Origin of the sequence: Blautia sp. aa_0143 (assembly GCF_004167315.1) — a bacterium.
Lineage (GTDB): Bacteria > Bacillota > Clostridia > Lachnospirales > Lachnospiraceae > Blautia_A > Blautia_A fusiformis.
Genome location: NZ_RCXU01000010.1, coordinates 1 through 57,671 on the forward strand (window position 1 = coordinate 1; position 57,671 = coordinate 57,671).

A 57,671-nucleotide genomic window follows, 5' to 3' on the forward strand; every position below is an offset into this window, starting at 1 on the left:
GCAGCATACTCTGTGAGCAGCTCCTTCAGCCGGACGTCCACACCATTAATTAATACTTTTCGTCTATACTTTGGACACCATACTACATGGTATTTACAGGAATAGACGACATTGTTGTTTGATTTATATGTTGTGTTCATATTTGTATTATACTATAGTTTATTAGTTGATACAATTACTATTTTGTCCATCTTCAATTACTTGCATAAATTCGATGGACGCGTCTTATATCCCCATAGCTGAAGCAAAGGGTTTTACGACGCATTGGATAATATAATTTTCACACCATAAAAATTCCCCTGAACGCGGATAATTTTCCGTATCCAGGGGATTCTTCTTTCTTCTCTATAATTGCCAGCTCATTACCATCATATTGGTCCGGATTTTCCCGAAAGCTACTCTGTTCAAAGTACTTTTCGTCCGTTTACAGTCAGCTTGAAGGTTGTTCCCAAAATTTCTGCTGATTTTCTGCAGAACATCATCCGATCAAGAAAAATCTCAAAATAGTCATACATGGAACAGATATTTTCATCGATCTGAAGGTTCAGTGCGATCACAGATTTTTCTTCATCAATCTTAAGCTTCGAATCTGTCACAGCATAATTCACACGATCGTGAATATCAAACGCAGATCTTTCCTTCTGGCGTACACGGCTTCTTCTGACATCAGTTTTGTCCGCAATGATAAGTGCTGCTGATATAACATCTTCCGGGCTTCCTGTTGATTCATCGTGATTTCCGATTGCAGCTATGACAGTTACTCTGTCCTCAAGAGACATGTTGGTATCCTTCAGCAGATCATTTGCAAGAAGGGCACCGTATTCCGCATGATGGTTTCTGTTAATCGCATTTCCGATATCATGCATATATCCGGCGATTTTTGCAAGCTCGATCTCATGCTCCGGGTAGCCGAGTCTTTTCAGAATCTTCCCGGCCTGATGTGCTACCTGAACACAATGTGCCTGTGAATGATCTGTAAATCCAAGCTGTCCCAGGTTTGAATTTCCCTTTTTCAGATATGCATTGATTTCCTTATTATTCGCTACATCCTTATACTTCAAGTTTTTTTACTCTCCCTACGTGTTTCGTGCAGATATTCCCACTCTGCTTATGCTTCTTAGCCATATAGTCAGAGTCTCTTTATTGCGTCCATTGCCAGCGATGATCTCTCGCATTCTTCAGCTGACAATGTGATCTGCCAGCAAAGAGGACTATCCACCATATGTTTCGCCGCATAGCTTAAACCATTTGTCCTTTCATCCAGAAAGGGCCTGTCGATCTGCTGCGGATCTCCCAGCAGTATGATCTTCGTTCCCTGGCCTGCTCTTGTGATAATGCCCTTTACCTGATTTGGTGTCATATTCTGAGCTTCATCAATGATCAGATATGTCTTCGCAATAGACCTTCCTCTGATGAAATTCAATGCTTCCGTCTGAATGATTCCACGTTCAAAAATCTCCGCTATCTTATCACTCAGCTCGTCTTCATCTTCATATCTCTTCTTTTCATCCGAATCAAGGATCTGTTCCAGATTATCGATCACCGGTCTCATCAAAGGTGCTATTTTTTCCTTTTCATCGCCCGGCAGAAATCCTATATCATCGTCAAACTGTGCGTTGGGTCTGCATACGATCACACGGCGATATTCCTGTGCCGGATTGTTATATACCTTTTCCATTCCAACAGCAAGCGAATAAAATGTTTTCGCGGTTCCCGCCATTCCTTTGATGATAACAAGGGGAGCTTCTTTTGCATCTGTCATAAGGGCTTCCTGCATAAAATATTGTCCGACATTTCTCGGTGATATTCCATAGGGCTTGCTTTTTTTGTAAACAAGCTGGACTATCTTTCCTGAGGATACTCTTCCAAGAAGTGTCTTTTTTGTAGACTGATCCGGCTTCAGTATCACAAATTCATTCTCATGAAATTCCGGTATGGTATGATTTCCTTCCTCGTCACTCTGATAAACCTCTTCAAGAGAAATTCCTTTTTTCTTGAACTCCTTGACCTTATCTTCCGGAATGTATACTTCTGTACGACCGGTATACTGTGCATCATCATCTGAGATCTGCTCACGCTCGAAATCCTCTGCCTGAATTCCCATGATCTGTGCCTTCAGACGAAGTACGATATCCTTTGTCACCAGAATAACCTGCTCATCTGTTTCCGCAAGACCTCTGCATACCTTCAGGATCCTGTTATCCGGTTTGTCATCCGGAAGATCCGGCGGCAGCTCTACGTGTACAAAATTTTTTTCAATACGCAGAATACCACCGCCGGAAAGTGCTACTCCCTGTAACAGATCACCCTTCTGCCTGTACCATTCCAGCTTTCGGACTGCGGCTCTTGCATTGATTCCTTTTTCGCCCTCTGCCTTTTTAAGTCCATCCAGTTCTTCCAGCACCACCAGCGGAAGTACCAGATTATTGTCCTCAAAACACTCCAATGCATATGGAGCCTGGATCAGTACATTCGTATCTATCACATAGGTTTTTATCATATATGCATGCGCTCCTTTTCTGACTTCTGTCCCTTTTTCAGAAAATATGGTAGCATGCTTATTTTTTCGGTACTATCTCATTATTATGATTTTTGTATAAAATTATCGTAAAATCTTCTATTCCATGATGAAGCGGAACCTTCCTACAGTGCCTCTTTATACAGTGCCAGGATATCCTCCCGAACGGTTTTCTGAGGATTTATCGCAATGTTTCCGCTTTTCATGGCATCCTCTGTCATCTGTGCAAAATACTCATCCGTAACCCCTGCATCCGATAATTTCGCCGGGATCCCAACCTGTGTATTCAGCTCACGGACTGCCTGCTCCAGCATTCCTTTTGAAAACTCAGACTCACATTTCTTTTCCGTGGAAATATAATTATAAATCTTCTGATATTTTCCGAAGGCTGCCTCTTCGTTATATTTCACGATATACGGAAACAGGATTCCGTTTGCAACACCGTGAGGCACATTGAAAAAAGCACTGACCGGATGGCTCATGGCATGGATATTTCCAAGTCTTGCCCAGGAAAAAGCAATCCCGGCAAACAGAGAGCCTGCCAGCATATCGGAAGCTGCTTCCAGATTGCTGCGGTCTGCCACGTAGGTGCGGATGCTCCGCCCGATCAGCTCCATCGCTTTTTCGCTCATTGCCTCGGAAAATGGAGATGCGTCCAGAGAAACGTAGGATTCCTCTGCGTGGATCAGCGCATCGATCCCGCAGGCAGCCGCCACGGAAGCAGGTGCGGAGGTAAGAAGCAGCGGATCCAGAAGTGCATAAGCCGGGATCAGCTTATAGGAAAATACTGTAAGCTTGTAATTTCGTTTGTGATCGGTAATAACAGAAAAAGCCGTAACCTCTGAACCGGTTCCGGCAGTTGTGGGAATAGCAATCAGTGGGATGATCTCCCCCGGAACCTTGTCCGCACCTTCATATTCTGTGATGCTGCCGCCGTATTTCGCCACAACGCCTACTGCTTTTGCCACATCCATAGGGGAACCGCCGCCAAGAGCAACAATAAAATCCGCCCCGCTTGTCAGGAATGCTTCAGCTGCACGTTCCACAGTCTCCACCGATGGATTTCCTTCTGTATCACAGAAGGTGCTGACTGCAATGCCGGCCTGTGTAAGGATTTCTTCACACTGCCCCACTACGCCAAGTCTGTTCAGTGTGGGGCCGGAAATGATAAAGCCATGTTTTCCGCCAAGCTTCCCGGCTGCCCCGGGAAGCTCCTTTAATACACCTTCACCAAAAAGAATATTCTGCGGTACGGAAAATGTAAATCTTTTCATGCTGTTCGTCTCCTCTGCTTATTCTGAAAGTGCATTTACCGTCTCTTCAATGATGGCAGCCGCCTGATCACAGTCTTCCTCTGTAATGATCAGCGGCGGTACCATACGGATGGTATGTGCTCCGATGGCAGTGATCAGGAGATGTCTGTCAAGACAGCCATGCTTTACATCCACACCGGAAATAGTATCATCAAATTCCACACCTACCAGAAGACCCTGACCACGAACCTCTTTTACATGAGGGATCTTTGCAAGCTTTTCCATAAAATAAGCTCCCATTTTTGCCGCATTGCCAGCCAGATCTCTGTCAAGAAGTTCACCAACCTCGGCCAATGCTGCAGCACAGGAAACCGGATGTCCGCCGAAGGTTGTTCCGTGAGAACCAGGTGTGAAAGCTTTTGCCACTTCCTCTGTAGCACAGATCGCGCCGATCGGCATACCGCCTCCAAGTGCTTTTGCCATGGACACGATATCCGGTTTGATCCCGTAATGCATATAGCTCATCACCTTACCGGTTCTGCACCAGCCTGTCTGAACCTCATCAATAAGAAGGAGCATATCGTTCTCATCACAGAATTCCCGGAGTCCCTTCATAAATTCCATGGTTGCCGGATGGACACCGCCCTCGCCCTGTACAGGCTCTATCATAATGGCAATGGTATTTTCCGTGCAGGCATCTTTGAAAGCCTCAAGATCATTGTACGGTGCATAGGAAAATCCGTAGGTCATGGGACCAAAGCCAACCTGGCATCCGTTTCCCGGCTGTCCGGTGGCGGACATGGCGCCAAAGGTTCTTCCATGGAATCCCATTTTTGCAGTTACGATATGATAACGGTTCGGACCATATTTTTCGATTCCGTATTTTCTTGCCATTTTGATCATGGCCTCATTTGCCTCTGTACCGGAGTTCTGGAAAAAGATCTTATCCATTCCGATGGTTGTGCAGACCTTTTCAGCAAGAAGAGCCTGGGGAATGGTGTACGGATAGTTGAAGGTATGCATCAGTGTCTGCGCCTGGTCTACAACCGCTTTTACTACCTTCTCATTGCAGCTTCCTGCGGAGTTTACTGCGATACCTGCATAAAAATCCAGATATTTTTCGCCCTTCTCATTGTAGATATACTGGTCTTTTGCACTTTCTGCCAGAAAATCCATTCTCTCATAGGTCTCGATCATGTATTTGTTTACTTTTTCCTTGATATCCTCAAATGTCAGTCCTGTTTCTTCCAGCTTCATTTCTTTTCCTCCCCTTTTGTGATCTGTTCTGATAAGATCTGTTCCCGTGTGATCAGACCCTTCATCACCAGATATTCTTCGATCATCTTTACGCATCCTGCAATTCCGACTTTTTCACTGTTCAGCGTCATATCGTAGTTGACGGGATTGGTCCAGTAATTACCTTTTGTATAATATTTATAATAGTCCGCTCTGTACTTATCTGTATTCTCAATGGTGGCTGCTGCCACATCTGAGGATACCTTCATCCTCTGCATGGTCCGCTCCAGACAGAAGGCACGCGGCGCTTCGATATAGATACTTACCACATTTTTTCTGCCCTTTAAGACATAATCCGCACATTTTCCGACAATCACGCAGGATTCCTGATCTGCCAGGTTTCTGATGATCTGTGACTGATACTCAAACAACCGGTCATCGGAAACAAATTTCTCATTTCTTGCAATGTACTGCCTGGATCTGGGCAGCCCTTTAAGGAATCCTGTAAATCCTCCGTTATTCCGGATACGCTCATTGATATCCAGGAAGAGCTTTTCATCCAGTCCGCTCATCTGGCTTGCCAGTGTCAGGATACGGTTTTCATAACAGTGGATCCCAAGATCTTTTGCCAGCATGGAGGCGATTTCCTTTCCGCCGGTTCCAAAACCTCTGGCAAAGGTTACAATAAAATTTTCCATTTTATACTCCTTCCTATCCTGCCAGATAACGGCTCAAAAATTCTCTGGTACGGGCATTTTTAGGATTTTTAAACAGCTCCGCCGGAGGTGCATCCTCCACAATGTAACCCTGATCCATAAAAATCGTCCTAGTGGAAACATCTCTGGCAAATGCCATCTCATGAGTCACAATGATCATGGTAAGGCCTGTGGTCGCCAGCTCCTTCATAACATTTAAAACCTCGCCTACCATCTCCGGGTCCAGTGCTGATGTAGGTTCATCAAAAAGCAGGACCTCCGGATTCATGCAGAGCGATCTTGCAATGGCAACCCTCTGCTTCTGTCCACCGGAAAGCTGTGTTGGATTTGCATTGATAAACGGTGCCATTCCTACCTGCTTCAGATGTGTGATCGCCCTGTCAAAGGCTTCTTCCTTTGACAGATGAAGGACTTTTCTTGTACAGAGCATACAGTTCTGAAGAACAGTCATGTTATTAAAGAGATTAAATGACTGAAATACCATGCCGACCTTTGACCGGTAATCATTGATCTCCTTCTGGACTGCTCCGATCTCTTTTCCATGATAGCGGATCTTTCCGCTGGTCTGGGTTTCCAGCTTGTTGATACAGCGAAGCAGAGTGGATTTTCCGGAACCGGAGGAACCAACGATACAGATGATCTCACCCGGCTCCACGTTGAAATCGATTTTTCGCAGTACCTCATGCTGCCCGAATGCTTTACTTAATTCCTCAACGGATATGATTGCATCACCCATTATTTTTCCCTCCTTACGGATTTTCCATATATTCCACTGCCAGTGCGTAGTTCTCTGTTTTCTTCACCTTCTTTTCAAGGAATGTAAACAGACGGTTGAATACAAAGCAGAGTACAAAATAGATCACTGCAATAACAAGATAGGATTCAAAATATTTATAATAATTTCCGCCTACAGTTTTCGCTGCCATAAACAGCTCCTGAACTGCGATAACATTCAGAACGGAAGTCATTTTCAGATTTGTAAGAAATGTATTTGCCATCTCAGGGATGATGTTTTTGAAGGCCTGTGGAAGTACTACATAGATCATGGTCTTCATAGGTGACATTCCCATGGCCCAGGCGCCTTCTCTCTGTCCCATATCAATGGAACCGATGCCGGCTCTGACAGTTTCTGCCATGTAAGCTCCGGTGTTCAATACCGTTACCATAACACCTGCAAACAATGGTGTAATATTCACATTTGCCTGACGGATACCATAATACAGGACCATTGCCTGAACGATCATTGGCGTATCTCGGAAAACCTCCACATAGATCCTGCAGATTGCCTTTAAGATTTTAAAAATTCCTTTTTTCAGAATGCTGTCGCCTTCATTGATACGGATATCCTGGATGATACCGATGATATAGCCCAGCAGGAAACCAAGAATGGTTCCTGCTACAGCTATATAGAGAGTCAGCCAGGTTCCTTCCAGAAACATACTGGAATATTTTTTTGCCAGAAAGATCATCCATTCCAGGGAATTGGAAGGATCTGTGATTGAAAAGCCTAACATATCTCCACCTCACTTGGACTAGTTCGCTGCCGGCTGCTGTGTCAGAACAGTATCCATCAGCTCATCCATTTTCTCTTTATCGTTCCAGCCGATGTCATCCATAGCACCCTGCAGCTTATCTCTCAGCTCTGTGTCATCTTTTCTTGTTGCGATGCAGACATTGACCATTTCATCATCATCTTTAAAGGTATCCTTCTCATCCAGGTTGATGATCTTCAGATCCTTGTTTGTCAGTGCTGCTGATTCTGCTGTAGGAACATCTACAACGCAGACATCTGCAACTCCGTTGGAGATTGCCATAAAGCACTCTGATGTTGTCTCATAGTTTCCGGACTGCTCTGCACCGTCGATCTGATCCAGAAGCGGTACCCATCCGGTTCCAAGCTGTGTGGTAACCTTACAGCCTGTTCCTGCAAGATCGGAAAGACCTTTGACATCGTCATATTTGCCGCCTGCCTTTACCACGATACAGTTATCTCTGTAATAATATGGTTCTGTAAAAGCATATGATTTTTCTCTTTCTGCCGTTTTTCCCATACCTGCGATGATACAGTCATAATCGCCGGCATCCATGGAGATTCCGATGGAGGACCACTCAACCTTGTGGATCTCCAGCTTCATTCCAAGCTGATCTGCAAGCTTCTGGGCTACTGCCACATCGTAGCCATATGCGTAATAATCACTGTCGTAAATAGGTTCTGCCTTGCTTCCGTCCGGGGTTGTGTCTGTATCCTGGGTCCAGTTGAACGGTGCATATGCACATTCCATACCAACCCTTAACACATCCTTATCGGATTTGTCTGCTGCCCATGTGGAAGCTGCTGTAGATGCTAACATTGCTGCGGAAATAATACCTGTGATCACCATTTTGCCTAAAAGATTTTTTTTCATATTCGTTTCCTCCTCTTCTACATAGCTGGCACAAAACATATTTAACTGGTCGACCTGAACGTTTTCGCCTGTAAACAAAAAGGGCGCTGAAAGAAATTTTTTATTTCCTTCAACGCCTTCGTTGTTTGATAGACTTCATTATACTCAGAAGAAGCCTTTCGTCAACTTTTATTTTGCACAAACAAACTATTCATTTTGCACAGTGTTGTAAATATATGAACCTGCTCTTCAGGAAAACATCAGCTGTTTGATCAGGATACAGTTTATCATATCCAGATATTCCATATAGTCATCCAGCTCAAAATCTATCAGCTCCTGGATCTTATTCATCCGGTACTGCAAGGAATTTCTGTGGATAAAAAGTTCCTTCGCCGTTTTTCCGACGCTGAACCCGTTCATGTAATAGGCAAGCAGGGTATCCAGAAGAAACGTTCCGTTGGCATGATCATATTCCTCCAGCTTTCCCAGCCGTTCATTGCAGTAATTCAGGATCTCATCATGGTTGTCGTTATTGAACAGATACTGATAGATTCCCATGGCTGTTGCACTTAAGACTTTCTTGTGCTTGGGATTTGGAAGTATGTCTTTTTTGGGGATCAGACGCTTTGCCTCCTGATAGCTGGTGCCGAAATCTGCCGGATTGGTGTAGATACCGCCCAGGATACAGGTGCTTCGGATGGTTCCGTGAAACTGCGGACTGGCATCGATCTTCTGCAGAACCTTCTCCAGCTCATGTTCAATGCTTTTGTCTTTTTTTGCCTCAAAAAGAAGAACAAACTTGTTAAGAAACCTGAGGAACATGGGCTTTCCTTCCATTTCCATAACTTCCTGGTTCAGATAATTGGCATAATATTCATAGATATGTTCATCCTGTTCCAGATTGATGCCGTACTTCCGGTCAGCCACAATGATCCCTACTCTGCAGGGTGTGGTAAAGTTGATCCCGAACTGCTGGGAGATTTTTTCGATATAGCGATCATTAATATCATAGCCAAACAAAAGATTGTAAAGATAATCTCCCATCCGTTTATTCTGCATTTCATATTCCAGGATGATCTTTCCCACACTCTGGGCAATATCCACAAAAGAAGCTCCTTCCCACCGGATGTAAAACAGCGGAAGCTTCAGTTCATTTGCTTTGTCGATCATCTCCTTCGGGACGGGCTCCTTGTCATCGGTGATAGAGATCCCAAAGCCGGAAATTCCAAGCCCATACAGTTCTTCCATGGCTTTCTGTGCTTCTTCCAGGTCAAACCGGACATAGTCCACCACACACAGGGCAAAATTCCCCTGGTTCATATGCTCCTCAAAAGGCCGGGTCTGCACCATATAGGTCCATGTGACAGGTCTTGTGAGACCTTTTTCCCCGGCGATCAGTTCCACTCCGTCCAGCTGCAGTTCCAGTATATCCTGACAGGTGATCATATGCATCAACTCCTTATTTTTGCAGTATTTCACACACTCGCATCCATAAACAGGCAAAACAATATCTGATTTTCTCATCCTTCCGTTATCCTAGCAGAAATATCTGATTCCGGCAACTCATAAAAAAACCTGGAAGAACTCAGCCACAGGCACATTATTTCTTCCAGGTTTTTCTGTTTTCAGATTCTCAGTCAGCTGTTTTTGATCCGGCAGCCGGCACAGCTCTGCATCCAGTTACATTCAGATTTATTCTGCCTGTGGTTTGCGTACCTGTGCTGTACCCTTCTTTGCTCCGACAGATTTTTCAGCATGCTCTTTCACAAGATTTCGTCCAAGCAAAGTCAGGCATACAAATGCGATCACTGCAAAAACAGCTCCGATCCCAAATACCACGTTCATCTCATAACCATTGCTGCTCACCAGACCGGAGATCGCCGGTGCGCCAAAGGTTGCGAATACGATACCGAACATAACAAATCCATAATTTTCTCCGGTGTGTTTCATTCCGAAAATGGAGCTTGTCAGAGATGGAAAGCTTCCCATGATGCCGCCATAGCAGCCGTACATCAGCACAACGGCAACCGTTACTGCCAGGGATCTTGATACAGCGAGAACTCCCATAGCGATCACTGCCACGATCAGCACTCCTTTGATGCAGACAATCCTGCCCACTTTATCTGCCAGTGTGGGAAGCACCAGTCTTGCTCCTGCATTGACAATGGATCCAAGCATAACGGCACTGACTGCCACTGCAGACGGGATTCCAAGGTCGATCTGGTAGGTCTGGGATACCGGTGAAACCATAAAATAAGAAATCAGTCCAAAGAACATGGTCGCAAGAAGAAGATAAAAATTCTTTGTTCTCATCATCTCTCCGGATGTATACTGCTTCGTCTCCGGTGTCCCGGACTTTTCCGCAGAGCCACCTGCGTTCACCAGACTCTTATCGGGTGCCTGAAAAAAGATACCGCACAGGATCCAGGAAATCGTGATGGCCACGCCAACGATCAGAAGGGTTTTCTGCACACCTTCCGCTTCCAGCAGCTTTCGACTCAGCGGTGCCAGGAAAAATCCACAAAGTCCGTTGGCAGTTACCACAACGCCGGAAGCAAATCCGGTACGGTCCGGAAACCATCTTTGTACTGTTGCCAGGATCACCGTATAGATCATTCCCTGACCAAATCCCTGCATCACTCCATAGGAGAGATACATAGGAAGCGGTGTGGGAACGATCAGAAATGCGGATGCCAGGATTCCTGCTGCAAAGATCCCGCCTCCGATCCATACAATCGTCTTTTCCTTAAAGCGGTTCTGCATCCTTCCGCCTACGATATTTCCGAATACAAAGGTGCTCAGTGCCAGATAAAAGCACATGGATGCCTGTCCCTGGCTCCAGCCTGCCTGCTCCATCACATAAGGCTGGTAAATAGACCATACATGGGGATATCCTGTAAAAAAGATCGCGAAAGCTCCGAATATCATAGTCAGCAGACGCTGTTTTTTCTGTGTTCCTGTCATAATTTCCTCCTCTGAAAAAGATTTCCGGCCTGCTCTGTACTCTCTGCCCACAGAATGCAGCCTGTTTCTGTACACACGATCTGCACGTTTTCCTGCACATTAGCTTCACTTATCTTTGATATTCTTTTGTTTGCGTGCTATTTTCTTTTATTTGCGTGTCAAATGCGTGTTAATTATGTTGTGTGTATGTTATCACACGCAGTCTTATTATGCAATATAAATTTACAGCTTTTTCTTTTTTCTCATTTTTATCCAAAGTTTACGGTTATTTCTTTGTATATTATTCACAACGGCGTTGTTTTATGCACGCATGTGCACGCGTTAATTCTTGTATGAAATCCTTATTTCATCTAATATATTTCAAATTTTGATCCTTTTCCCGCAGCAAAAAGCACGCATTTTAAGCAGGCGTGCTTTTCCGTTTTTTTATCTCTTTTTCACTTTATCTGTTCACAGTCTCATAACTGTCCCTTAAAAAATTATCTATATTGGATATTTTTAAATACACAAGTAAGTTTTATAATCTGGAACCAACAGAAATCAAACACAAAATCAATGATTACGGAGGAAAAGATCATGTCTGCAACAAATGAAAGATATAAACTGAACAAAGAACTGGCACAGATGTTAAAGGGCGGTGTGATCATGGATGTCACAACACCTGAGCAGGCAAAAATTGCCGAGGCTGCCGGTGCCTGTGCGGTTATGGCCCTGGAGCGTATTCCTGCCGATATCCGTGCAGCAGGCGGTGTTTCCCGAATGAGTGACCCGAAAATGATCGAAGGGATCCAGAACGCAGTTTCCATTCCTGTTATGGCCAAATGCCGTATCGGACATTTTGTGGAAGCACAGGTACTGGAAGCCATTGAGATCGACTATATTGATGAAAGTGAAGTTCTTTCTCCTGCTGATGATGTTTATCATATTAATAAAAGAGAATTCAAAGTTCCTTTTGTATGCGGTGCAAAAGATCTTGGAGAGGCACTCCGCCGCATCAATGAAGGTGCTTCCATGATCCGTACAAAGGGTGAGCCCGGAACCGGTGATATCGTTCAGGCAGTCCGCCATATGCGAAAAATGAACAGCGAGATCGCAAAGCTTACCAGTATGCGTGAAGATGAACTTTTTGAGGCTGCAAAAACTCTCCAGGTTCCTTATGAACTGGTATCCTATGTACATGACAACGGCAGACTTCCGGTTGTAAACTTTGCTGCCGGCGGCGTTGCCACTCCTGCAGATGCCGCTCTTATGATGCAGCTTGGCGCCGAAGGTGTCTTCGTCGGTTCCGGTATCTTTAAATCCGGAAATCCGGCAAAAAGAGCTGCTTCCATCGTAAAAGCAGTTACCAACTACACCGATGCCAGACTGATCGCAGAGCTTTCCAGAGATCTTGGCGAAGCTATGGTCGGGATCAATGAACAGGAAATCGCCTTACTGATGGCAGAAAGAGGCAAATAATGACAATTGCGGTACTGGCTTTACAGGGTGCTTTTGCAGAGCACGAAAAGGTTCTTGATCGCCTCAGCGTTTCTCATATCGAGCTGCGCCAGGCAGGTGATCTTAAAAAGCCCTTCGACGCTCTGATCCTTCCGGGCGGGGAAAGCACTGTTCAGAGCAAGCTATTAAAAGAGCTTGATATGTTTGAGCCCCTGAAAAAAAGAATCGAAAACGGAATGCCCGTTCTGGCTACCTGTGCCGGACTGATCCTTCTGGCTTCTGAGATCGAAGGACAGGACAGCTGTCATTTTGGCACCATTCCCATGTGTGTGCGCAGAAATGCCTACGGAAGACAGCTTGGAAGCTTTCATACGGAAGAAACGGTTAAATCTGTGGGCAAAGTTCCCATGACCTTTATCCGTGCGCCTTATGTGTCTGACGTCCACGATGATACAAGGGTTCTGGCTTCTGTCGAAGACCGGATCGTTGGCGTACAGTACAATGATCAGCTGGCCTTTGCTTTTCACCCGGAACTGGATGAAGACACCCGGATCCATGAAAGATTTCTGGAGATCGTCCGGGATTCCTGCAGCTGAAACTCCGGGATAACAGCCTCTTTTCATCACATGAAATTGTTTTCTGAAAACGAATGCCACCAGGCACACCTGTAAAAAGATGTAAAAATCCGGGAACACAGAGTAATATGAACTGTGTTCCCGGATTTTCTGATATTTTCTGAGCTTTATTTCTCAGCTTATTTGATTGTCTTCAGCTCATACTCCCTGGTTCCCAGACCGATCTTTTCTGCCTGATCCAGAGTTGCCTTCCACTCAATATTCGGATTGGAATCCTTAAAGTGGTCATGATGACAGTGCCATCCCGGCTCTGCCAGATGCTCTCCAAGCTGGCTGTTGGCGATCGGTGTTGCCTTCAGACAGGCATCTGCACAGGCCTGATCCAGTGCAACCGGGTCAAAGCTTGCGAACATTCCGATATCCGGAAGGATCGGCGCATCATTTTCACCATGGCAGTCACAGTTAGGGCTGATATCCTGTACCAGTGCAATATGGAAATGAGGACGTCCGTGACAGACAGCCTGTGCATACTCTGCCATCTTGCGGTCAAGAAGCTCGTTTGCACTGCTATTCGGATTGTATACGGCATCATAGCTGCAGGCGCCGATACAGCGGCCACAGCCTTTGCATTTATCGTAATCGATAACTGCTTTCTTGTTTACATATGTGATCGCATCACTTCCGCACTCTTTCGCACAGCGGCGGCAGCCACGACAGACATCTTCATGGATGGCCGGCTTTCCGCTGGCATGCTGCTGCATTTTTCCGGCACGGCTTCCGCAGCCCATACCGATATTCTTCAGGGCGCCGCCAAAGCCGGTTGCCTCATGTCCCTTGAAATGGCTGAGACTGATAAAAATATCTGCATCCATGATAGCATGTCCGATCAGGGCAGTTTTGCAGTATTCTCCGTTTACTACCGGAACTTCTACTTCATCGGTTCCTCGAACTCCGTCACCGATGATGATCTGACATCCGGTTGTGATCGTGTTAAATCCGTTAAGATTTGCACAGTCCAGATGCTCCAGTGCATTCTTTCTGCTTCCCGGATAAAGAGTATTACAATCTGTCAGGAACGGCATTCCGCCCTGCTCCTTACAGAGATCTGCGACTACCTTTGCATAGTTCGGACGAAGGAATGCCATATTTCCAAGCTCTCCGAAATGCATCTTGATGGCTACGAATTTTCCATCCATATCGATATCTTTGATTCCTGCGGCAACGCAGAGTTTTTTCAGTTTGTCCAGCTGGCTGGTTCCCACCGGACATCGAAAATCAGTGAAATAAACTGTTGATTTCTCCATTCTGGTTTCCCTCCTGTTTGATCATTTCAAAATAAATTTACCCTTTTCCTGACAATATGTCCAGTTTTTACACAAAAAATATATAAAAAATGCGCTACGCTACTCTCGAAAAAGGATCTGCGAAAAATACCGGAACTTTCCATCATTGGTCCAGCACTGCATTCCCACAGCATCTGCCATCTTCTGCGCATCTACACAGTAGGCAGACATACAGGAATTATGCTTGTACGGCCCGGCGCTCATGATCAGAAGATCTGTTTTTCCGCACTCTTTCATCTTCTCTGCGAACTGCTCTGTCAGCTTATTATGTGCAAGCTTGGCTTTTCTGTAATCCATGAGTCTGTCCTGTGTCGTCTGGAGCACCAGTGTGTTCTCATAGCCCAGGGCACGTTCCTTCATTTCTTCCACGGTTCCGCTTTCCGGTGGACATGCAGGATTTTTATCATAATTGCCACAGGCATTTTCTTCACAGAAAACACGGTATTCCGGCACAAACACCAGCTTATCGGTTTTCATGACCGCAGCATCGGAAAAGCCAAGCTTCTTTGCTTCTTCAATAAAATCCATTTTTCTCTCTCCTGTGTTTTTTCTTTTATAGTGCCACATTTTATTTGTATTTACAAGCACAGACTTTCACTCTGCTGCCAGGCGGATAAACTCCTCCATCTCTCTCGTCTTAAACTTATTCTTATGGTAAAAAATCTGCCGGTACATGGATATCTCCACATCCTCCACATGTAAAAGGGCAATTCTTCCTTTCCGGATATCTCGCTCCACAGCCAGATAGGGAAGGAAGGAAAGTCCGTGATTCTTTTCCAGCATGCGGATGATAAAGGCGGTATCACTGATCTCCAGCACCGGTGACAGAGCCTGCTTCTTAAGCGCCAGCTGCTGATCCAGGGCCTGCCGGTAATTGGCATTCTTTTCCGTGAGAAAAAAAGGCTCTTCCAGGATATCCCCCATCTTCAGCGTCTTTCCGGCAAATTCCGAATCTGCGGAGGCCACAAATACCACAGGTTCAGCTTTCTCCATTACTTTGATCCAGTTCTGGTCCCACCTTGGAGTGTCCAGTATGTAAATAAGATCAAGCCCGTTATGCTCCATCATCCGTATCAGCTGTTCCGGTGTATCAATAGTCACCTGCAGGCTGACCTTCGGGTGAAGCTGGCGGAATTTACTCAGGACCGAAGGGAGCTTGGCAGTACACAGGGATTCGATCGTCCCGATATGCAATGGATTTTTCAGTTCTGCATCATCATTCATTGACTTTTTTGCTTTATTTACATCATATAAGATCCTGCTTGCATGCTCCATAAACTCTTTTCCGGACGGAGTAAGCACCACACGCTTTCCTGTTCTGTCAAAAAGTCTTGTTTCCAGCTCATTTTCCAGAAGACGGATCTGGACAGTGATCGCTGACTGGGTGTATCCCAGAACCTCTGCTGCCCTTGAAAAGCTCTGAAGCTGTGCTACATGTACAAACGTCTCCAACTGACGGATTTCCATGATTTTCTCCCTTTTACTATGAAATTTTTTCATCGTGATGATGAAATCTGTGAATTTGCCTTATTTTTATGTCAATGTTACAATACAATCACGAGGACGTCAATCGTATTTTTGTGCAAAATGAATAAATTCATACTTAGGAGGAAAGAATCCAAATGGAAAAGAAAAAAATCAAGATCGGACTTGTGCCAAAGCTGATCATTGCCATCATCGTAGGTATCCTGTTCGGCCAATTCCTTCCGGAAGGCTTCTGTCGCTTTGTTGTAACCCTTTCCGGATTTTTCAGTACCTTTCTGAAATTCGTCATCCCGCTGATGATCCTTGCCTATGTGACCATGGGTATTGCGGAGCTTTCACAGGGTGCCGGAAAGCTTCTCCTGATCACAGTGGCTCTGGCTTATGGCTCCACTCTGATCGCAGGTTCCGCATCCTATCTGGTATCATCCAGCCTGTTCCCGCACTTTATGAGTGAAGGTGCACTGGACCAGATCGCAGCTACCGCAGACGCATCTCTGACACCGTTTTTCTCTATCACACTGGAACCGGTCATGGATACTCTTTCTGCTGTTGCCCTTGCCTTTGTCATGGGACTGTGCCTCTCTTCCATGCGTGGAAAAGAAATGGGAAACAGCCTTTATAACGGAATGAGCGACTTTTCCAAGATCATTGACAAAGTCCTTCATACCATTATCATCCCGCTGCTTCCGCTTTACATCTGCGGAACCTTCACAGATATGACTATTTCCGGAAAAACCTTTGCCATCTTAAGCATCCTCTGGAAGGTATTCCTTGTTGTTATCATCATGCACCTGATCTGCATTACGATCCAGTTCGTGATTGCAGGTACTGTCAGCAAAAAGAATCCTTTCACTCTGATCAAAAATCAGATTCCGGGATACACAACTGCTCTGGGAACCCAGTCTTCCGCAGCTACCATCCCGGTCAACCTGGAATGTGCAAAGAAGGATGGCGTATGTGAGCAGATCCGCAACTTCGTAGTACCGCTCTGTGCAAACATCCACATGGCCGGTTCCATGATCACCATCACAGCCTGTGCTACTGCAGTCTGCCTTATGAACCAGCTGCCCATCAGTCTCGGGATCATCGTTCCGTTCATCATGACTCTCGGTGTTGCCATGGTTGCATCTCCCGGTGCTCCCGGCGGTTCCATCATGACTGCCCTTCCATTCCTTTACATGGTATTCGGAGCGGAAGCCGGTGATCCGGACGGTGCCATCTGTGCTATCATGGTTGCCCTTTACATTACCCAGGATTCCTTCGGAACTGCCTGCAATGTATCCGGTGACAACGCCATCGGCGTGATCGTTGACACTATTTATAAGAAATTTATCGCAAAAACACCACAGGAGAATTAAGCAAAATGTCTTTTATCAGTGTATTTGACGTTATGGGTCCCAACATGATCGGCCCTTCCAGTTCTCATACCGCAGGGGCTGCGCGTATTGCTTTCCTTGCCCAGAAGATGATCACGCCGCCCCTGAAAAAAGTAGAATTCATCCTTTACGGTTCCTTCGCCAGAACATACAAGGGACACGGTACAGACCGTGCCCTCCTTGGCGGGATCATGGGCTTTTCCACAGATGACATGCGTATACGGAATTCTTTTGACATTGCCAGGGAACAGGGGATCGACTTTTCCTTTACTCCAAATGAAGCGGAAACGGATGTACACCCCAACACGGTAGATATCCATATGGTCAATGAACAGGGACAGGAAATGACAGTCCGGGGGGAATCGCTGGGCGGCGGCAAGGTCCGTATTGTGGAGATCAACCACGTAAAGGTGGATTTCACCGGCGAATACAGTGCCATCATCGTGATCCATCAGGATACTCCTGGTGTTGTGGCCTACATCACCAGATGCTTAAGTGAACGTAACATTAACATTGCCTTCATGCGTCTCTTCCGTGAATCCAAAGGAACCACGGCCTATACCATCGTGGAATCCGACGGTCATCTCCCGGAAGATATCGTAGAAAGCATTCACCGGAACACCAACATCCATGATGTCATGGTTGTTCAGATGTAGGGAAAAGGAGGATGTGTTTTATGGATTTCAAAAATGCCAAGGAACTCCTTGCTCTCTGCCAGGAAAAAAAGCTTCCGATTTCCGAAGTAATGCGCCAGCGTGAGATCCTTCTCGGTGAAACCACTGCTGAAATCGTGGACCAGCGCATGGACCGTGTTCTGGAGATCATGAAGGACGCTGCTTTTTCCCCCATCAAAGATCCGGTGATATCTATGGGCGGACTGATCGGCGGTGAAGCCCGAAGACTCTGCGAATTTCATGACCTGGGAAAAAGCCTGTGCGGAGATGTTCTCGGAAAGGGTATCACCTACGCTATGGCAACCCTTGAGACCAACGCTTCCATGGGACTTATCGTTGCCTCTCCTACTGCCGGCAGTGCCGGGATCGTTCCCGGAATGATGCTTGCTCTTCAGGAGGTCTACGGCTTTTCCGATAAAAAGATCCGCCAGGCACTATTTAATGCAGGCGCCATCGGCTATCTTGCCATGCGTAATGCAACAGTTGCAGGTGCTGTCGGCGGATGTCAGGCTGAGGTCGGAATCGCTTCCGCAATGGCTGCTTCCGCTGCTGTGGAACTTCTTGGCGGTACACCTCTTCAGTGTACTTATGCGGCTTCCACCGTTCTTATGAATATGCTCGGTCTTGTGTGTGACCCGGTAGGCGGCCTGGTGGAATATCCCTGCCAGAACCGTAATGCAGCCGGTGTTTCCAATGCCCTTATCGCAGCGGAAATGTCACTGGCCGGTATCACCCAGTTCATCCCTCTGGATGAGATGATCGATACCATGTATACCGTAGGCAAAAAGCTCCCTGCAGAGCTTCGTGAAACTGCTCTCGGCGGCTGTGCGGCCACACCGTCTGCCTGTGAGAAGTGTCATCTTTGCAGTTAATGAACAGGGTATAACACATAATAAACAGAGCTTCAACTGAAACAACTCAAACAACAAAACGGAGGATTCCCGAACTTCTTTTTCCAGGAATTCTCCGTTTTCTTTTGGGCATGCGGACATTTTACAGCTCTGCTGTTTTTTATGTATCAGATCTTCTCGATCTTATTTCTCAATTTCAGCATTCTGTAGTCCAGATTTGCAATTTCTTCTGCATATTTTTTTAATTCTGATTCAATTTCCGCATTATCTCTTTTTTTATAATACAATTCGTATTCTAACACAGACCAGTAATCCATTGCAATGGTCCGAAGCTGTATTTCCACCAGCTCCTTCTGTTCACCGTCCGCAGAATAGATCGGAACCTTTACAATAAGATGAAGACTTTTGTAACCGTTTTTCTTTGGATTTCTGATATAGTCCTTGATCCGGATGATTTCGATATCTCTCTGCATTTCCAGAAATTCTGCCACCTGGTAAAGCTCATCCTCAAAAGGACAGACCACGCGGATTCCAATGAGATCCTTCAGGTTTTTCCTGGCTGTGTCAAAATCCGGTTCCAACCCCTTTTTCAGAAGCTTCGCATAAATACTTTCCGCACTTTTGATCCGACTGGTAGTCTGACTGATCACAGTACGCTTTTTCTGCCCGGAAAGCTCTGCATTGATCATCTTAAGCTTCGCCATAAGGATATCGATGGCAGCCTTACAACGGAGGCGATAATCCGCATCTTTGATATAACTGTCGATCGCTGCAGTTTTTTCTTTTGCCAGCTTCTGATGCTCCGGTTCCAACGGATCCGGCTTTCTGCTTTTCTCCGCTTCCTGATCCGGATTTTCCTTTTCCTTCTCTTCTTTGACCTGTGCCAATCCCGTTTTAAAGGATTTCTGTTTTTTCCTTATTTTTTTCTTTGATTTCTTTTTTGTCATGCTTGTCTTATATTATATTTATTATTTTTCTTGTTCATCATATATATTATACCCGACACATGATATTTTTCATCAAATCAACGTAAGGCTATTGTTAAATCTATGGTAAAAAATCCTCCGAAAAGTCTCAGGATCCTATCTTCTGATATACCCGTGACTTCCCGAAGGATTTTTTCATACATAATTTTATTTTAACCGAATCAGACAAGTAGCGAAGCAGATCACGAATATCCGCTTGACTAAAACAATTTACAGAAATTCCGACTGCAGCGCATCGTATCCGGTCTCACCTGTACGGATACGAACAGCGTTACGGATCTCATAGCTGAAGATCTTGCCGTCACCGGGATCACCGGTAAACGCGGCTTTCTGCACAGCATCAATAACTTTGATCTCCCAGTCCTCGGATGATACTACGATCTCAAATTTGATCTTCGGTTTCAGAAATACGTCGATCTTGGAGCCACGGACATATTCCGTGTAGCCTCGCTGTGTTCCGCAGCCCATGATCTGGGTTACTGTAAAACCGTTAACCTGGATCTCATTTAACGCTGCTTTTACATCTTCCATTTTTTCTTCTCTTACGATTGCTTCTATTTTTATAAGCATACGATTTCCTCCATTTTCACACGATCATTGCCGGACAAATTCTTTTATCAGTCAAATCCATTAAATGACGGATATGCATTCTCTCCATGCTGGGATGCATCCAGCCCGACCATCTCTTCCTTCGGATCTACACGAAGCGGTGTAAAGATACGCACGATCCCGATACAGATCAGAGTTCCCACAATGGCAACCGCAATGGTGATCACAATACTCAATACCTGCGCCAGGAACAGACGGTGATCTCCAAACACAAGGCCATCCCATTTTGCAACAGAGTTAATGGAAGTTTTTCCGAAAAGACCTGTTGCGATTCCTCCCCAGATACCACCGATACCATGGCAGCCAAAAGCATCCAGGGCATCGTCGATCTTCAGCTTCTGTTTCAAAAGGATCACAGTAAAGTAACAGATCGGGCTTACCAGGATCCCAATGATAAAGGATGCCCATACCGGTACGAAACCAGCTCCCGGTGTAATGGCTACCAGTCCGATAACAAGACCTGTGGATGCACCAACCAGTGTCGGTTTTCCCTCGCGGATCACCTCGATCAGCATCCAGGTCAGCAGTGCACAGGCAGAAGAAATGCTACTGGTCATAAAGGCATGTGCCGCAAGGCCGTCTGCCTTCAGCGCACTTCCTGCATTAAAGCCGAACCATCCGAACCACAGCATGGCTGCCCCGAGAAATACAAACGGGATATTGTGCGTACGATAGGTTGCTTTTGCATAGCCTCGTCTCTGTCCAAGATAAATGGCAAGAACCAGTGCACTGACACCGGAACTGATATGTACCACATTTCCTCCTGCAAAGTCCACAGAGCCAATGGCTGCCAGAAATCCACCGTCTCCCCAGACCATATGTGCCATTGGATAATACACAATCAAAGACCAGATCGCAATAAAGAAAAACAGCGCCTTAAAACGCATTCTTCCAACCACGGCACCGGTGATCAGTGCCGGTGTGATCATGGCAAACATCATCTGGAACGCCACAAATACCAGATGCGGGATCGTATCCGCATAAGGTCCCGGCTCCCAGCCTACGCCATTCAGCGCAAACCAGCGAAAATCTCCGATGATCCCGCCATGATTTCCTCCAAATGCCAGCGAATATCCAAACAATGTCCACATAACTACGGACAGTCCCATGATCGCCCCACAGGCCATTATGGTATTTACCACATTTTTCCTGCGGACCAGTCCTCCGTAGAAAAACGCAAGCCCAGGTGTCATAAAGAACACAAAGGCTGTACAGATCAGTATAAAGCCGGTATCTCCTGCATTCATCATTCATTTCCTCCTCGATTCCCTCAATTATTCTGCAACGCAAAAAGCGCCTGGAAACTCAATTTCCAGACGCCTTTGTCATGTCAGTTAGCATAGCAGATAATTTGTGGGTTTTCAAGAGTTTTTTCGCTATTTTTCTGTTTTCTTACAGAATTACTATGTTTTATGTGGATATGAAATTTATTTTCGGCAATCTATCCGGTTATAAATATTGGAGAGATTTTATTTTATCTCTTACTGTACTATAACACGGACTATGCTCAGAATCAGCAGATGTGCCGGATAAAAAATATAGAAAAACCACTTGGAAAACTTCGGTGCTTTTTCGGATTTTTTGCCATTATAGAAGCACAGGATGATGATTCCTGATGCTACGATCCCTGCTGCCGAAAACAGAGCATGGATCATTGCCGGTCCGGCTGCCATTTTTTCCACGTAGGAGCTGTAGTTAAACAGCACAAAAAGGGCAGCACCGACTCCGTACGCTGTTATCATCCTCTTCCTGTTCCCCCAGCTCTCATGGAACCAGATGGTAAAAACCGGTGCCAGGATTGCCCAGTCCGAACAAACGGATAGTAAAAGAAGCAGGATCAGAAGTGGAATTCTCCATTTACTTGCCATCATCCTTTCCTGAACAACCAGGATCATAAAACAGATAAACAGAGTAAAGATCATATTCAGCTGTGAATTTCCAAAGGCTATCATATAGGGAACCTGGGAGATTCCGGCAAAGATCAGAAGCCTTTCACCGTATTTTCTCCGGGAATGTGTATAGTAAAAACCTTCCACAAGAAAATAGCACATGGTAATGGCTGTGAAGTAGCCAATGTCTATAAACACTTCCCACAGGATCGTGTTTTCCGGCAGAAGCACGTTGGCGATATGATTCAGAAGCATGGTAAAAATTGCCAGATATTTAATGGCATCCCGGGTCAGTCCCGGCTTTTCTGTTGTTGGCATGATCTTCTCCTTCTGTGCAGAAAAATTTTCAGATCTTTCACATCTTCTGCACAATATAATACATTTATCTTACACTGATTTTCTGACTCATACAACTTTTTTTGTTATTGCTGGAGTTGCCTTTTTCTTAAGGTAAGCTTATACTGTAGAAAGCGTGCTGTATTTTATATGGCAAAACTTCTCAGCAAACACTGTAAAACAATAAATTCGGAAAGGAATTATCGATCATGATCCAGGATATCGCACCACATACCTATCACAATGAGTACAAACCTGTGGCCCCGGATAAAGAAAGCCACATCCTCGCCTATGAAGAAGGAAAGATCCTTATGAAAAAAGATGGCGAGACTATGACTCTTCCAAGCTTTGGAGAGCTGGAAGGAAAAGTTGAAAATCTCTATGAGAATTATATCTATCTCTTCTCCATTGACGAAGAGCATTTTTATCTGATCCCGGATCTTGACACCAGTCTCCTTCCTGGTTATCAGTTTGAGATCACAAGAGTTCTCCGCACAGCGGAGCCACAGTATCTGGCTTTCGCAGGAATCACCGGATATCAGCTCTTTCAGTGGTACAGCAAGCGCCGTTTCTGCGGCTGCTGCGGCAAACCGATGGTACATGATAAACATGAGCGCAAGATGATCTGCCCTGCCTGTGGAAACGGTGAATATCCGGTGCTTTCTCCGGCTGTGATCGTAGGCGTTACCAACGGCGACAAGCTGATTCTCTCCAAATATGAGGGTCGAACTCACACCCGCTACGCCATGATCGCAGGTTTTGCCGAGATTGGTGAGACCATCGAGGAGACCGTTCACCGTGAAGTTATGGAAGAGATCGGCGTAAAGGTCAAAAATCTCCGCTACTACAAGAGCCAGCCATGGTCCTTCTCCGGAACCCTTCTGTTTGGCTTCTACTGTGATCTGGATGGCGACGACACTCTGACTGTAGACCACGATGAGCTTTCCATGGCCTCCTGGTTCGACCGGGAAGACATTCCGGATGAAGGAGATAATATCAGCCTTACCAAGGAAATGATGATGGCATTTAAGCATGGAAAAGCCTGAAGTATCGCTTGCCTGATTCCGTAAACAATTTTTCGTAACCAATTTCACAAAAAACACCGGCCATTCATCTGTAACATGTCCTGTCCAGGCTGCCAGATCATCTCTGACATCTCAGCCCCAGTACATATTCCGATGAATGCCGGTGTTTTTATTTTCTATTTTTCTATTTTTCTTCCGAGTCGGAGCAATCTGCCTAAAACCGTTTTATTTCTCCGGTGTCAGATGCCAGATATCTCTGTTGTACTCTTCGATGGTTCTGTCTGAAGAGAAGTATCCTGCTTTTCCGATATTTACAAGCATTTTCTCTGCCCATGCGGTTCTGTCCTCATAATCGGACAGTGCCTGATCTTTCACCTTCGCATAATCCTCGAAGTCAAGAAGAGTCATGAACCAGTCTTTGCTTACGATCTCATGATGCAGTCTTCTTAAATGCTCCTCACTTCCAATAGAAAGAAGCTCGTTTCCTACGATAAAGTCTACTGCACGACGGATGCGCTCGTCTTTCTCATAAAAATCTCTGGAGCAGTAGTCCGCCTTTTCATAGTGTTCGATAACCTGCTCACTGGACTCTCCGAAGATATAGATATTATCCTTGCCTACCAGCTGGCTGATCTCCACATTTGCACCATCCATGGTTCCCAGTGTTACAGCACCGTTGAGCATGAACTTCATGTTTCCTGTTCCGCTGGCCTCCTTGGAAGCAAGAGAGATCTGCTCGGAGATATCGCAGGCAGGGATCAGCTTCTCTGCTGCACTTACGTTGTAGTTTTCCACCATAACAACTTTCATGTACGGAGAAACCTCCGGATCATTGTTGATAAGCTCCTGTAAGCAGAGGAGAAGGTGGATAATATCCTTTGCGATAACGTATGCAGGAGCTGCCTTTGCACCGAAGATAAAGGTTACCGGGCGCTGCGGCTTCTCGCCTGCCTTGATCTTCAGGTAACGGTCAATGATGTAAAGTGCATTCAGCTGCTGACGTTTGTACTCATGAAGACGTTTGATCTGGATATCATAAACACTGTGTGTATTGATCTCTTCACCTGTGTTGGCTTTGATAAACTCCGCACATCTCTTCTTTGCATCCTGCTTGATCTTAAGGATATTTGCAAGAACGTCCTGATTTCCCTTGAAGCCAAGCATCTTGTCAAGCTCAAAGGAATCCTTGCGGAAGCCGTCACCGATCATGGATGTGATGTACTCTGTCAGCGGATGGTTGCAGTGAAGGAGCCATCTGCGGAAGGTAATTCCGTTTGTCTTGTTATTGAATTTCTCCGGATAGATCTCATAGAACTGATGAAGCTCTGTCTCCTTCAGGATATCGGTATGAAGGGATGCAACACCGTTGATGGAAAATCCGTAGTGGATGTCCATATGTGCCATGTGTACCAGGTCGTTCTTGTCGATGATGGCAAGATTTTCCTGCGGATATTTTGCTTTGATACGCTCGTCCAGCTTGCGGATGATCGGCATCAGATCCGGAACAACCTCCTCAAGATAGGAGATCGGCCATTTCTCAAGTGCCTCTGCAAGAATGGTATGGTTGGTATAAGCGCATACATGAGATACGATCTCGCATGCCTCCTCGAACTCGATTCCACGCTCTGTAAGGAGACGGATAAGCTCCGGAATTACCATACTCGGATGTGTATCGTTGATCTGGATCACTGCGTAATCGGCAAGGTCATGAAGATTGCAGCCTTTTGCTGTTGCCTCATCCAGGATCAGCTGTGCCGCATTGCTTACCATGAAGTACTGCTGATAGATACGAAGCTTTCTTCCTGCATCATCGCTGTCATCCGGATAAAGGAACAGTGTCAGATTGTGGAGCAGATCCTTCTTATCAAAGGAGATTCCCTCGCCCACAATGCTCTCGTCTGCAATATCAATATCAAAAAGGCGAAGCTTGATTGCTTTGTTCTCATAGCCTGCAACATCAATATCATACAGTGTGGATTTCAGCATAAAGCCCTTAAATGGGACATAATAGGAAACGCCTGCATCTGTAAGCCAGCTCTCCGGCTGGATCCAAGGATTCGGTGTCTCAAACTGAAGATGATCCTTAAACTCCTGTTTGAAAAGTCCGAGGTGATAATTAAGTCCGATTCCTTCTCCCGGAAGTCCCAGAGTTGCAATGGAATCCAGGAAGCATGCTGCCAGACGGCCAAGTCCGCCGTTTCCAAGAGATGGCTCCGGCTCGATCTCCTCGATCATGGAAAGCTCTTTTCCGTTTTCTTTAAGATATTTCGCAACTTCATCATAAACGCCCAGATTGATCAGGTTGTTGGAAAGAAGCTTACCGATAAGGAACTCTGCGGAAATATAATAAATTTTCTTTTTTCCTTCCTGGTAGCCGCGGCCCTTCAGCTGCTCCTTTGTCCAGGAGAGAAGTCCATGATAGATTTCCTCATTTGTACAATCTTTTACATTTTTGTTATACTTGTCTTCAAATACTTTGCTTAATGTTTCCATTTTGATCTCCTTTCATGGATCTTGATGGGATGAAATATGTTTTTACAAGGTTGTTTGCTTTGTTTTTGATGATATTAGGATATCACGCATTTCTTTTCAAAAATATAACAATCCTGTCATGATATGCAAGATATTTGTCAGACTGTTTTTCACTTTTTACTGTAGCTCTGCATAAAAACATAACCGGTACATATGCGGTTGTTTCGGGATCTGTCTCAGATCTGTCTCATACTCTTCCTGTACTTATGCGGTGAAACCTTATTGGACTGCTGAAATTTCTTTATAAAATAACTTGTACTGTTAAATCCCACCTGCATGGCGATCTCCGTCACAGGTGCATCGGAATGCGTAAGAAGATACTTCGCCTTCTCCATACGGAAGTCATTGATGTATTCCACCAGGGTTTTTCCCGTATACTGGCGGAAAAGCTTCATAAAATAATACTCACTGTAATTGGAAAGTCCGGAAAGCTCTGAAACGGTAAGATTCTCCTGGTAGTGAAGGCTGATATGATCCAGCACTTCCTTTACTGCTGCAAGGCTCTTGTTCTGCTCTGTGCTTACCGGGATAATATAATGCTTCGTCAGCATCTCATAAAAGAAATCAAAAAACAGCATTTTCAGCTTCACATAGAAATATGGCTTCTTCTCCGTATGACAGTCATGGATCTCCAGAAAAATTTCCCGTAGCTTCTCATATCCGGAATCTCCTTCTTCTATATGATGGCAGAATTCTGCCTTGTTTTCTATTAATGGTGATACCACACATTCCTGGCAGATATCTCCCGGCTGACCTGCAAGGAAGCCCAAGCTGAAAACCACACTCTTATAATAAAGAGGCTTCTTAAGATCCGTGCGCATACTATGGAGAACTCCGCAGTTCACGATCAGGATATCCCCCTTTTTCAGGCGGATGCTCTCCCGGTTCAGTCTGGCAAAGCCACTGCCTTTTTCAATATACATGATCTCCATCTCACTGTGCCAGTGGTCATACAATGCATGAAAGATCTCACAGTTCGCCATATAGGTTTCCACCGGCAGCTCAAAGGAACCGTGAGGGCTTAATTCTTTTAAATTATCATCCACTTCGGATACATGAAGAGGATTTTTTGCGGATGTGTCTGTTTCTGGCATGATTTCCTCCGTGATCAATATCTATCCTGCGGACATTTGCCTTCCGCTGGATATCCAATCCTTGCATAATGATTCTGTTTGACTCCCTTAGTGTAAAGGATATTTACAACCATGACAATATTATATTTTCCTGTTTTCTTTTTTATGACGTTACGGTTACTCTGTTCTCAGCAACACGCTTCGCGATGCACTTCCATAAACGGCAACCTTGACTTTTCCCCTTCCAACTGCTATATATAATATTTAGAATAAAATAATTTGACTTTAAAAGGAACGAAAACTACCATGAATCCATTAAAAAAAGCTTACTGCCGGGTTTTCCAGAATGTCTTTAAATTCGCCCTTCCACTGCTTCCTTACCGCAATCCGAAGATCATCGGAAGCGTCAAAGGTATTCCGGAAGTTCTGGAAAAAAGAAACTATAACAATGTACTCATCATCACAGATGCAGGGATCCGAAGCCTTGGCCTTACAGAAAGGCTGGAGCAGACACTGAAGCGAAGCTGCATCTCTTACCACATCTACGACAAAACCGTTGCCAATCCAACAACCGTCAATGTGGACGAAGCCCTTCACATGTATCTGGACAATGACTGCCAGGCGATCATCGGCTTCGGCGGAGGTTCCAGTATGGACTGTGCAAAAGCCACAGCAGCCCGCATTGCCAAGCCACACCAGTCTCTTGCTCAGATGAAGGGAATCCTGAAGATCCACAAAAAGCTTCCTCTTCTCATCGCCATCCCCACGACTGCAGGAACAGGAAGTGAAACAACACTTGCTGCTGTCATTACCGATGCAGAAACACGGCACAAATATGCCATCAACGATTTTCCGCTGATCCCACGCTATGCAGTCCTTGACCCGAAAGTGACTTTAAGCCTTCCGCCGTTTATCACAGCTACCACCGGCATGGATGCCCTGACTCACGCAGTGGAAGCCTACATTGGAAATTCCACTACACCTGGCACAAGAAAAAATGCCCTGGATGCTGTCAAACTGATCTTTGAAAATCTGGATACCGCCTACACAAACGGCAATAATATTGAAGCAAGACGAAATATGCTCCGCGCCTCCTATTTCGCAGGCTGTGCCTTCACCAAATCCTACGTTGGATATGTCCACGCAATTGCACATTCCCTCGGTGGAAAATATAATGTTCCACATGGGCTTGCCAATGCAGTGATCCTTCCTATGGTACTGGAAACATACGGAGATTCCATCACTCACAAACTCCGCAACCTTGCCGTAACTGCCGGTCTCTGCGATAAACATGAGGACGATAAAACTGCTGCCCGGATGTTTATTGATGCAACAAAAGATATGAAAAAACGCTATGGCATCGGAGACTATATCCCGGAAATCCAGGAAACGGACATCCCGGAGCTTGCCCATTACGCAGATAAAGAAGCCAATCCTCTGTACCCGGTTCCTGTGCTGATGGATGCCGGCGAACTTGAGACACTGTATTACAGACTGATGCCTCCGGCAGGCAATTGCTAAAACAGCCATTGGCATAGAAAGATTTTTTCGATATTTCGAATACAGTTTTTTCAGAAAGGACTACAATTCCATGGAAAAAGAACAGATCAACCAGCTTTTAGATAAACAGCGCCAGTACTTCTACTCCGGCGCAACTCTTGACCTTGATTTTCGCATCAGCGCCCTGAAACGTCTCCGCGCTTCCATCCGGAAACACGAAGATCAGATCCACGCCGCGCTGAAAAAGGATCTGGGAAAAAGTAATTTCGAAAGCTATATGTGTGAGACCGGACTGGTGCTCTCCGAGATCACACATATGCTGAAAAATATCCGCTCCTACGCAAAAGAACAGACCGTTCCAACTCCACTGGCACAGTTCCATTCCCACAGTTTCCGCAAACCATCCCCCTACGGTGTGGTTCTCATTATGAGTCCGTGGAACTATCCGTTTCTTCTCACCATAGAACCACTGGTAGACGCCATTGCAGCCGGAAACACAGTCATCCTGAAACCAAGTGCCTACTCACCGGCAACAAGTGAAGTGATCCGTCTTCTCATCCATGAATGTTTCGATGAAAAATACGTTGCAACTGTCACAGGCGGACGTGCGGAAAACACACATCTTCTCAGTCTGCACTTTGATTACATCTTCTTCACGGGAAGCCAGTCTGTGGGAAAAGAGGTCATGAGAAAGGCTTCCGAACACCTCACACCAGTCACTCTGGAGCTGGGTGGAAAAAGTCCCTGCATCGTGGACAAAACAGCCAATCTCCGCCTTGCGGCAAAACGTATCGTATTCGGCAAGTTCCTGAACTGTGGCCAGACCTGCGTGGCTCCGGACTACATCTACTGTGATCCGGAGATCAAAGAAGCCCTGGTCGCAGAGCTTCGCAGACAGATCACACGCCAGTATGGAAAAGAACCACTGAAGAACCGGAATTATGGAAAGATCATCAACGAAAAGCATTTCGACCGTATCAACAGTCTGATCGATCCTGCCAAAACTGTCTGCGGCGGTGGTTCCAACCGTGAAACACTTCAGATCGAGCCGACGGTTCTTGATAACGTAACCTTCGAAGATCCAGTCATGCAGCAGGAAATCTTCGGTCCGGTACTTCCGGTCCTCACCTATGACTCTCTCGGAGGTGCCGTAACAAAGATCAATTCCATGGCGCATCCGCTGGCTCTTTATATCTTCACCGAAGATGAAAAAAATGCCCGGGAAGTTACTTCCCGATGTGGTTTCGGCGGTGGCTGTATCAACGATGTCCTCATACATCTGGCAACCAGCAATATGGGCTTCGGCGGCTTTGGTGAAAGCGGCATGGGCTCCTATCATGGCATCGACGGCTTCCGGACATTCTCTCATTATAAGAGTATTGTAGATAAAAAGACCTGGATCGATCTTCCTATGCGGTATCAGAAATATCGGAAGATTTATGAGAAAATGGTACGGTTGTTTATGCGTTAGATATAAAGGGAGGGCGCTGCCTGATGCATCGCCCTCCTGTTACTTTAGATTTTCTTATTATTTTTCCCAGATGATCTTTACCGGCATGATCCCGGTCAGTTCTTTGCTTTTTTCATCCGGCTGGCTGCAGCCTGCATAAATTTCAAATTTCTTTCCTTCTTCCATCCGTTTTCCTGTTTCATCTACTACGGTGAATGCTTTTTCCCATATTGGGATTTCTATTTTTTGGCATTCTCCCGCCTTCAGGAATATCCGCTGAAAACCGGCCAGCATCGGATTGGGAATGGCATTTTTGCTGTCGATATTTTTTACATAGATCTGAACAACATCCTCTGTATCATATGCGCCGTTATTCTGCACTTCTACCTCCACGTTTATCTTCTGTCCACATGCTTTAACCTCTGCTTTATCTACTGCCACCTTACTGTACGTCAGACCATATCCAAAAGGAAACTGTGCTTTTCGTTCCATATAGCGATATGTTCTGCCTTTCATGGAATAATCGGTAAAATCCGGAAGTTCTTCCAGGCTTTCATAAAATGTCACCGGAAGTTTTCCTGATGGCGAGATTTCTCCAAACAGTACCTTTGCCGCTGCCTTCCCGCCCTGGCATCCAGGGTACCACAGCATCATGACGGCATCAAATTTCTCTACCGCATATTTCAGATTAAGGTCACTTCCTGCCAGCAGACAGAATACTGCCGGTTTTCCTGTGTCTGCGATTGCTTCCATCAGTTCTCGCTGTACTCCGGGAAGTTCAATATCTTCTTTATCTCCCGATACATAGCTGTTTCCGGTGTCTCCCTCTTCTCCTTCCAGTGTCTCATCCAGTCCCATACATAAGATCACCACATCGCTGTTTTCCGCAACCACCTTGGCTTCCGCAATACGATCTCTGGTAAACGCAAGGTGCTCCGTCCGGTCTCGGAACAGATCACAGCCTCTGGAAGTAAGGATCCTTACATCGTCTCCCACATAATCCTGGATGCCTTCCTGTATGGTAATATACCTGGAAGCTGTCCCGTGATAATTGCCGATCAGCGCCTGTCTGCTATCCGCATTTGGTCCGATGATCCCTATTGTTTTCAGTTTTTCTTTATCAAGCGGAAGAATCCCGTTATTTTTCAGCAGAACAAAGCTTTTTTCCGCTGCTTTCTCCGCTGCATCCAGATGCCTGGGAGATTCCACCTCCAGATAGGAGATATTGTCATATTCGCTTCCATCAAACAACCCCAGCAGATACCTTGTGGTAAAAAGCCGCACTGCTGCCCGGGTTATGGTTTCTTCTGTGACAAGCCCCTTTTCGTATGCCTTCATAATGTGAAGATAGGTATTTCCACAATTCAGGTCACAGCCATTATTAATCGCCAGTGCTGCAGATTCAACGGCTGTATCCGTTACCATATGGTGTTCATGAAAATCACGGATCGCCCAGCAGTCTGATACAAAATGCCCCTGAAATTTCCATTCGCCTCTGAGTTTTTTCTGTAATGTGGGACTTCCGCAGCAGGGTTCCCCGTTTGTCCGGTTATAAGCTCCCATAACCGCTTCTACTTTCGCTTCTTTTACCAGACCTTCGAATGCCGGCAGATACGTTTCTTCCATATCTTTTGCGGATGCTTCCGCATCAAATTCATGACGGAGTGCCTCCGGCCCGGAATGTACTGCAAAATGTTTGGCACAGGCTGCTGCCTTCATTGTATCCCCATTTCCCTGAAGTGCTTTTACAAAGGAAACTCCCAGTTCTTTTGTAAGATACGGATCTTCCCCATAAGTTTCATGGCCTCTACCCCATCGTGGATCACGAAAAATATTGACATTAGGAGACCAGAACGTCAATCCCTTATAAATATCTCTGTCACCGTTTACGGAATATGCATTATACTTTGCTCTGCCCTCTGTTGCCACGATACCGGCCATCTCTGCCACACTTTTCCTATCAAAAGTTGCCGCCATTCCGATCGCCTGTGGAAAAACCGTTGCCTGCCCTGCTCTGGCAACACCGTGAAGTCCCTCATTCCACCAGTTATATGCCGGAATTCCCAGTCTTTTTATTGCAGGTGCATCATACCTTAACTGACTGGCTTTTTCCTCCAGCGTCATTCTGGCAACCAGCACTTCTGCTTTTTCCGTTGCTTCCTCCCGATTCATCCCCAATTTCCTCCTCACCTTTTTTTATATCATCTATCACCTGGTCTCTGACTGTCAAGCAGATATTTTCTGTAATTTCTCCGAAGTCTGCTTAGCACAAAAAAAATCTGCCTTACCCTTTCTTTTTGGATAAAGCAGATTTTTATTACACTTTGTGATCTGTAATCCGATTTCAGCCGGAAACTTATCTGATCGCGTCCTTCATCTCTTTCACATAAGCCTTCACCTTCGGCACACAGTCCTTGCCGTAAGCTCCACAAAGCTTCACGATAGCAGATCCTACAATGGCACCGTCCGACTGGTCTGCCATTTTTTTTGCCTGCTCCGGGGTGGAGATTCCGAATCCTACTGCACATGGGATGTCTTTCTGGGATTTTACCAGCTTCACCATAGCTCCGATATCTGTGGTAATGCTGGTACGCATTCCTGTTACACCAAGGGACGATACGCAGTAAACAAAGCCTTCCGCCTCTTTTGCGATCATAGCGATCCTCTCATGGGAGGTCGGTGCGATCAGGGAGATCAGGTCAAGGCCGTACTGTTTGCACACAACATCAAACTCTTCTTTTTCCTCAAAGGGAACATCCGGAAGGATCAGTCCATCCATTCCAACTTCTGCTGCTTTCTTGATAAAACGCTCTGTTCCGTAAGAAAATACTACGTTTGCGTAGGTCATGAATACCATTGGGATTTTTGTATTTTTACGGATTTTTTCTACCATTGCAAAAACTTTATCTGTAGTCACGCCGCCTGCAAGTGCCCGGACATTGGCTTCCTGGATCACAGGTCCCTCTGCAGTAGGATCTGAGAACGGGATTCCAAGCTCCATCAGGTCTGCTCCAGCTTCTTCCATTGCATAAACCAGCTGCTCTGTTACCTCCAGAGACGGATCTCCGCAGGTCAAAAAAGGAATAAATGCTTTTCCGTTTGCAAATGCTTCTGTAATTCTCTTATTCATGAATATCCTCCCCTCTGTAGCGGGCGATTGCCGCACAGTCCTTATCTCCACGTCCTGAAATGGTAACTACCATGATCTTGTCTTTTCCAAGTGTTGGTGCGATCTTTTTCGCATAAGCCACTGCGTGAGCACTTTCGATCGCAGGAATGATTCCTTCTGTTCTGGAAAGATATTCAAAAGCATCTACTGCTTCGTCATCTGTAACAGGTACGTACTCTGCTCTTCCGATATCGTAAAGATGTGCATGCTCCGGTCCTACGCCCGGGTAATCCAGACCTGCGGAGATGGAGTATACCGGTGCGATCTGTCCGTATTCATCCTGGCAGAAGTAAGATTTCATACCATGGAAGATTCCGAGACGACCAGTTGCGATGGTTGCCGCAGTCTCCGCAGTATTCACGCCACGTCCTGCTGCCTCACAGCCGATGAGACGAACGTCTTTGTCCTCAATGAAATTGTAGAAAGTTCCGATAGCATTGGAGCCGCCGCCCACACAGGCCAGGACAACATCCGGAAGTCTGCCCTCTTTTTCCAGCATCTGCTCTTTGATCTCCTTGGAGATCACGGCCTGGAAATCACGTACGATGGTCGGGAACGGGTGCGGGCCCATAACAGATCCCAGTACATAATGGGTATCTGCAATACGGTTTGTCCACTCACGCATGGTCTCGGAAACGGCATCCTTTAAGGTTGCGGTTCCGCTTGTGACTGCATGGACTTTTGCTCCGAGAAGACGCATTTTGTAAACATTCAGTGCCTGACGTTCCGTGTCTTCTTTTCCCATGAATACCTCACATTCCATTCCCATCAGTGCTGCTGCGGTTGCAGTTGCAACACCGTGCTGGCCGGCTCCTGTCTCTGCGATGACACGGGTCTTGCCCATTTTTTTTGCCAGGAGCACCTGACCAAGTACGTTGTTGATCTTGTGGGCTCCTGTGTGGTTTAAGTCTTCTCTTTTCAGATAGATCTTGGCTCCGCCAAGGTCCTCGGTCATATGTGCCGCATAGTAAAGACGGGATGGTCTTCCTGCGTATTCATTGAGAAGCTCTGTGAGCTCACGGTTGAATTCCGGGTCGTTTTTGTAATGGTTGTATGCTTCCTCAAGCTCCAGAACGGCGTTCATCAGTGTTTCCGGGATGTACTGTCCGCCATGGATGCCGAATCTTCCTTTTAACATGTTATATTTCCTCCTTTATGTTCCTTACTGCGTATACTGCTTCTAATATTTTATCCGGGTCTTTGTGACCGTCGGTTTCTACACTGCTGCTTAAATCTACTGCCCAGGGGTGAAGCAGATGTATGGCCGATTCCAGATTTTCACAGCCCAGACCTCCTGCCAGAAACCAGGGACGTTTGATCGCCGGTACCAGACTCCAGTCGAAAGTTTCTCCTGTTCCTCCTGCGCCCTGATCCAGCAGAATATAGTCTGCTTCCGAACGGATCGCTTTCTTTATATCTGCTTCTATTTTTATGGAAAAAGCCTTTATCAGAAGCTGGTCTGTCATGGTCTTAAGCTGTCTGATATAATTCTCGTCCTCCTGGCCGTGAAGCTGTGCCAGTGCGATGGTTCCTTCGTTTAAAAGCTGTGCGGGAAGCTCCACCGGTGCATTGACGAATACGCCTACCGGCAAAATGCTATCATCCAGTTCTTCCCGGAGAGCCTTCAATTGCTCCACGGTGACGTTTCTTCTGCTTTTTGGGAATTCTACAATGAATCCTGCAAAGTCCGGTTTAGCCTGGTTAACTGCCTGGATATCTTCCGGGCGGGTCAGGCCGCAGATCTTGATCCTGGTTCTGCTCCCATGTTTCAACGGTTGTTCTCTCATATTCAGCCAATCCTGCCCTTTCTGTCTGACCCTGCCCCTTCCTGTTTCGTTACTATTTGCTGCTGGTCAGCTCTGTTACTTATTTGCTCTATTCTTTCGTTTGGCCTTTATACAAGCGCTCTACCATTCAGATTTTCCAATGCAGCTTTCTTATCCGGGCTTCGCATCAGAGTCTCACCGATCAGGACTGCACCTACCCGGTTTCTTTCCAGAATAGCGATATCACCTGCGTTTTTGATTCCACTCTCAGACACAAATACCACATTGTCCGGTGCCAGGTTTCGAAGACGGATGCTGTTATTCATATCAACCTTAAAGGTTTTCAGGTCACGGTTGTTTACACCGACGATCTTTGCACCTGTCTTTAATGCTCTTGCCACTTCATTCTCGTCATGAGCTTCCACCAGTGCATCCATTCCCAGAGTTTCTGCAAGCTCTCGGTATTCCAGGAGTTCCTGGTCATTTAAGATAGCACAGATCAGAAGTACAGCCGCTACGCCGAATGCTTTTGCCTGATAGATCATGTACTTATCCACCGTGAAGTCCTTCCGAAGAACCGGAATATCCACTGTTTCTGTGATCTCACGGAGATAAGTATCACTTCCCATGAAATAAAATGGCTCTGTGAGGCAGGAGATCGCAGATGCACCTGCTGCTTCGTATTCTTTCGCAATTTCCAGATACGGAAATTCCGGTGCGATCAGCCCCTTGGAGGGGGAAGCTTTTTTTACTTCACAGATGTAGGACATGCCCGGCTTTTTCAACGCTTCCAGAAAGGACGGCTGCTGTGGTGCTTTTTCAGCCAGAGCTTTCAGCTGATCCAGGGGAAACTGAAGTTTTTCCTTCCGGATACGTTCTCTTGTTTTTTCTGCGATTTCTTCCAGAATGTTTTTTTCGCTCATTCTTTGTTTGTCTCCTTGATATTTCAGTTCAACTCTCATTCGGCAATTTCAAGAAATCTGACAGATTAATGTTTCCGTTCGTATCTCTTCCGATAGGGATTGCCGATTTCTCTTCTGCCGCTATTATTTTCAAATCTCGTTACTTAATTTGATAAATTCCGCAAGCTTGGCAGCAGCTGCACCACTGTCGATCAGGTTTTCAGCCATCTTCACGCCATCTTCTATAGTCTTCGCCTTTCCGGCGATATAAAGTGCTGCACCTGCGTTCATGCAGACCGCCTGACGCTTCGGGCCTTTTTCGTTTCCGTTTACAATGGCTTTTGTGATCTCTGCGTTCTCTGCCGGTGTGCCGCCTGCCAGATCTTCTTTGCTGCAGCGTGTATAGCCGAACTGCTCCGGTGTGATCTCATAGGACTGGAACCATCCTTCCTTGATCTCGCACACAGAAGTCGGTGCGCTCATGGAGATCTCATCCAGCTTATCCTGCCCGAAAACTACCATTCCACGGTTCACGCCAAGCTTCATCATAACCTGTGCCAGCGGCTCTACCAGAGACTGGTCAAAGACTCCCATCAGCTCCATGTTTGCGCCTGCCGGGTTGCTTAATGGTCCGAGAATATTAAATACCGTGCGGATTCCCAGCTCTTTACGGATCGGTGCCACATATTTCATGGCAATATGATAATTCTGGGCGAACAGGAAACAGATGTTGATCTTTTTCAGGATCTCTGCACTTTTTTCCGGCGGAATGGTGATCTTTACGCCAAGTGCTTCCAGAACATCTGCTGCACCGCTCTTGGAAGATGCTGCACGGTTTCCGTGTTTTGCTACCGGAACGCCACCTGCTGCGATCACAAGAGAAGATGTCGTAGAAATGTTAAAGGAGTTTGCTCCGTCACCACCGGTTCCTACGATTTCCAGAACATTCATATCGTGGAGAAGCTTGATGCAGTGTGCACGCATTCCGGCTGCTGATGCAGTGATCTCATCAATAGTCTCTCCTTTCAGGGAAAGTGCAGTAAGGTAGGATGCCATCTGTACCGGTGTTGCCGCTCCGTCCATGATCTCATTCATTACGGCTTCTGCTTCGTCATATGTAAGATCTTCTTTTTTTGAAAGCTTGATGATTGCTTCTTTGATCATTGTTGTTTCCTCCTGTTCTGTAACGATTCTATCTTTTATGGATTGCTGTTCTCTGTCTTATCTGTCTCTGATAACCTTCATAAAGTTCTCGATCATTGTTTTTCCATCCGGTGTCATAACAGATTCCGGATGGAACTGTAATCCGAATATCGGATATTCTTTATGCTCCAGTGCCATCACCTCTCCGTCCTCAGACTCAGCGGTAACAACCAGTTTCTCCGGTAAGGTATCCCGGATAGCTGCCAGTGAGTGATATCTGGCTGCCGGAAAAGTTTCCGGAAGTCCTTCAAACATCCGGCTCTTTCCAACTTTATGTATCTCTTTCTGCTTTCCGTGCATCAGCTCTTTTGCGTAGGATACTGTCCCTCCGAAGGCTTCACAGATGGACTGATGTCCAAGGCAGATACCCAGGATCGGCAGCTTGTCTTTGAAATATTTTATGGATTCAATACAGATTCCCGCATCCTCCGGTTTTCCCGGACCAGGGGAAAGGATCAATGCCTCCGGCTTCATGGCCTCCAGCTCTTTGATGGTCACTTCATCATTTCTTACCACTTTGATATCCGGCTCCACAGAACCGATCAGCTGGTAAACATTGTAGGAAAAGCTATCATAATTATCGATCAGTACTATCATTCCAGTCCCTCCTGTGCAGTTTCGATTGCCTGTACAACGGCTCTTGCCTTGTTGCAGCACTCCTGAAATTCACTTTCCGGAATACTGTCTGCTACGATCCCTGCTCCTGACCGGATACAGATCTCACCGTTTTTCTTATAAACCAGGCGAATGGCAATACAGGTATCCAGGTTTCCGGCAAAATCCAGATATCCGATAGCACCGCCGTAAATGCCTCGCTTGCTCTGTTCCAGTTCCTGGATGATCTGGCAGGCACGGAATTTCGGTGCTCCGGAAAGTGTTCCTGCCGGAAGGATGGCATCCACTGCATCCACCGCATCCCTGTCATCCCGGATCTGGCCGGTAACTGTGGAACCAATATGCATCACATGAGAAAAATGCTCGATGCACATATATTTTTCTACGTTCACGGTACCGATCTTACTGATCTTTCCGATATCATTTCGCCCAAGATCCACAAGCATGTTATGCTCGGCACGTTCCTTCTCATCAGCCAGGAGTCCTTTTTCCAGCGCCAGGTCTTCTTCTTTTGTCTTGCCTCTTGGTCTTGTTCCTGCAAGCGGGAAGGTACTTAATTCTGTTCCTGCAAGCCTGGCAAGTGTTTCCGGGGAGGCTCCTGCAATCTCAATATCATCACTGGAAAAATAAAACATATAGGGGGACGGGTTTGTGGCCCTTAAAACACGATAGGTATCAAAAAGGCTTCCCTCTGCTCTGGCTCTCATGGGATTGGAAAGCACCACCTGGAAGATGTCTCCCTCACGAATATAATGTCTGGCGGTTTCTACCATCTCACAGTATTTTTCTTTCGGGAACTGCGGCTCAATGGAGGATTGCAACTTCAGGGATGGAAATTCCTTCTGCTCTCCCTTTCTGATCAGATCTGCCATCTCCTGCAGTTTCTTTTCTGCCTTTCCAAAAGAGTTCTCCAGATCATCTGTCATCACCCCTGTGATCAGAAGCACCTTCTGTCTGTAATGATCAAAGGCAATGACCTGGTCAAAGAGCATTAGATCCATATCTCTGAAATCTTCTACCGTCTTATCGGTAAGCTCCAGCTTCGGTTCACTGTATTTAATATAATCGTAGGAAAAATAGCCTACCAGGCCGCCGGTAAAGGTTGGCATTTTTTCCAGTACCGGGCTTTTGTATTCCTTTAGGATCTTTCGAATAGCATCTCCGGGATGTTTTACCTGCTGCTTTGTTATTTCTTCGGTACCGTCCTCATGGATCTTTCGGATCTGAAGATTTCCATCGGTACAGGTGATCTCCAAGGATGGTTCATATCCCAGGAAGGAATAGCGTCCCCATACCTCTGTCTGGCTGGCACTTTCCAGCAGATAGCAGTGTCTGCTGGCTGTGCGAAGAGTCCGCATCACTTCTACAGGTGTATAGCGGTCGGAATACAGCTCTCTGCATACAGGGATTCGCCGGTATTCGCCTGACTGTGCGAGTTCTTTGATTTTTTCTAATGTTGGATACATATACAGGCCCTCCTGAGTTTTTCATTCCTTACCGGAGGACGGGACATTCGTGATCTGCATTCGCTGCTTGCTCATGAAATCAAAGAAAAGCCCGTCTCCGACAGAATCTGGTTCTGTCAGGGACGAGCTCTAAATTCAAAATCACCCGCGGTGCCACCCTGATTCACGGTCTGACCCGTGCACTTGGCGGAATACCTTCATATTCCCGGCAACTGACGTATGCCCTCACGTCACAGAATACTTGATACCCGAAAATATCTTTCCCTGTGCCCTCTGCGGTCCATTTGATAAACTGCCTCTCGACCCGGCTCTCACCCTCCCGGACTCTCTGTGCGCGCATGAATATCTTTATCTCCGCTTCAACGGTTTAGTGGTTTACTTAATTAAACTTTTTCTATAAAATAGCACAGCTTTTCTGATATGTCAATACAAATGTTGAAAAAAATATCATTTTGTTCTATAATTGTATGAAAGTAATTGTTATAAATATTACATAAGAAAGGAGTTTCACCAGAAAAACACTATGGCTGAAAGAAATACAAACACCTGGCTGGATACCCCCGATCCACAGGTTTTTATCAAAAATTCCGCAAAATTTAATGATCTGATGATGATGTATCGATGTACGGTCCGTGAGGTACGCACCAAGCTGGAAGTCCTCAACGATGAATTTTCATTGGAATATAAACGTAACCCGATCTCCTTCATCAAAACAAGGATCAAAAAGCCGGAAAGCATTTACAAAAAGCTCAAAAAGCTCGGCTATGAGTTTACTGCGGAGAATATTCAGAATCAGCTGAATGACGTGGCAGGCATCCGTGTTGTCTGTGCCTTTATCGATGATATCTACACTATTGCAGACCTGATCACCAGGCAGGATGACATTACCGTCATCCAGGTAAAGGACTATATCAAAAATCCAAAGCCAAACGGCTACCGCAGTTATCACATGATCGTGGAAATCCCCGTATTCTTCTCCAAGGGAAAAACTCCCATGCGTGCAGAGATCCAGATCCGTACCAACGGTATGGATTTCTGGGCAACTCTGGAGCATCAGCTGCGTTACAAGCAGAATATCGAAGAAATGGACGGTTATGAGGATGTCAGCAATGAACTGCTGAACTGCGCCCGCACTGTGATCGATATGGATAACGAAATGCAGCGGATCAAAAACAAGATCGGACAATTCCATGATATTTAAAAAAACAGTTGAGGCTGTTACAGCCTCAACTGTTCTTTCTCACTGTTTTTCACCCGGAACGCCCGCGGTGTCATGTGATAATGTTCCTTGAATACCCGATGAAAATAACTGTTATTTTCATAGCCTACAGCCGCAATGATGTCACTGACAGGCAGATCTGTTTCACACATCAGCTCTACAGCCTTGTTCAGACGTTTTCTCTGAAGAAGTTCCTTGAAATTAAACCCTGTGCTTTTCTTGATCATCTTACTGAGGACATGCATGGGAAGATGCAGACGACCACAAAGCTCCGTCAGCGTAGCAGTCCGGTATTTCTGTTCAATATAATCCAGTGTTGTCATAGAGATCATATTTTCGTACTGATTGGGCAGACGCATCTCCACATTGAGAATATTGTTCTTCTGATTTCCGATGACGGTGTTGGGATTTCGCCGGAAATCCTGTCAACTATCCTTTCCGGAAAGGGAAAAAGCCAGTCCGGCGGCACCAATATCGCAGTTTATAATACACACCGGAGACTCCAAATTCTCTATGGAAATAATTACGGACTCACTTATTCCAGCAAGCCTGGAGAAGGGACAGAGGTTGAGATCCGCTTCCCTGCACATCGCGAAAAGTAACTTATGTTCCACAAAAATCTTTATTCAGAAATGAGGTATGACACTATATGAATACACAGCCAGAAGCTCTTTTATATAATTTTAACGACCCGGAACGGCTTCGCCAGATCCGCCGCTATCTGAATCGTCAGAAGGTTAAGACACGGATCGTCACTGCGCCGGAATTTCTTCATCCGCTAGGATATCTTTTTGAGATTCCGGGATTTCATCCCTCATCCCAGTTTAATCTGGGAAACAATTTCAGTGATGAGATGATCGTGCTGAAGGATTTTTCCAGTGCACAGATGGATAGTTTTCTTGCTTTTTTCCGTGAAAACCAGCTCCCGCCTGTTGCACTGAAGGCCATGCTCACACCGGTAACTCAGCACTGGTCTTCCATCCAGCTGCACGATGAGCTTTCCAGGGAGCACACACTTATGCATAAAAAATAACTGCAAAACCAAAATCTGCCGAATCTGCCTGCCGAATCTGCCTGTTGCATTTCCGGCAGATCTTTTTTATCTTATTTTTCCCACTGAAAAAGGAGACCGCTCCGCGCAGTCTCCTTTTTTGAATATGTTTTAGGTTGAATACATAAGAAAGAATTTATCTTGTCACGATATCTACCGGTACGTTAAAGATTTTTGCAACCTTCAGGATCGTATCGATGTGTCTTCCTGTAGCAGCTGCCATATGATGTGTTGGGCCAGCCTCGCTCCAGCGGTTAACAAACTCTCTTGCTCCGCATGTGAAGCGTGTTCTCATGTTTGTATCACCGAAGGAAAGAATCGGTCTCTCCTCGTTTACGCCCTCAGCTACAACGAATTTGAAGTTTCCGTCTTTATCCTGAGTGATCGCAAGGTAGGTCACCGGACCTGTGTACGGATAGAACTGCGTCAGATATCCGCCGCCTGTTTTGCCATGGCAACCTTCATGTCACCCTCTACCGCACATGCAGTACCCTGTTTGATCAGCATGGAGAATGCCGGGATCAGCATACTGTCAAGGACACCTGCTTTACCCTGTGCAAATCCGTCGTAATGAGAAGCGATCATTCCAAGATGCTCGTCTTTTACCCATTTCTCAAAATTGTGTTAACTAACATAATAAGACCTCAAATTATTTATGCTTTGTATACTTTGATACCGAAGGACTCATGGATGGTTGTACGAGCCTCCTCGATCGTTTTAAACTCCTCGGCCTTCAGCATCTGTGCTGTGATATTACCGATTGCAGTAGCCTCACCAGGGCCTGCATGGATTTCTTTCTTTGTAGCTTTTGCAGTCAGCTCATTTAAGTATCCTGCATTGGAACCACCGCCTACGATATGGATACGGCTGTAGGTTCTTCCTGTCATCTCCTCGATTTCTTTTGCGATCTTAGCGTAGCAATCTGCAAGGCTTGTATAGATAACGGTTGCAATCTCGCCAAGAGTTTCCGGAACCTGCTGTCCTGTTCTGCGGCAGTAGTCCTGAACCTCTTTTGTCATGTTCTCAGGAGAAAGGAAGCACTCATCGTTTGCGTTTACTCTTGACGGGAAGTCTTTTGCCTCCTCAGCCATCTCGCAGATCTGTGCAAAGCTGTACGCATCATCAAACTCATGACGTACAGACTGGATCATCCAGAGACCCATGATGTTCTTCAGATAACGGAAACGTCCTGCATATCCACCCTCGTTTGTGAAGTTCATCTCACAGCTCTTCTCAGAGCAGTCTGCTTCTTTTCTCTCGATTCCCATCAGAGACCATGTTCCGGAACTGATATAAATGAAATCGTCATCATTTGCAGGCACAGCCAGAACTGCAGACCCTGTATCATGTGTAGCCGGTGCTACAACCTCAAGATCAAAGCCAACTGCTTCCTTCACTGCGTCTGTTAAATGTCCGATGCTTGTGCTAGGCATGATCAGCTTCTGGAATATCTTTCTTGGATATCCCAGCATATCGATCAGCTCATAATCCCAGTCCTTGGTTGTCGGGCATACAAGCTGTCCTGTGGTTGCCTCTGTGTACTCGCAAGTTTTTTCGCCTGTAAGAAGAAAATGGAAGTAGTCCGGTACATGAAGAAGTGTCTCAGCCTGCTCCAGATACTCAGGATGTTTCTTCTTCACTGCCATCAGCTGATATACTGTATTGTAGATCGCTTTCTGGATACCGGTTCTTGCATACAGATCCTTCAGGGAAATTGTCTTATAAACTTCCTCGTCCATTCCCTCTGTACGATGATCACGGTAGCCTACCGTGTTGCCAAGAACCTTGTCATCCTTGTCTAGAAGCACGAAGTCAACACCCCAGGTATCAACACCCATGCTTACCGGGATCTTGCCGATCTCTTTACATTTCTTAAGACCATTTACGATCTCGTTGAAAAGGCGGTCAAACTCCCAGCAGAGCTCTCCATCCTTCTTAACCATGCCGTTCTCAAAACGATAGATTTCTTCCAGGATCATTTTTCCGTTTTCCATATGTCCCAGAATGTGACGTCCACTGGATGCTCCGATATCTACTGCTAAATAATATGTTGCCATTTTTAAATCCTCCTCAATATGTAAGCTTCTGATCACTTTCATATCTGATGTTGTATTTATCATACATCAGGATCCTTCCGGTGATAAGAACCTCTTTTGTCAAAAAAAGTGTCTTTATTTGCCAATAATACAGTGATTATTTATGAACTACTACATTATTTATTTAAAAAATCCGCTGACTGAATCAGCCAGCGGATCTCTTATTTCATACGTCCGTGAACGCAATCCGCGTTCATTATAACTTCACGATCTTATCAATTATATGATTAGTCATAAAGGTTAGGAGCGATATCCTCGTCTTCCATATTTGTTGCATCATACCAGTAACCGTCTGTAGGAACATCCTCAAGCTCCTGGCCGTTTGCTGCTGCTGTCAGAGCGTAGATTGCATAGTATCCCATCATAAGAGGAGACTGTGTAACAGCACCAACGAATGTGCCATCTTTAACAGCTGCTTTGATGATAGAACCAGCATCGAAACCAACACCAACTACATCACCGTTTGCCGGGTCAGAACCAAGAACGTTAAGGTTAGCATTTGCTGCAAGAACACCCTCTGCGGAAACCTGGTTGGAACCGAAGATTGCAATACAGTTCTCCTGGGAAAGGATTGCCTGTGCCTCTGTGGAGCAGAGCTCTACAGTTGTCTGTGCCGGAACAGCTACCTGGATAACAACGTCAGCGTCTTTAGCGTCTGCGTCAGCACCCTCTGCTGCGTTTACATAGAACTCGTTACCGCTTACTGCAACTGTCTTGCCATCAGCCTGAAGAAGCTCGATCATCTTGTTGATGAATCCTGTACCACGCTGCTGGATGTTCTGAGCTGTTGCATCCTGGTTAACCTCACCGATTACAACCTGTCCCTCAGCATCTTTAACAACGTCTTTAATGCTGTTGTACATATTCTCAGCTGCTACTGCACCAGCCTGTGCGTTGTCTGTACAAACCTCGCATACTACAGATCCCTCTGGAGCATCAGCGATACCTGTATCGAATGTTACAACCGGGATTCCTTTTTCTGCACATGTCTTAAGTGCATCTGTAACGGAAGATGTATCACAAGCTGCAAGTCCTAATCCAACAGGATTGGAAGCGATAGCTGTGTTGATCATGTTAACCTGGTCAGCGATATCGGACTCACTGTTCGGTCCCTGTGGTTTATAATCAACGCCCAGCTCCTTAGATGCTTTCTTCATACCTTCCTGAGCTGCATCCCAGTATGTGGACTGGAAAGATTTAACCATCATCGGGAACACATAAGCTTCGTTTGCTTTCAGTCCGTCGAACTGTGCAGTAGGATCCTCAGCTGCTGTGGAATCTGCAGATTTCTCTGTTGCTGCATCTTCTTTCTCCTCAGCTGCAAAAGCTGCAGTTGCACTCATGCTTGTTACCATTGCTGCACAGAGCATTAATGCCATAACCTTTTTTGCTTTCATATAATATTTCCTCCTTAAATATATTATATAGTTTTTTTATGTTCATACGCCATTGCTACCCCTTGGCGTTTCACATCTTTGATAATGGGTACTGTCACATTTCTCTGTGAACAGCACCCTTTTTCACATTATATCTCACTGCTTATCAGTGAGCTGCTTTTTTCTCTTTCAGGATATCGATCAGAACGGCTACGATCAGAACGATACCAGTGATGATCTGCTGCCAGTTTGCCTGCAGGCCGATATATGGAAGACCTGTTTTCAGAAGCATGATGACGAAGATACCAACGAATGTACCGATCACGGAACCATATCCACCGGTAGCTGCTACACCACCAACGAATACACCACCGATAGCATCCATCTCAAGTCCGGCACCAGTACCAGGCTGTACAGTAGGTGTTACTGCTGCGTATGCGATCGCTGCAAGACCTGTAAACAGACCGCAGACAACGTATACCATTACGTGATAGAACTTTGTATTGATTCCGGAAAGGGCTGCTGCCTCTTTGTTGGAACCGATTGCAATTGTATAACGACCGAATTTGGTGTGGTTCAGGATGTACTCCATAAGAAGAACCAGAATGACCATCCACAGGAATCCAAGCGGATAACGGGAAGCACTTCTTCCTGTACCAACAGTTACTTTAAAGATTGTGTGGAACCATCCACCATCCTGTGTAAGTCCCGGCCAAGGTGTCGCACTGCAGAGAGATCCGGCACCACGGGTGATCATACAGGTACAAAGTGTTGCCAAAAATGGCGGCAGGTTCATAACACCGATCAGTACACCGTTCAGTGCACCGACTGCGATACCAAGAACAACACAGATCAGCATTGCCAGAGCTACCGGGCAATTGTTGTTTCTGATCAATGTTCCGGCGATCAGTGCGTATGCTACCATACCAGTTCCGATTGACAGGTCAACACCACCAGTGATAAGCGGGAATGTAACTCCGATCGCCATAAGAAGATCGTAATATGAGAAATCCAGCATACTCAGGATCGTGGTGTACTGTCTGAATTCTTTACTCAAGCCTGAGAATATTGCACACAGGACAATGATAACGAGCAAAACAATAAATCTCTGATCACTTAAAATACTTTTTTTCTTCTTAGTCATGACTTTCCTCCTTAATCGATATTCCGTGTGGCCTTGTCCATGATGTTTTCCTGGGTTGCCTCGGAGATATCAATACATCCGGTAACTTTACCCTCACACATGATGATGATACGGTCACTCATTCGGAGAACTTCCGTCATCTCAGAAGAAATCATGATAATGGATTTTCCTTCTGCTGCCAGTCTGTTCATTAATTTGTAGATTTCGTTCTTAGCACCAACATCGATACCTCTGGTAGGCTCATCGAAAATAAGGATGTCACTGTCTCGTGTCAGCCATTTTGCGATAACTACCTTCTGCTGGTTACCACCGGAAAGGTTAACTACCAGCTGATCGGTGGTCGGTGTCTTTGTTGCAAGCTCATTTACATATTTCTCTGCAACCTGTTTCTCTTTTGCCTTGTTGATAAAAATACCATTGGTAAACTCTTCCATTGTTGCCAGTGTTGTATTCTCTGTTACAGATTTCTGTACAACACAGCCGTATCTTCTTCTGTCCTCTGACAGATAACCGATACCGTATTTAACAGCATCCTGCGGGCTGTTGATGGTAACTTCGTGAAGCTGTCCATCTTTACCCATAACAGAGATCTTACCACTCTGTTTCGGGTCTGCTCCGAACAGTGCTCTGGCTGTCTCGGTACGTCCTGCACCCATCAGTCCTGAGAAGCCAAGGATCTCACCTTTCTTCAGCTCAAAGCTTACATCCTGAACCATCTTGCCTGCGTTCAGATGTTCAACCTTAAGAACTACCGGTGCATCTGCCGGAACTGCACTCTCCTGCTTCGGATCCTCATAAATAACACGACCAACCATCATGTTGATGATATCTTCTTTTGTACTGTCTTTTGTGATCAGAGTTCCTACATATCCACCATCTCGCATAACGGTTACACGGTCTGTGATGGTTTTAATCTCATCCATACGGTGTGAGATATACACGATACCAAGATTTTTCTTACGAAGGTCACGGATGATCTCAAACAGATCCGCGATCTCTTTCTCGGTAAGTGCTGCGGAAGGCTCATCGAAGATGATAACCTCAGCTTTATGAGAGATTGCTTTTGCGATCTCACACATCTGCTGTTTTCCGACTGTCAGGTTTTTCATCTTTTCCTTCGGATTGATCTCAATGTTCAGATCCTGGAAAAGCTTCTTTGAATCCTCGATCATCTTTTTGTCATCAATGCGGAAACCTTTTTTCGGTTCACGTCCGATGAAGATGTTCTGAGCAACGGTAAGATCACCTACCATGTTCAGCTCCTGATGTACGATTACAACGCCGGCATCCTGTGCCTCACGTGTATTGTGGAATTCTGTTTCCTGTCCTTTGTAAACGATGGAACCTGAATCCTTCTGATAAATACCGGTAAGAACCTTCATCAGTGTTGATTTACCGGCACCGTTTTCTCCCATAAGTGCATGTACTTCGCCGCGTTTTACTTCGAAATTAACGTGATCCAGAGCATGAACTCCAGGAAAGGACTTATCAATGTCCTTCATAGTTAAAATAACTTCACCCATTGTCGCATCCTCCCTCTAAGATCAGTTCTTTCTGCGTCTTGCAGAAACGTCGATATAAACTGCAACGATAACGATGATACCTGTGATGATCATCTGCTGTCCTTTACCAAGACCAAATGCCATGATGCCCTGCTGAAGAAGAGAGATGATGAATACGCCGATTACAGTACCGCCGATGGAAGCAAGTCCACCAACCATGGATGTACCACCCATAACGCAGCCTGCAATAGCCTCATTGTTGTACTGATCGCCATAACCTGGCTGAACAGTTGTGTATGTAGCTACAAAGAAGAGCGCTCCAATACCTACCAGGAATCCGCAGATCACATAAGCAAGCATTTCCCATTTCTTTGTGTTAACACCGGAAAGACGGACAGCCTCTTTGTTAGATCCAAGGCAGAGGATGTAACGTCCTGGTTTTGTGTTGTAAAGAACGATACCGCAGATAACTGCCATTACCAGGAAAATAATAATTCCTACAGGGAAGCCGTTTACGGAAACGATATTACGGAACCAGCCGTTTGCATCGCCAGCTGCCGGCCAGCTTACGGACTGTGTTTTTGTGAATACAGAAGCAATACCTTTTGCAATGTTCATGGATGCCATGGAAATAATGAATGGTGGTACTGACATGTAAGAAACCATCCAGCCATTGAAAATACCAAAGCAGAGACCGATCAGAATGCAAAGGATCATGGCAACTGCACAGGGAACCTTGTAAGATGTCATGCAGTAACCGGATACCAGTGCACAGCAGAACATTACAGGTCCGATGGAGAAATCAATTCCTCCTGTAGCGATTACGAATGTAACGCCAAGTGACAAAAAGCCCAGAAAGTACACATAGTTCAAAGTAGACTTGATACTATCAACAGCCGGAAACTTGTTTCCAAGAACTACTTTAAAAACCAGGAACATGAGAATCAGAACACAGACAAGAAGTATTCTGTTCAATCCGAGCTTCTTAACGATTGGATTTTGTTTTAAGTTTTCCAATTTTTACCCTCCTCACGTTTTGCACGTATCTTGTGTTTTCTTGGTTATTATAATACCGTCAAAAATCAATAATTGTAATAGAATATCTTGCAAAAAAAGGTTAAATATTTACTGTATGGTAAATATTTAACCCTTTTCTTTGTACATTTATGACTATTTACGGTGTAAGATCACCATATGTTTTTAACGTATTAAACGGAAAAAGCAGTTTTTCGATCTCACTGGTATACATATTGTCAGGAGTCACAAGCTGGCACCCGGAATTAATATTCTTCTTATAGTCTTCTCCACGCAGCATCTTAACAGTTTCCCGAACACCCACATACCCCATTTTAAATGCCTTCTGTACAACGATTCCCTGGAAGATTCCGTGTTCCATCAGCTGGACGGCCTCCTGTGAGCTGTCTACTCCCACCACCCTGATCCGATTCTCTGCTTTTGCTGCCTTTACTGCTCTTGCAGCACCTACAGAGGAATATTCATTCATTCCCGCGATCATCTTGAGATCCGGATATTTTTTCATCAGCTCTTTTGTAAGCTCATAGGACTTGTCATACTGAGAATCACAGTATACCACATCTACGATATTATCCTTCAGACTGCCAAGTCCTGTCCGGAAACCTTTTTCTCTTTCAACTGCCGTAGATACACCCTTTACATGTGAAACGATCGCAATCTGATCATCCGTTCCCACAAGCTCCTTCGCAAACCTGCCAAGGATCTGTCCCGCTTCCAGATTATCGGTCGCAACGGTAAGATCCTGGACCTCTTCCTGTGTGTAGGAATCAATAAATGCGATATGTATTCCCTGTTCCTTTGCCTTCTTCAAAAGCTGGTCGGATTCAGTGAAGCTGGACGGCGAGATCAGGATCGCGTCCGGTTTTTCTTCTGTTGCCCTTTCGATCAGCTTGTTCTGCCCATCCACATCATTCTCTTCCTCAGGTGCCCATACGCGGATATCTGCATTATATTCCTTTGCAGCCATCTCCGCCCCCTGGATCAGTGATGTCCAGAAATCGTTGGTACCGTCCACAACCTTCGGAATATAGATCAGCGATAGTTTTCTCTCTTCTTCTGCCTGTTTATAATAGACTATTCCGGCTACAAGCCCCGCCACAAGGCAGATGACCACTCCTAAAGTCAGGAGTTTTCTATGTTTTTTCATATTGATTCCTCCTGTATTCCCGGAATGGTGATCGTGGCAGTGGTTCCGACACCTTTTTCACTTTCATAGGTGATCCCGTAATTTTCTCCATAATAAAGCTTCAGACGTTTCTGTACATTGTAAACACCCACACCATTGGAATGATAATTCACCTTATGCTTATCATAAATATGTGACAATGTTTCCTCATCCATACCTACACCGTTGTCGATCACCTGAAGAACTGCATTTCCGTCCTTCATAAAGCCTTTTACCTGCAAAAGTCCCTTACTCTCTTTATATTTCAGTCCATGATAGATGGCATTTTCAATGATCGGCTGGAGAACCAGCTTGATCAGAGGGATATTTAATATAGAAGGTTCTACATCGATCTCGAATTCCAGCTTGTCCTTGTAACGCATCTTCTGGATCGTAAGATAACCCTTGGCATACTCCACTTCCCTTGCAAGAGGAACCACTTCATCTTCATTACTGATGCTCTGACGAAGAAGACGCGCCAGGGATGCTGTCATCAGAACAACCTCTTCGTACTTTCTGCCCTCTGCCATCCAGATGATCGAATCCAGGGTATTGTAGAGAAAATGAGGATTGATCTGGGACTGAAGGGCCTTAAGCTCACTTTTTCTCTTTGCTTCCTGTTCCTTCACGTTCTGCTCCATAAGATCCTGTATCCTATGTGTCATCACATTGAAAGATTTCGTCAGGCTTCCGATCTCATTCTCTGAATCGATCTCCACATCTGCTCCGTCAAAATGCCCTTCCTGTACTCTGGACATGGAATCTCTGAGACGCTGAAGAGGATATGTAAGACTCTTTGCCAGAAATCTGGAAAAAAGCAGTGCCACGATCATCAGAAGTGCGGAAATAAGCACATAAATACTCTGTGCCTGATTGCTTTTGCGCAGAAGCTCGCTGACGCTCATACAGCCCACAACGGTCCATCCGGTTTTATTTGATCTGGAAATGGAATATAGCTTTCCTCTGTTTCCCTTTTCGGTACGCACCGTATCTTCTTTTGATTTCACGATCAGGTCGATATTCTCAGTCTGCAATTCATTGTAAAGCTGCTGCTGTTGTGGATGGTATACAATATTTCCGCTTTCATCCAGAATGAATGCGTATCCCCTTTTCCCGATCGTATTCTGATCACAAAGTTCACTGATGGCACTGTAATTCAGATCAATAAAAAAGACTCCCTCTTTCTCACCGCTGTTGGAAAAATTACGGATTCCCCTGCTTAAAGTGATCACCCACGGACGCTCTCCGCTGATGATGTGCTGTACATGAGAAGATGTAAGAAGCGGGCCTTCCGGCTTCTGTAAAGCTTCCAGATACCACTCCTGGGTGGAAAGCTTCAGATCCGGATTCACAGACTGTTTGCCGTCGTTGATCAGCTTCCGTCCATTACTTCCAATGATCCCAAGATTTCGGATATCACTTCGTCCATCCAGAATAGTCTTGAACTGATTGATCAGACGCTCTCTTGTTCCATTGTCCACATTTTCACCAAAAAGATATTGCTGTACATCCTCGTTACTGGAGATCATATAGGCTATATTTTCCATGTAATCAATATAGGAATCAATATTCTGATTCATCTGCTGCACGATATTCTGGGTGTAGACAGCAGAATTTTCAAAAATAGAATTGCGGGTATATCTCATGGAAACACCTGTTATGACCAGCACCGCACTTAAAAGCAGCACCGTCACTACCGCAAAGATCGCACTCTGGATACTCTTAAATTTTCCTATGATCTTTGCCGCAAACCGGATATCTCTCATTTACGTTTCTCCCTTGCATATTCTGTTGGTGTGCAGCCAGTCATTTTTTTGAAGGAGATCCCAAAATAATGGGGATCTGCAAATCCGACTTTCTCGGCAATTTCATAATTCTTCATAGTTGTATTCTCCAGAAGCTCCTTCGCCTTCTCCATGCGGGTACGGATCAGAACTTCTGTAAAAGTCTCTCCCGTAAGATCCTTAAAGATCGTACTGAAATAGCTTGTACTGATATTCAGATAGGAACAGATACTGTTCAGGCTTAAATCCGGATCCATATAATTCTTCTGGATATAATCCAGGGCAAGTCTGGCCTGACGCTGTCCGCTGGAGCTGTTTGCATCGGAAAGTGTCTGGAAAATCTCTCCGATATGATTCCTGACCAGTTCAACAGCACTGTCAAAAGAATTCTGCTCCGTAACCTGCTGCAGAAGTGCTTCTCTTTTGGAAAAAAGCCTGTTGTCCGGAACCATATCCTCACAGGTCTCATCTGCTGCACGGATGATCTGCTGAAGATACACGCAGGCACGACTCTTATCCACCCGCGCTTCCTTGATCTCAGAAGAGATCTGTTCCAGAATATGCTCTGCGTTTTCCTTTTTACCCGCTTTCAGAGCAGCTGCCAGCTTCTCTACATAAGCTTTAATGGAAAGATTTTTTTCCTCCGGCTGTTCTTCCATATCAATAAGAAGGCTTCCTCCAAGAAGATAACGATATTCAATAGCTTTCTCTGCAAGTTCATGGGATGCACGAAGCTCCTGCTGAGTTCTGGCCCAGCTTCCCACACCGATAGAAATATCCAGCGACATCAGTTCCTTCAGCTTATCCTGGATCGTCCTGCAGATCTCCATGATCTTGTGTTCAAACTCTCTGGTACGGTTTCCCATGAAAAGAGCACCGACCTTGTTGTTTCCGGCCTGATATGCCACTCCTGCTTTTTCTTTGCTGATGATCTCATCACTGATATTAAAAAGGACAAAAGACATCAGTGCACTCTCCTGGCGTTTCTCCGCAGTAAGCTGACTGCCGTCCGAATACAGATCCAGCTCAAAAACAGCCACACGATAGCATGCTGCCTCAAGATCGATTCCCAGTGCTGCAAGCTCTTCCAGACTTTCCTGCCGTGTCTTGATATTATCCACAAAGCCCTGCAGCGCTCTGGAACGGATCACAATGGCGTTTTTCTGATAATTCTCGGAAGTCTGTGTCAGACGTTCCAGCTTCTCTTTTTCTTTTCTTTGCTGGTCCACCTTCTCCTTCATTTTTCCGATAACATTTCTGAGTTCCATGGCTGTCACCGGCTTCAGCATATATTCACTGACACCATACTGGATCGCCTTCTTGGCATACTCGAATTCTCCGAATCCGCTGAAGATCACGATCACGATATCCGGATAATTCTCATGGAGAAAACGGCTCAGTTCCATACCATCCATATATGGCATAAGGATATCTGTAAGCACGATATCCACCGGATGGTTCTGTACAAATTCCGCTGCTGCTTTCCCGTTATCACAGTCTCCTACCAGCTCACAGTCCATTGCTTTCCAGTCAATATTCTCCCGGATCGCATCTCGAACAAGTATCTCATCATCTACCAGTAAAATACGATACATAATTTCTGTTGTCCCCCTCTGATCAGTTTCTGTTGTTTTTATTGCACATCCCCCTGACAGATCCTTCCCCCCCCGTCTCTGTCATTTTCATTGGTAAGATTACTGTCCTTTCTGTGAACAATAACTGTTAATTCTTTTTATATGTTAACATGTTTGGTTAAAATTTACAACGGAGTTTCTTAGTCCAAATTAAATACAAAGAAATCCCGCATCCAACATATGGAACACGGGATTTTCCTGCATATTTTTATTATTTTACGATAACGCCATCCTCGTCCCAGAGGTCATGCCAGTCCCTGGCACCATGCCACAGAAATACCTGTCCTTTTACAAGACGGTTGCCTTTTTCCAGAGTTGCGATGGTTGCCATTTCTTTCTCTGTAAGGGGATCCTCTGTGACACATTTCAGGTTGCTTGCATAGTTGTGCACAGAGAACGGAATGGAGATCTCTCCTCTCTGATGTGCCCATTTCAGAGCGATCAGAGCCGGATGAACACCATGTGCCTTTGCGATCGCCTGCATCTCCGGAACCTCCAGATCCGCAACATCCTCCGGGCAGATATCTCTCTCCGGTCTGCGTGGAGAACCGATCGGCATATAGCCTACCGGCTGGATGTTATGCTCTACCAGATAATCATAAAGCTCCTGCTGCTGGAAGCATACATGAAGCTCAAGCTCACAGGTTGCAGGTTTGATCTTCATAAGCGGAAGAACTGCCTCAAGCTTCGGAATGGTCATATTGGAAATACCGATGTAACGGATCTTTCCTTTTTCTACCAACGCCTCACACTGGCGGTATGTATCCATAAACTCCTCCACACTGAAGGGTTTGGAATCCGGATTTCTGGAATCCACATCACATCCCGGTGCATGATAGTTCGGGAATGGCCAGTGGATGAAATACATATCCACATAATCGCACTGAAGATCCTTAATGCTCTTGTCACAGGCTTCCTCTACTCTTCTGTGCATGTCATTCCATACCTTTGTCATGATAAAAAGATCCTTACGCTCTACAACACCTTCGTCAAAAGCGTCCTTAAATACCTGGCCGATCTCATGCTCGTTTCCGTAGCATGCGGCACAGTCAAACATACGGTAGCCACTGCGGATCGCGCCTGCAACAGCTGCAGATACATCCTCTGCGGATACACGGTCGGAACCGAATGTTCCCATTCCGACACACGGAACCTGCTCGCCGGAAGGAAGTGTCACTTTCGGCACAATTGCCGGATTGATAACTTCTGCCATCTTTACATCTCCTTTTTTATAAAAATTTTCTTATTATAAGCTTATCTTATAAACGCCTGATCTCGATCTTCGGAAGAAGAGCCTCCATATCCTCCATCACAAAGAAGCCCGTTTCCTCGCGCATGGCTGCCGCCGCTGAGATCGCACTGGCTCTTTGCAGAGTCTCTTCTAGGGAAAGTCCCTCACTTAATCCAAGGGCAAAGCCTGCGATCATGGAATCTCCGCAGCCTACGGTATTTACCGCATCAATCTTCGGAACCACCGCACGGAAAATCCCTTCCTCTCCGACTGCCAGGGAACCATCTGCTCCAAGCGAAACCGCCACGATCTCCACACCACCGGCATGGATGGCTTTCGCTGCTTCAATGATATCGTTGATATCGTCACAATGCTTGCCTGTCAGCATACGGATCTCATCAATGTTAGGCTTGATCAGTGTCGGTGCTGCCTTGATTCCCTCTTCCAGAAGCTTGCCGCTGGTATCCAGGATCACCGGTTTTCCGGCGTCTTTCACAATCTTCACAAGGCGCTGGTAGGCACTTCCGTCAAGTCCCTTCGGCACGCTGCCGGACATCGCCACAACAGAAGCATCTTTTACAAGCTGGCGGAATTTTTTCTCAAAGCCCTCAAAATCTGCCTCTGTCAGTGTAAATCCCGGCTCCAGGAATTCGGTCTGTACATGATTCACCTCATCCCAGATGTTGATACAGGAGCGGCTCTCCGCCTCTACATGGTAAAAAGCACTCTTAATGCCAAAAGGCTTCAGGGCAGCTTCTATATAATTGCCTGCGTGGCCGCCTACAAAGCCGGTGGCAACCACTTCAGCACCGTAAATGGACGCCGGCTTGGAAACATTCAGTCCCTTTCCGCCGGGAACGTAGGTACATTCACGCACTCGGTTCACTTCGCCCACTTTAAAATCATCCACTACATAACGCTTGTCAATGGCAGCGTTTAAGGTTACTGTCAGGATCATATCAGTCTTCCTCATTGGAAAGAAGGATCTTTCCTTTTACAAGGCCCGGTGTCTTGAACAGCTGGAATGCCTCCTGTGCCTGGCTCATCGGGATTTTCTTATAGATGAAGCCCGGGTCAAACTTCAGCTGGCCAGTTGCAAAATAATGCGCCGTCAGCTCCCACTCACGTCCCGGATACGGGGCACTGTAGGACATCCAGGAACCGGTAAGCTTGAACTCCTTACGGTTCATGTTCTCCCACTCCTTCGGTGTAAAGGTAAGGTTTTCATGAGGAGTACCGATGAAGCATACATGTGCCTTGTTTGCTGCAAGCTCAAATGCCATATGCATGGTAGGAACCTGTCCGGCTGTCTCAAATACGAAGCCGTAGCCCTTTCCACCTGTAATGGCCATGGCTTTTTCCATATATCCCTCTTCCTTTGTGTTGATGATCTCATCTGCGCCGAGACGCTTTGCAAGAGCAAGTCTCTCATCGCTGATATCAAAGACCACTACCTTTTTGGAGCCGAAGATCTTTGTCCACTGCATGGTGAACATACCAACCGTACCGCCGCCAAGGATCGCCACATACTCACCGCCGTGGTAATCGTTCTGGAATACACCGTGGATAGCTACGGTTGCAGGCTCAAACATGGCTCCCTGCTCATATGGAACATTGTCTGCGAATGGTACTGCATTCTGCTCAGGAACCACTACATAATCTGCGTTTGCTCCCTGCTCTCTGGAACCGATGAAGCTGTAATGCTTGCAGAGAGAGAAATTACCCTTCTGACAGTCGTCACATTTCATACAGGGAAGAAGTGGTGCACCGGATACACGGTCGCCGACCTTCACCTTGGTAACGCCTTCTCCCACTTCCACCACATCGCCAGAAAATTCATGTCCAAGCACGATGGGATAAAAATGTACGCCGTGATTTAATACACGCGGGATATCAGATCCGCAGATCCCGGAATATCTTACCTTGATCTTCACATGGCCCGGTGTTACCTGAGGTTCTTCCACTTCCTGATATTGAACATCCTCATTTGCTACTACTACTGCTGCTTTCATGATCACTTTTCCTCCTCATTTCTCATCATAGGTTCAAGAGATTTATAGAGATTTAAATAGGTTTTATAGGTTTTCTCATAAACGTCCCGGTTTTCCGGGTTCGGTTCATGTCTTCTTGTTTCCTTTACCGTAAGACGGATGGCCTCATCATAATCCTGATACATTCCAACACCAACACCTGCCAGAATCGCTGCACCAAGTGTTGTTGCCGTATCAGAGGACGGCACTACGATGGGTTTTCCTGTGATATCGGATTTGATCTGTGTCCAGAGAAGAGAATTTGCAGAGCCTCCCATTGCACGGAGAACTTCCACATCTGCTCCTGCTTCCTTTGCCACCTCAAGGTTGTGTTTCAGAGAAAGTGCTACGCCTTCCATACAGGCACGTACCATATGTCCCTTGGTCTTGGCAAAATCCAGTCCGTAGAATACGCCCTTCGCATTGGGATTCCAGATCGGGGAACGCTCACCGGACATATATGGAAGAAATACCACTCCGTCACTGCCTGGTGCAACCCTTTCCGCGATCTCATTGAGCTGGTTCAGAGAAGAGCCTTTTTCCCCTGCTACAGAGCGCTCATAATCTGCAAACTCACGTTCAAACCAGCGCATGACACCACCACCTCCGGTGGTTCCTCCCTGAAGGAGCCACTGTCCCGGAACCACGTGATAGCCAAGGATCAGTCTGGGATCTGCCTTGTACGCATCCATGCAGATGCTCATTCCGCCGGCCTGTCCGCCTTGCTCCTGTGTCTCACCCGGATGGATCACTCCGGCCCCCAGTGTTCCGCATGCCGCATCCAGACCACCGGCAACAACCGGTGTTCCCACAGCAAGGCCGGATTCCTCCGCCGCCTTCTCTGTAACAGTTCCCACAACATGATCACAGGCACAGATCTCAGGAAGAAATTCCATGGGAATCCCAAGCTTTCTGCACATATCCTCATCCCAGGCTGCCTTTCTCATGTCAAAGCAATGCAGGCCATAGCCCTGGGAAACATCCTGGCTCATCACACCCGTCAGCTTATATGCAATGTAGCTGTTAGACTGCAGGATCTTGTGGATCCTTTGGTACACCTCCGGGAGATTT

General features: G+C 45.8%; 54 protein-coding genes (1 of these 54 running past the window's edge). 11 read left to right on the top strand and 43 right to left on the bottom strand.

From position 1 onward, the window contains the following. The 11 genes from EAI83_RS06280 to EAI83_RS06330 form a co-directional block, all read right to left on the bottom strand. The coding region (locus EAI83_RS06280; RefSeq protein ID WP_192925806.1) for a transposase at nucleotides 1-140 on the bottom strand (140 nt) is incomplete at its 3' end. Nucleotides 141-404: 264 nt separating this feature from the next. Further along, the gene (locus EAI83_RS06285) at nucleotides 405-1,061 is read right to left on the bottom strand and encodes an HD domain-containing protein (RefSeq protein ID WP_021652193.1); all 657 of its coding nucleotides are present in this window, start codon (nucleotides 1,059-1,061) and stop codon (nucleotides 405-407) included. A gap of 68 nt (nucleotides 1,062-1,129) precedes the next feature. Then, a complete protein-coding gene (locus EAI83_RS06290; RefSeq protein ID WP_021652192.1) occupies nucleotides 1,130-2,500 on the bottom strand; it encodes a PhoH family protein in 1,371 nt (456 codons plus the stop codon). 143 nt (nucleotides 2,501-2,643) lie between these two features. Further along, nucleotides 2,644-3,792: an iron-containing alcohol dehydrogenase gene (locus EAI83_RS06295; RefSeq protein ID WP_129974789.1), complete on the bottom strand. Its 1,149-nt coding sequence runs from the start codon at nucleotides 3,790-3,792 to the stop codon at nucleotides 2,644-2,646. Nucleotides 3,793-3,810: 18 nt separating this feature from the next. Continuing rightward, nucleotides 3,811-5,028 carry an aspartate aminotransferase family protein gene (locus EAI83_RS06300; RefSeq protein WP_021652190.1) on the bottom strand — a complete coding sequence of 406 codons (1,218 nt, stop codon included), beginning with the start codon at nucleotides 5,026-5,028 and terminating at the stop codon, nucleotides 3,811-3,813. Then, nucleotides 5,025-5,705: a cytidylate kinase-like family protein gene (locus EAI83_RS06305; protein WP_021652189.1), complete on the bottom strand. Its 681-nt coding sequence runs from the start codon at nucleotides 5,703-5,705 to the stop codon at nucleotides 5,025-5,027. Before EAI83_RS06305 ends, EAI83_RS06300 begins: the two co-directional genes overlap by 4 nt. A gap of 13 nt (nucleotides 5,706-5,718) precedes the next feature. Beyond that, the gene (locus tag EAI83_RS06310; protein WP_276530704.1) at nucleotides 5,719-6,462 is read right to left on the bottom strand and encodes an amino acid ABC transporter ATP-binding protein; all 744 of its coding nucleotides are present in this window, start codon (nucleotides 6,460-6,462) and stop codon (nucleotides 5,719-5,721) included. Between the two features lie 10 nt (nucleotides 6,463-6,472). Next, nucleotides 6,473-7,237 (bottom strand): amino acid ABC transporter permease, encoded by a 765-nt coding sequence (locus tag EAI83_RS06315; RefSeq protein WP_021652187.1) that lies wholly within the window; start codon nucleotides 7,235-7,237, stop codon nucleotides 6,473-6,475. Nucleotides 7,238-7,255: 18 nt separating this feature from the next. Further along, nucleotides 7,256-8,128, bottom strand: a complete 873-nt coding sequence (locus EAI83_RS06320) for a transporter substrate-binding domain-containing protein (protein ID WP_044961899.1) — start codon at nucleotides 8,126-8,128, stop codon at nucleotides 7,256-7,258. Between the two features lie 228 nt (nucleotides 8,129-8,356). After that, the gene (locus tag EAI83_RS06325) at nucleotides 8,357-9,631 is read right to left on the bottom strand and encodes a PucR family transcriptional regulator (RefSeq protein ID WP_021652185.1); all 1,275 of its coding nucleotides are present in this window, start codon (nucleotides 9,629-9,631) and stop codon (nucleotides 8,357-8,359) included. Nucleotides 9,632-9,799: 168 nt separating this feature from the next. Further along, nucleotides 9,800-11,071 carry an MFS transporter gene (locus EAI83_RS06330; protein ID WP_129974790.1) on the bottom strand — a complete coding sequence of 424 codons (1,272 nt, stop codon included), beginning with the start codon at nucleotides 11,069-11,071 and terminating at the stop codon, nucleotides 9,800-9,802. 576 nt (nucleotides 11,072-11,647) lie between these two features. Here EAI83_RS06330 and pdxS point away from each other — a divergent pair. Next, on the top strand, nucleotides 11,648-12,529 hold the full coding sequence (gene pdxS / locus EAI83_RS06335; RefSeq protein ID WP_044961895.1) for a pyridoxal 5'-phosphate synthase lyase subunit PdxS: 882 nt from the start codon (nucleotides 11,648-11,650) through the stop codon (nucleotides 12,527-12,529). After that, complete coding sequence (gene pdxT, locus EAI83_RS06340; RefSeq protein WP_129974791.1) at nucleotides 12,529-13,104, top strand: pyridoxal 5'-phosphate synthase glutaminase subunit PdxT; 576 nt, start codon at nucleotides 12,529-12,531, stop codon at nucleotides 13,102-13,104. The genes pdxS and pdxT overlap by 1 nt, the downstream gene beginning before the upstream one ends. Before the next feature lie 158 nt (nucleotides 13,105-13,262). Here the strand turns inward: pdxT and EAI83_RS06345 are convergent, their stop codons facing one another. The 3 genes from EAI83_RS06345 to EAI83_RS06355 form a co-directional block, all read right to left on the bottom strand. Further along, the gene (locus tag EAI83_RS06345) at nucleotides 13,263-14,387 is read right to left on the bottom strand and encodes a DUF362 domain-containing protein (RefSeq protein WP_021652181.1); all 1,125 of its coding nucleotides are present in this window, start codon (nucleotides 14,385-14,387) and stop codon (nucleotides 13,263-13,265) included. Between the two features lie 99 nt (nucleotides 14,388-14,486). Further along, nucleotides 14,487-14,954, bottom strand: a complete 468-nt coding sequence (locus EAI83_RS06350) for a DUF2284 domain-containing protein (protein ID WP_044961893.1) — start codon at nucleotides 14,952-14,954, stop codon at nucleotides 14,487-14,489. Between the two features lie 66 nt (nucleotides 14,955-15,020). Further along, the gene (locus EAI83_RS06355; RefSeq protein WP_044961890.1) at nucleotides 15,021-15,893 is read right to left on the bottom strand and encodes a LysR family transcriptional regulator; all 873 of its coding nucleotides are present in this window, start codon (nucleotides 15,891-15,893) and stop codon (nucleotides 15,021-15,023) included. A gap of 155 nt (nucleotides 15,894-16,048) precedes the next feature. Here EAI83_RS06355 and EAI83_RS06360 point away from each other — a divergent pair, with 155 nt between their 5' ends. From EAI83_RS06360 to sdaAA, 3 genes are read left to right on the top strand one after another with little or no spacing between them, the layout of a single operon-like run. Next, on the top strand, nucleotides 16,049-17,269 hold the full coding sequence (locus tag EAI83_RS06360) for a dicarboxylate/amino acid:cation symporter (protein ID WP_129974792.1): 1,221 nt from the start codon (nucleotides 16,049-16,051) through the stop codon (nucleotides 17,267-17,269). Nucleotides 17,270-17,274: 5 nt separating this feature from the next. Continuing rightward, nucleotides 17,275-17,943, top strand: a complete 669-nt coding sequence (sdaAB, locus tag EAI83_RS06365) for an L-serine ammonia-lyase, iron-sulfur-dependent subunit beta (protein ID WP_015527273.1) — start codon at nucleotides 17,275-17,277, stop codon at nucleotides 17,941-17,943. A 20-nt stretch (nucleotides 17,944-17,963) separates the two neighbouring features. Next, entirely contained in the window at nucleotides 17,964-18,833 is an 870-nt protein-coding gene (gene sdaAA / locus EAI83_RS06370) for an L-serine ammonia-lyase, iron-sulfur-dependent, subunit alpha (protein ID WP_021652177.1), read from the top strand. Nucleotides 18,834-18,979: 146 nt separating this feature from the next. On the opposite strand, the gene EAI83_RS06375 is transcribed toward sdaAA, so the two are convergent. The 4 genes from EAI83_RS06375 to EAI83_RS06390 all read right to left on the bottom strand — a co-directional run bounded on the left by EAI83_RS06375 (nucleotide 18,980) and on the right by EAI83_RS06390 (nucleotide 22,614). Continuing rightward, a complete protein-coding gene (locus EAI83_RS06375) occupies nucleotides 18,980-19,759 on the bottom strand; it encodes a GTP pyrophosphokinase (protein WP_021652176.1) in 780 nt (259 codons plus the stop codon). A gap of 249 nt (nucleotides 19,760-20,008) precedes the next feature. Then, the gene (locus EAI83_RS06380) at nucleotides 20,009-20,368 is read right to left on the bottom strand and encodes a P-II family nitrogen regulator (RefSeq protein WP_015527276.1); all 360 of its coding nucleotides are present in this window, start codon (nucleotides 20,366-20,368) and stop codon (nucleotides 20,009-20,011) included. A gap of 47 nt (nucleotides 20,369-20,415) precedes the next feature. Beyond that, nucleotides 20,416-21,654 carry an ammonium transporter gene (locus tag EAI83_RS06385; RefSeq protein ID WP_110102922.1) on the bottom strand — a complete coding sequence of 413 codons (1,239 nt, stop codon included), beginning with the start codon at nucleotides 21,652-21,654 and terminating at the stop codon, nucleotides 20,416-20,418. 234 nt (nucleotides 21,655-21,888) lie between these two features. Then, nucleotides 21,889-22,614 (bottom strand): TraX family protein, encoded by a 726-nt coding sequence (locus EAI83_RS06390; RefSeq protein WP_242872532.1) that lies wholly within the window; start codon nucleotides 22,612-22,614, stop codon nucleotides 21,889-21,891. Between the two features lie 227 nt (nucleotides 22,615-22,841). Between EAI83_RS06390 and nudC the strand changes: the two genes are divergently transcribed. Then, the gene (gene nudC, locus EAI83_RS06395; protein ID WP_110102902.1) at nucleotides 22,842-23,678 is read left to right on the top strand and encodes an NAD(+) diphosphatase; all 837 of its coding nucleotides are present in this window, start codon (nucleotides 22,842-22,844) and stop codon (nucleotides 23,676-23,678) included. Between the two features lie 204 nt (nucleotides 23,679-23,882). Here the strand turns inward: nudC and glgP are convergent, their stop codons facing one another. After that, nucleotides 23,883-26,150, bottom strand: a complete 2,268-nt coding sequence (gene glgP, locus EAI83_RS06400; protein WP_021652170.1) for a glycogen/starch/alpha-glucan family phosphorylase — start codon at nucleotides 26,148-26,150, stop codon at nucleotides 23,883-23,885. 215 nt (nucleotides 26,151-26,365) lie between these two features. Next, on the bottom strand, nucleotides 26,366-27,283 hold the full coding sequence (locus tag EAI83_RS06405) for an AraC family transcriptional regulator (RefSeq protein ID WP_015527280.1): 918 nt from the start codon (nucleotides 27,281-27,283) through the stop codon (nucleotides 26,366-26,368). A 285-nt stretch (nucleotides 27,284-27,568) separates the two neighbouring features. Between EAI83_RS06405 and EAI83_RS06410 the strand changes: the two genes are divergently transcribed. After that, on the top strand, nucleotides 27,569-28,783 hold the full coding sequence (locus EAI83_RS06410) for an iron-containing alcohol dehydrogenase (protein ID WP_129974793.1): 1,215 nt from the start codon (nucleotides 27,569-27,571) through the stop codon (nucleotides 28,781-28,783). Between the two features lie 70 nt (nucleotides 28,784-28,853). Beyond that, a complete protein-coding gene (locus EAI83_RS06415) occupies nucleotides 28,854-30,233 on the top strand; it encodes an aldehyde dehydrogenase (RefSeq protein WP_092068534.1) in 1,380 nt (459 codons plus the stop codon). 57 nt (nucleotides 30,234-30,290) lie between these two features. On the opposite strand, the gene EAI83_RS06420 is transcribed toward EAI83_RS06415, so the two are convergent. From EAI83_RS06420 to trpE, 8 genes are all read right to left on the bottom strand, one after another. After that, nucleotides 30,291-32,384: a glycoside hydrolase family 3 C-terminal domain-containing protein gene (locus EAI83_RS06420; protein WP_129974794.1), complete on the bottom strand. Its 2,094-nt coding sequence runs from the start codon at nucleotides 32,382-32,384 to the stop codon at nucleotides 30,291-30,293. Nucleotides 32,385-32,568: 184 nt separating this feature from the next. After that, the gene (gene trpA, locus EAI83_RS06425) at nucleotides 32,569-33,342 is read right to left on the bottom strand and encodes a tryptophan synthase subunit alpha (RefSeq protein ID WP_129974795.1); all 774 of its coding nucleotides are present in this window, start codon (nucleotides 33,340-33,342) and stop codon (nucleotides 32,569-32,571) included. Then, nucleotides 33,335-34,519, bottom strand: coding sequence for a tryptophan synthase subunit beta (trpB, locus tag EAI83_RS06430; RefSeq protein WP_129974796.1), 1,185 nt, complete (start codon nucleotides 34,517-34,519; stop codon nucleotides 33,335-33,337). The genes trpA and trpB overlap by 8 nt, the downstream gene beginning before the upstream one ends. Before the next feature lies 1 nt (nucleotide 34,520). Then, on the bottom strand, nucleotides 34,521-35,168 hold the full coding sequence (locus EAI83_RS06435; protein WP_129974797.1) for a phosphoribosylanthranilate isomerase: 648 nt from the start codon (nucleotides 35,166-35,168) through the stop codon (nucleotides 34,521-34,523). Between the two features lie 107 nt (nucleotides 35,169-35,275). Then, nucleotides 35,276-36,070 (bottom strand): indole-3-glycerol phosphate synthase TrpC, encoded by a 795-nt coding sequence (gene trpC, locus EAI83_RS06440; protein ID WP_129974798.1) that lies wholly within the window; start codon nucleotides 36,068-36,070, stop codon nucleotides 35,276-35,278. Nucleotides 36,071-36,199: 129 nt separating this feature from the next. Beyond that, on the bottom strand, nucleotides 36,200-37,213 hold the full coding sequence (gene trpD, locus EAI83_RS06445; RefSeq protein WP_129974799.1) for an anthranilate phosphoribosyltransferase: 1,014 nt from the start codon (nucleotides 37,211-37,213) through the stop codon (nucleotides 36,200-36,202). A gap of 57 nt (nucleotides 37,214-37,270) precedes the next feature. Continuing rightward, entirely contained in the window at nucleotides 37,271-37,849 is a 579-nt protein-coding gene (locus EAI83_RS06450; RefSeq protein WP_129974800.1) for an anthranilate synthase component II, read from the bottom strand. Next, the gene (trpE, locus tag EAI83_RS06455; protein WP_129974801.1) at nucleotides 37,846-39,333 is read right to left on the bottom strand and encodes an anthranilate synthase component I; all 1,488 of its coding nucleotides are present in this window, start codon (nucleotides 39,331-39,333) and stop codon (nucleotides 37,846-37,848) included. Before trpE ends, EAI83_RS06450 begins: the two co-directional genes overlap by 4 nt. 523 nt (nucleotides 39,334-39,856) lie before the next feature. On the opposite strand from trpE, the gene EAI83_RS06465 reads away from it, so the two are divergent. Beyond that, nucleotides 39,857-40,534, top strand: a complete 678-nt coding sequence (locus EAI83_RS06465; RefSeq protein WP_015527292.1) for a GTP pyrophosphokinase — start codon at nucleotides 39,857-39,859, stop codon at nucleotides 40,532-40,534. Between the two features lie 17 nt (nucleotides 40,535-40,551). Here the strand turns inward: EAI83_RS06465 and EAI83_RS06470 are convergent, their stop codons facing one another. Further along, nucleotides 40,552-40,911: a helix-turn-helix domain-containing protein gene (locus EAI83_RS06470; protein ID WP_242981978.1), complete on the bottom strand. Its 360-nt coding sequence runs from the start codon at nucleotides 40,909-40,911 to the stop codon at nucleotides 40,552-40,554. Between EAI83_RS06470 and EAI83_RS17820 the strand changes: the two genes are divergently transcribed. Further along, nucleotides 40,804-41,154, top strand: coding sequence for a sensor histidine kinase (locus EAI83_RS17820; RefSeq protein ID WP_015527294.1), 351 nt, complete (start codon nucleotides 40,804-40,806; stop codon nucleotides 41,152-41,154). The genes EAI83_RS06470 and EAI83_RS17820 overlap by 108 nt on opposite strands. Nucleotides 41,155-41,201: 47 nt before the next feature. Then, on the top strand, nucleotides 41,202-41,585 hold the full coding sequence (locus EAI83_RS06480; RefSeq protein ID WP_015527295.1) for a DUF3783 domain-containing protein: 384 nt from the start codon (nucleotides 41,202-41,204) through the stop codon (nucleotides 41,583-41,585). Between the two features lie 154 nt (nucleotides 41,586-41,739). Here EAI83_RS06480 and EAI83_RS17500 read toward each other — a convergent pair whose 3' ends face one another. From EAI83_RS17500 to xylB, 14 genes are all read right to left on the bottom strand, one after another. Beyond that, a complete protein-coding gene (locus EAI83_RS17500) occupies nucleotides 41,740-42,003 on the bottom strand; it encodes a hypothetical protein (protein ID WP_243113453.1) in 264 nt (87 codons plus the stop codon). Between the two features lie 26 nt (nucleotides 42,004-42,029). Beyond that, the gene (locus EAI83_RS17505) at nucleotides 42,030-42,188 is read right to left on the bottom strand and encodes a hypothetical protein (protein WP_015527296.1); all 159 of its coding nucleotides are present in this window, start codon (nucleotides 42,186-42,188) and stop codon (nucleotides 42,030-42,032) included. Between the two features lie 68 nt (nucleotides 42,189-42,256). After that, nucleotides 42,257-43,660 (bottom strand): rhamnulokinase, encoded by a 1,404-nt coding sequence (gene rhaB / locus EAI83_RS06490; protein WP_015527297.1) that lies wholly within the window; start codon nucleotides 43,658-43,660, stop codon nucleotides 42,257-42,259. 266 nt (nucleotides 43,661-43,926) lie between these two features. Continuing rightward, nucleotides 43,927-45,096 carry a substrate-binding domain-containing protein gene (locus EAI83_RS06495; protein WP_129974802.1) on the bottom strand — a complete coding sequence of 390 codons (1,170 nt, stop codon included), beginning with the start codon at nucleotides 45,094-45,096 and terminating at the stop codon, nucleotides 43,927-43,929. 145 nt (nucleotides 45,097-45,241) lie between these two features. Then, complete coding sequence (locus tag EAI83_RS06500; RefSeq protein WP_118608415.1) at nucleotides 45,242-46,219, bottom strand: ABC transporter permease; 978 nt, start codon at nucleotides 46,217-46,219, stop codon at nucleotides 45,242-45,244. Nucleotides 46,220-46,230: 11 nt separating this feature from the next. Beyond that, nucleotides 46,231-47,742 carry a sugar ABC transporter ATP-binding protein gene (locus EAI83_RS06505; RefSeq protein WP_129974803.1) on the bottom strand — a complete coding sequence of 504 codons (1,512 nt, stop codon included), beginning with the start codon at nucleotides 47,740-47,742 and terminating at the stop codon, nucleotides 46,231-46,233. Between the two features lie 21 nt (nucleotides 47,743-47,763). Next, nucleotides 47,764-48,738, bottom strand: coding sequence for an ABC transporter permease (locus EAI83_RS06510; RefSeq protein ID WP_129974804.1), 975 nt, complete (start codon nucleotides 48,736-48,738; stop codon nucleotides 47,764-47,766). A gap of 157 nt (nucleotides 48,739-48,895) precedes the next feature. Continuing rightward, complete coding sequence (locus EAI83_RS06515; protein WP_129974805.1) at nucleotides 48,896-49,903, bottom strand: substrate-binding domain-containing protein; 1,008 nt, start codon at nucleotides 49,901-49,903, stop codon at nucleotides 48,896-48,898. Next, nucleotides 49,900-51,687: a cache domain-containing sensor histidine kinase gene (locus tag EAI83_RS06520; RefSeq protein ID WP_129974806.1), complete on the bottom strand. Its 1,788-nt coding sequence runs from the start codon at nucleotides 51,685-51,687 to the stop codon at nucleotides 49,900-49,902. The genes EAI83_RS06515 and EAI83_RS06520 overlap by 4 nt, the downstream gene beginning before the upstream one ends. Further along, nucleotides 51,684-53,300 (bottom strand): response regulator, encoded by a 1,617-nt coding sequence (locus EAI83_RS06525; RefSeq protein WP_129974807.1) that lies wholly within the window; start codon nucleotides 53,298-53,300, stop codon nucleotides 51,684-51,686. The genes EAI83_RS06520 and EAI83_RS06525 overlap by 4 nt, the downstream gene beginning before the upstream one ends. 250 nt (nucleotides 53,301-53,550) lie before the next feature. After that, nucleotides 53,551-54,552: an aldo/keto reductase gene (locus tag EAI83_RS06530; protein WP_015527305.1), complete on the bottom strand. Its 1,002-nt coding sequence runs from the start codon at nucleotides 54,550-54,552 to the stop codon at nucleotides 53,551-53,553. Between the two features lie 46 nt (nucleotides 54,553-54,598). Beyond that, nucleotides 54,599-55,528 carry a 1-phosphofructokinase gene (pfkB, locus tag EAI83_RS06535; RefSeq protein ID WP_015527306.1) on the bottom strand — a complete coding sequence of 310 codons (930 nt, stop codon included), beginning with the start codon at nucleotides 55,526-55,528 and terminating at the stop codon, nucleotides 54,599-54,601. A 1-nt stretch (nucleotide 55,529) separates the two neighbouring features. Next, entirely contained in the window at nucleotides 55,530-56,582 is a 1,053-nt protein-coding gene (locus EAI83_RS06540) for a galactitol-1-phosphate 5-dehydrogenase (protein WP_015527307.1), read from the bottom strand. A 2-nt stretch (nucleotides 56,583-56,584) separates the two neighbouring features. Beyond that, on the bottom strand, nucleotides 56,585-57,671 hold the 3' portion of the coding sequence (gene xylB, locus EAI83_RS06545; RefSeq protein WP_129974808.1) for a xylulokinase. 431 nt of this gene lie beyond the right edge of the window; 1,087 of the gene's 1,518 nt are visible here — the last part of the coding sequence; its start codon lies beyond the right edge, outside the window; its stop codon occupies nucleotides 56,585-56,587.

Coding starts and splice junctions, on each gene's coding strand:
- EAI83_RS06290 (WP_021652192.1), bottom strand. CDS start 2,500: ATGATAAAAACCTATGTGATAGATACGAATGTACTGATCCAGGCTCCA.
- EAI83_RS06295 (WP_129974789.1), bottom strand. CDS start 3,792: ATGAAAAGATTTACATTTTCCGTACCGCAGAATATTCTTTTTGGTGAA.
- EAI83_RS06300 (WP_021652190.1), bottom strand. CDS start 5,028: ATGAAGCTGGAAGAAACAGGACTGACATTTGAGGATATCAAGGAAAAA.
- EAI83_RS06305 (WP_021652189.1), bottom strand. CDS start 5,705: ATGGAAAATTTTATTGTAACCTTTGCCAGAGGTTTTGGAACCGGCGGA.
- EAI83_RS06315 (WP_021652187.1), bottom strand. CDS start 7,237: ATGTTAGGCTTTTCAATCACAGATCCTTCCAATTCCCTGGAATGGATG.
- EAI83_RS06320 (WP_044961899.1), bottom strand. CDS start 8,128: ATGAAAAAAAATCTTTTAGGCAAAATGGTGATCACAGGTATTATTTCC.
- EAI83_RS06325 (WP_021652185.1), bottom strand. CDS start 9,631: ATGAGAAAATCAGATATTGTTTTGCCTGTTTATGGATGCGAGTGTGTG.
- EAI83_RS06330 (WP_129974790.1), bottom strand. CDS start 11,071: ATGACAGGAACACAGAAAAAACAGCGTCTGCTGACTATGATATTCGGA.
- pdxS (WP_044961895.1), top strand. CDS start 11,648: ATGTCTGCAACAAATGAAAGATATAAACTGAACAAAGAACTGGCACAG.
- pdxT (WP_129974791.1), top strand. CDS start 12,529: ATGACAATTGCGGTACTGGCTTTACAGGGTGCTTTTGCAGAGCACGAA.
- EAI83_RS06345 (WP_021652181.1), bottom strand. CDS start 14,387: ATGGAGAAATCAACAGTTTATTTCACTGATTTTCGATGTCCGGTGGGA.
- EAI83_RS06350 (WP_044961893.1), bottom strand. CDS start 14,954: ATGGATTTTATTGAAGAAGCAAAGAAGCTTGGCTTTTCCGATGCTGCG.
- EAI83_RS06355 (WP_044961890.1), bottom strand. CDS start 15,893: ATGGAAATCCGTCAGTTGGAGACGTTTGTACATGTAGCACAGCTTCAG.
- EAI83_RS06360 (WP_129974792.1), top strand. CDS start 16,049: ATGGAAAAGAAAAAAATCAAGATCGGACTTGTGCCAAAGCTGATCATT.
- sdaAB (WP_015527273.1), top strand. CDS start 17,275: ATGTCTTTTATCAGTGTATTTGACGTTATGGGTCCCAACATGATCGGC.
- sdaAA (WP_021652177.1), top strand. CDS start 17,964: ATGGATTTCAAAAATGCCAAGGAACTCCTTGCTCTCTGCCAGGAAAAA.
- EAI83_RS06375 (WP_021652176.1), bottom strand. CDS start 19,759: ATGACAAAAAAGAAATCAAAGAAAAAAATAAGGAAAAAACAGAAATCC.
- EAI83_RS06380 (WP_015527276.1), bottom strand. CDS start 20,368: ATGCTTATAAAAATAGAAGCAATCGTAAGAGAAGAAAAAATGGAAGAT.
- EAI83_RS06385 (WP_110102922.1), bottom strand. CDS start 21,654: ATGAATGCAGGAGATACCGGCTTTATACTGATCTGTACAGCCTTTGTG.
- EAI83_RS06390 (WP_242872532.1), bottom strand. CDS start 22,614: ATGCCAACAACAGAAAAGCCGGGACTGACCCGGGATGCCATTAAATAT.
- nudC (WP_110102902.1), top strand. CDS start 22,842: ATGATCCAGGATATCGCACCACATACCTATCACAATGAGTACAAACCT.
- glgP (WP_021652170.1), bottom strand. CDS start 26,150: ATGGAAACATTAAGCAAAGTATTTGAAGACAAGTATAACAAAAATGTA.
- EAI83_RS06405 (WP_015527280.1), bottom strand. CDS start 27,283: ATGCCAGAAACAGACACATCCGCAAAAAATCCTCTTCATGTATCCGAA.
- EAI83_RS06410 (WP_129974793.1), top strand. CDS start 27,569: ATGAATCCATTAAAAAAAGCTTACTGCCGGGTTTTCCAGAATGTCTTT.
- EAI83_RS06415 (WP_092068534.1), top strand. CDS start 28,854: ATGGAAAAAGAACAGATCAACCAGCTTTTAGATAAACAGCGCCAGTAC.
- EAI83_RS06420 (WP_129974794.1), bottom strand. CDS start 32,384: ATGAATCGGGAGGAAGCAACGGAAAAAGCAGAAGTGCTGGTTGCCAGA.
- trpA (WP_129974795.1), bottom strand. CDS start 33,342: ATGAATAAGAGAATTACAGAAGCATTTGCAAACGGAAAAGCATTTATT.
- trpB (WP_129974796.1), bottom strand. CDS start 34,519: ATGTTAAAAGGAAGATTCGGCATCCATGGCGGACAGTACATCCCGGAA.
- EAI83_RS06435 (WP_129974797.1), bottom strand. CDS start 35,168: ATGAGAGAACAACCGTTGAAACATGGGAGCAGAACCAGGATCAAGATC.
- trpC (WP_129974798.1), bottom strand. CDS start 36,070: ATGAGCGAAAAAAACATTCTGGAAGAAATCGCAGAAAAAACAAGAGAA.
- trpD (WP_129974799.1), bottom strand. CDS start 37,213: ATGATCAAAGAAGCAATCATCAAGCTTTCAAAAAAAGAAGATCTTACA.
- EAI83_RS06450 (WP_129974800.1), bottom strand. CDS start 37,849: ATGATAGTACTGATCGATAATTATGATAGCTTTTCCTACAATGTTTAC.
- trpE (WP_129974801.1), bottom strand. CDS start 39,333: ATGTATCCAACATTAGAAAAAATCAAAGAACTCGCACAGTCAGGCGAA.
- EAI83_RS06465 (WP_015527292.1), top strand. CDS start 39,857: ATGGCTGAAAGAAATACAAACACCTGGCTGGATACCCCCGATCCACAG.
- EAI83_RS17820 (WP_015527294.1), top strand. CDS start 40,804: ATGCAGACGACCACAAAGCTCCGTCAGCGTAGCAGTCCGGTATTTCTG.
- EAI83_RS06470 (WP_242981978.1), bottom strand. CDS start 40,911: ATGCGTCTGCCCAATCAGTACGAAAATATGATCTCTATGACAACACTG.
- EAI83_RS06480 (WP_015527295.1), top strand. CDS start 41,202: ATGAATACACAGCCAGAAGCTCTTTTATATAATTTTAACGACCCGGAA.
- EAI83_RS17505 (WP_015527296.1), bottom strand. CDS start 42,188: ATGATCGCTTCTCATTACGACGGATTTGCACAGGGTAAAGCAGGTGTC.
- rhaB (WP_015527297.1), bottom strand. CDS start 43,660: ATGGCAACATATTATTTAGCAGTAGATATCGGAGCATCCAGTGGACGT.
- EAI83_RS06495 (WP_129974802.1), bottom strand. CDS start 45,096: ATGAAAGCAAAAAAGGTTATGGCATTAATGCTCTGTGCAGCAATGGTA.
- EAI83_RS06500 (WP_118608415.1), bottom strand. CDS start 46,219: ATGACTAAGAAGAAAAAAAGTATTTTAAGTGATCAGAGATTTATTGTT.
- EAI83_RS06505 (WP_129974803.1), bottom strand. CDS start 47,742: ATGGGTGAAGTTATTTTAACTATGAAGGACATTGATAAGTCCTTTCCT.
- EAI83_RS06515 (WP_129974805.1), bottom strand. CDS start 49,903: ATGAAAAAACATAGAAAACTCCTGACTTTAGGAGTGGTCATCTGCCTT.
- EAI83_RS06520 (WP_129974806.1), bottom strand. CDS start 51,687: ATGAGAGATATCCGGTTTGCGGCAAAGATCATAGGAAAATTTAAGAGT.
- EAI83_RS06525 (WP_129974807.1), bottom strand. CDS start 53,300: ATGTATCGTATTTTACTGGTAGATGATGAGATACTTGTTCGAGATGCG.
- EAI83_RS06530 (WP_015527305.1), bottom strand. CDS start 54,552: ATGGCAGAAGTTATCAATCCGGCAATTGTGCCGAAAGTGACACTTCCT.
- pfkB (WP_015527306.1), bottom strand. CDS start 55,528: ATGATCCTGACAGTAACCTTAAACGCTGCCATTGACAAGCGTTATGTA.
- EAI83_RS06540 (WP_015527307.1), bottom strand. CDS start 56,582: ATGAAAGCAGCAGTAGTAGTAGCAAATGAGGATGTTCAATATCAGGAA.